This is a genomic window from Curvibacter lanceolatus ATCC 14669 (assembly GCF_000381265.1).
GTDB lineage: Bacteria > Pseudomonadota > Gammaproteobacteria > Burkholderiales > Burkholderiaceae_C > Curvibacter > Curvibacter lanceolatus.
This window is the reverse complement of sequence record NZ_KB906263.1, coordinates 57,672-112,901: the sequence shown is the minus strand read 5'-3', so window position 1 is coordinate 112,901 and position 55,230 is coordinate 57,672. Positions and strand designations below refer to the sequence as shown.

The following is a 55,230-nucleotide window of genomic DNA, read 5'->3' as shown; positions in this document are numbered from 1 at the left end:
ACTGGCGGCTGATCCATTTCAGCCTGCCCGTGATCGACTACGTGGTGGTGCACGAGCTGGCCCACCTGCGCGTGATGGACCACAGCCCGCGCTTCTGGGACACGGTGGCCGCCGTGGTGCCCGACCACGCCGAACGCCGACAGCAACTGCGCCTGGGCGCCTTGCCCCGCTGGTGAGGGTGGGCGCAGCGCCCGCTCCTGCACCCCAAGCTGCCTTGCGTGACAATGGCGGCCCCCAGCTTGAGCCCACAGGAGACACCCGACCATGATTCAAGGACTGACACTTTTGTTTCTGATGCAGCTGCTGGGCGAAGGCCTGGTGTTCTGGCTGCACCTGCCCTTGCCGGGGCCCTTGATGGGCATGCTGATCCTGGCCGGTTGGCTGGTGTGGCGGGGCGCCGTGCCTGAGGGGCTGCGCCAGGCCTCAGGGGGGCTGCTGCAACACCTGATGCTGCTGTTCATCCCGGCGGTGGCCGGCGTGATGATGCACTTTGGCCGCGTCGCCCACGAGTGGTTGCCGTTTCTGGCGGCGGGCATTGGCGGGGCGGCGGTGACCCTGGTGGTGACGGCGTTGACGTTGCGGTGGATGCTGCGGCGCAGCGGCCAGCCTCTGACGGATGACGTTCCCGAGGAGGCTGCATGAACCCCGGTGGCCTGTTCGAGATCTGGGTCTTTCTGGGGCGTTCGCCGCTGCTGTGGCTGGCCCTGACTTTGTTGGCCTACCTGGGGGCGGTGGCGCTCTACCGGCGTTCGGGGCACAAGCCTTGGTTGATCCCGGTGCTGACCTCGGTGAGCCTGGTGATTGCCGTTCTGTGGGCCACCGGCACGCCTTACCCCACCTATTTTGAAGGCGCCAAGTTCGTCCACTTTCTGATTGGCCCGGCCACGGTGGCGCTGGCGGTGCCCTTGTTCGGTCAGTTCGAGCGGCTCAAGCGCATCTGGCGGCCCGTGGCGGTGGCGCTGCTGGCAGGCTCGGTCACGGCGATGGTGTCGGCCGTGGCGATCGCGTGGGCACTGGGGGGCTCGCGCGAGACCTTGCTGTCATTGATGCCAAAATCGGCCACCATGCCGATTGCCATGGCGCTGGCCGAACGATGGGGCGGCTTGCCCTCGCTGGCGGCGGTTGCCGTGGCGGTGACTGGTATCAGCGGAGCCATCATGGCCCGTCCGCTGCTGAACTGGATTGGGGTTCATGACCCTGCGGTGAGAGGGTTTGCCGTGGGCATCTCGGCCCACGCCATCGGCACCGCCCGGGCCTTGCAAGTGCATGAAACCGCCGGGGCGTTTTCCGCCCTGGCCATGGGGCTCAACGGGGTGGCTACAGCGGTGCTGATGCCTCTGCTGGTGGCCTTGTGGCAGGCCACGCCGTGGTGGTGAACTTTTTTTGATTCCGGGTATCTGCCCGTTTTTTTTGTCGACCCAACTGAGAATCGTCATGAAACTGACCCGAACCTTGATCGCTCGTGCCGTGGGGGCTTCTCTCGTTCTGACTTTGGCCGCCTGTGCCGGCCCTGCTGCCAATGGCGTGCCCGGCGCCTTGAACACCAACTCGATCGCGGCCATTGTCGCCAGCCCGGATCGCTCGGCCGCAGACCGGAAACTGGACGCGGTGCGTCAACCTGAAAAACTGCTGGCATTCATCGGTGTGCGTCCCGGCATGCAGGTGCTGGATTTGAATGCCGGGGGCGGCTACACCAGCGAGTTGCTGGCGCGCAGCGTCGGCGCCACCGGGCGGGTCTATGGTCAAAGTGCGGTGCCACCTGCAAATGCCAAGGACGCTGCTTCACAGACTGACACGGTTGGCTTCAGGGCCGGGCCAGAACCGGCCCGTACGCGCTCTTTTGCTGCCTTGCTGCAGCGAGCTCGCCAGTCCCAACTGGGCACGCTGGAGCCCGTGGTGCTGCCTTTTGAATCCCCGGTTCCCGATGCGGCCACCCGCAAGGGGCTGGATCTGGTGACCTTCATGTTCAATTACCACGACCTGGGGCACTGGGGCGTGGACCGCGCCAGCCTCAATCAGGCGGTTTTTGCCGGTTTGAAGCCGGGTGGTGTCTATGTGATTGCCGATCACGCCGGGCGTGTCGGCACCGGCATCACGGAGTCGAACACGCTGCACCGCGTCGAAGAAGCCCTGGTTCGCCAGGAGGTCGAGGCGGCGGGCTTCCGTTTCGTGGCTGCCAGCGAGATCTACCGCAACCCGGCCGACCCCCGTGACCAGAAATCGGCCGCTGACGGGCAACGCACCGACGGCTTCCTGCTGAAGTTCGTCAAGCCCTGAGCGCTGTTGCCGCGCCCGGGCTGATCTGGCTCACCCCCGGGCGTGGGTCACGCCACCGTCCACCGTGAGTGTGTGGCCGACCACGTAGTCGCCAGCACGCGACGCCAGGTAGATCGCCGCAGCGGCCATGTCCTCGTCGCTGCCGATGCGGCGTGCCGGAATGCGGGCCGAGACCTCCTCGCCGTGGTCGCGGGCGTCGCGGTTCATCTCGGAGGCGAAGGCCCCGGGGGCGATGGCATTGACCACGATGTTGTCCTCGATCAGGCGCAGGGCCATGCGGCGGGTCAGGTGGATCAGGCCCGACTTGCTGGCGGCGTACGAATAGGTCTCCAGCGGGTTGACCGAGATGCCGTCGATCGAGGCGATGTTGATCACCTTGGCCGCGCGCTGCTGTGCTGCCTGGCGCAGCAGCGGGGCCAGAGCCTGGGTCAGGAAGAAGGGGGCCTTCAAGTTCAGGTCGACCACCTTGTCCCAGCCACTTTCGGGGAACTCGTCAAACGGAGCCCCCCAGGCGGCACCGGCGTTGTTCACCAGGATGTCGAGCGAGCTCTCGTGCTGGCCGTAGGCCGCTGCCAGGGCCTTGGCACCTTCGACGCTGGACACATCGGCAGGCAGCGACACACAGTGGCCGCCCTGTGCCAGCTCGGCGGCGGTGGCGTCGCAGGCCGCGGCCTTGCGTGCCGAGATGTAGACGCGTGCCCCCTGGGCGATGAAGCCGGCCGCAATCATGCGGCCGATGCCGCGTGAGCCGCCGGTGATGAGGGCGGTGCGGCCTTTGAGCGAGAAGAGTTCGCTGGTGTTCATGGTGTTGTCTCCTGTTTGTTGGGTTTCAGAAAGTCTCAGCCGAAATGGCGCTGCTGGCTCATGGCGCCCAGGCGGGCGGTGATTTCTTCAAAGCCGCGCAGGGTGTCGTCGATGATCTGCTGGGCGGTCTGGATGCCCTCGATCAAGCCCACGCTCTGGCCGGCCAGGGCCGGGGCGGCTTCCATGTCGCCGCCGAAGTACACCTGTTGCAAACCTTTGAAGGTATCGGCCGGCATCAGGCCCTCGTCGTGGATCACCCGGGTGCGCTCGGATTTGAGCGCGCGGATGCAGGGCGAGGCCTTTTTGTTCAGCACCCAAGTGCCGGTTTCGCGGGCCTGCACGATGGCGTTCTTGTAGTTGTCGTGTACCGGGCTCTCGGCGCAGCAGACAAAGCGGGTGCCCATCTGGATGGCTTCGGCGCCCAGCGCAAACGCAGCGGCCATGCCGCGCCCGTCAACGATGCCGCCAGCGGCGATCAAAGGCACATCGACGCGGGCCCGGATGGCCTGCAGCAACACCAGGGTCGATACCTCTTCGGGGTTCTTGAAGCCGCCGCCCTCGGAGCCTTCCACCACCAGCCCGTCGACACCGGCATCCACGCATTTGAGGGCGGTGTCCAGGGTGGGCACCGCGTGGTAGACCGTGATGCCGGCGCTCTTCAGCGGCGCGATGAACTTGGCCGGGCTGCCCGCCGAGGTGGTGACAAAGCGCACCCCGCTGTCGCACACGAAGCGCAGCATGGCGTCGTCCTGCAGAAAGCGGATCGGCAGGTTGACGCCAAAGGGCAGGCCCAGGGCCAGCATCTGCCGGATCTCCTGCTGGCAGTTGGCGGTTTCGCCGGATGAGGTTTCGATCACCCCCAGCCCACCGGCGCGCGACACGGCCGAGGCCAGCGGGGTGCGGGCGATCCAGCCCATGGGGGCCTGGACGATGGGGTAGCGGGCGCCAGTGTGGGCCAGCACGCGGTTGCGACCGGGCGTGAAAGCAGTGCTCATGGGGTGGGCTGGTGCAAGTGGGACATGGGCACGCAGCGTAGCGGCGCTGCTGCGGCCTGTCGGTCACCTGCGGGTCAGCCCGGGTGGCTGCCCTCCATCACCCCCGCCGGCGGATCAGCGCAGCCAGCGCCGCGCCACGGCCATGCCGGCCAGCATGGCGGCCACAAAGGCCGCGGTGTCCAGCCCGCCGCTGAGCAGCGTGCTCAGGGCCGGCCCCGGGCAATAGCCCGCCAGCCCCCAGCCGATGCCGAACAGCGCCGCCCCCAGCAACAGCCGGGTATCGATGTCCTGCCGTGTGGGCAATTGAAAACGTTGGGCGAACCAGGGGTGACGTTCCGGGTGGGCCGGGTTGGGCGGCGTGATGGCAAAGCCGATCAGCGTGACCAGCAAGGCGCCGCCCATCACAAAGGCCAGGCTCGGGTCCCATTGGCCGCTGGCGATGCCGCCCAGGTTCAGAAAACCGATCACCTTGGCGGGCTGGGTCATGCCCGATACGGCCAGGCCGGTGGCAAACAGCAGGCCGGCAGCCGCCGCCGACAGCAGGGCCGGCAGGCGAGAAAGCGCGGGGTCGCTGGGGGTGGTCGTGGTGGTCGTGGCGTTGGCGTTCATGTGAGTCGCTTTTCGGTCGGTGCGGGCCTCAGGCCTGAAACAGCTTCAGCAAGGCCACCGTGGCCATGCCCGAGCCCATGAAGGTGGCCGTGGCCGCCAGCGAGCGCACCGAGCGGCGGCCCAGCCCGCACACCCCATGGCCACTGGTGCAACCTGAACCCATCACGGTGCCCAGGCCCACCAGAAACCCTGCGCCCAGCAGCAGGGGCAAGGGGCGCAGCGGGGTGGTGGGGGTGTGCAGCAGTTGGGCAAACAGGGCGCCTCCCAGGATCAGCCCAGCCAGGAAGGCGGCCTGCCAGGCGCGCTCCGAGGTCGGGCCTCGCCCGGGCAGCAGGGCCGCCGCGATCCCGCTGATCCCGGCGACGCGGCCCAGCGAAACCAGAAGCCACCAACTGGCGAGTCCGATCATCAGGCCGCCCAGGGCCGATTGGAGGTAGGGGTGCAGTGCAAACATGGCGATGATTCTGGCAATGAAATCTTGTTCCCATATACCCGGCAGAGTATATTTTCGAGCTTGTCCCCGGCGCGCCTTCGGCGTTTTTGACCATGTCCTCTTCACCGTCCCTGGCCGATGCGGCCCACAAGAAAGCGCTGCAAACCCGGTTGGCGCGTGTCGAAGGCCAGTTGCGCGGCGTGCAACGCCTGATCGACGAAGACGTGGACTGCGAGCAGATCGCCCAGCAGCTGGCGGCAGCGCGCAAGGCGCTCGACAAGTCATTCTTTCACATGGTGGCCTGCATGATCGAGCAGGGCCGTGTGCCCCCCGATCAGATCGGCCGCCTGCTGGCCAAGTTTGCCTGAGGGCCCTTGCGCCGCGTCCTTCCTCTCGCCCCTTCTTTTTGATCCAGTCCGTCTGTTTGCCACAAGGAACCGACATGCAACCCATCCAGTTGTTCGATACCGCCTCCAGCACCTACACCTACCTGCTGGCCGACCCAGTGACCCGCGAGGCCGTGATCATCGACCCGGTCGAAGAGCAGCTGGAGCGCGATCTGCAGGTCTTGCGCGAGCAGGGCGTCAGCCTGCGCTGGATCATCGAAACCCATGCCCATGCCGACCACATCACCAGCGCGGCGGCCCTGGCCGAGCACACCGGTGCGCACACCGTGGCACCGCAGGGCTGTGGCGTGGGCACGGCGGCCACCCAGCTCAGCGATGGCCAGACCTTGGCCTTTGGTGGTGAAAGCCTGCTGGCCCTGCACACCCCGGGCCACACCGCCGGCAGCATGAGCTATGTGTGGCGTGACCATGTCTTCACAGGCGACACGCTGTTGATCAATGGCTGCGGCCGCACCGATTTTCAGTCGGGCAGCGCCGAGGCCCTGTACCGCAGCCTGACCGAGGTGCTGTTTCGCCTGCCTGACGCCACCACCGTGTGGCCAGGCCACGACTACCAGGGCCGCACCCGGTCCAGCATCGGCATTGAAAAGGCCAGCAACGCGCGCGTCGCGGGCCGCAGCCAGGCCGAGTTCGTGGCGGTGATGGAGGCCTTGCAACTGCCCAAGCCCCGCCGCATCGACGAGGCCGTACCGGCCAACCTCAGCTCCGGCCTGCGGCACGATGCCGGCGGCACCCCGGTGGGCGAGGTGCGTGTGGCCTCCGGTTATGCGGGCGATGTCTCGCCGCTGCTGGCCTGGCAATGGGTGCAGTCGGGTGAGGCGGTGCTGGTGGATGTGCGCACCGACGCCGAGCGCGAGTGGGTGGGCTTTGTGCCTGGCGCCACCGGGCTGGCCTGGAAGCAATGGCCCGGCATGGCCATGAACCCGGGCTTTGACGAGGGGGTGGTGGCGGCCGCCGCCGGGCGCAAAGTGGTCTTGCTGTGCCGCAGCGGTGTGCGTTCGGTGGCTGCCGCCAAACGAGCCACGGAGCTGGGGCTGCAGGCCTACAACATCCTCGAAGGCTTTGAAGGCGATCCTGATCAACACGGCCAGCGTGGCCGCAAGGGTGGCTGGCGCTTTCGCGGCCTGCCCTGGCGCCAGGGCTGAATATAGGGCCCCCACGCTCCCTCACTGCGTGTGGTCGCTGCCCCCCGCGGGGGCCGCAGTCCGCCTTGGGGCGGCCCGGCGGCGGCCTGATGTTGTCCCCAGGCTCCCTCACTGCGTGTGGTCGCTGCCCTCGAGGGGGCTTCAGCGCCCCATGTCGGGTAGCCGCACCGGCCCGGTCTGGCGCAGCCGCCACAGGTAGCGGTACAGCGTCGGCGTGGTCCACAGCCGCCACAGGCTGCGCAGGTGCAGGCTCACGTAGCGCCACTGGCGGTGGCTGGTGCGCTGGGCGTGGTGCGTCATGCGCACGTCGGCGCGCTTCAACTCGAGCCCGGCCAGTTGCACGCGCAGGCAGAAGTCCACGTCTTCGCAGTACAGAAAATACCCTTCGTCAAAGCCGCCCAACTGCTGCCATACCTCGCGGCGCAGCACCCAGCAGGCCGCGTTGGCCCAGTCGCGCCGCGGCACGGGCGGGCGGTGGGTGTAGCGCTTGAGCGGGGACAGCGGGGTGGGCACTTCGCGTTCACTGTCCTGCACCGTGCCGTCGAGGTTGAGCAGCACGGGGTAGGCCAGGCCTGCATCGGGCGGGGCGGCCAGTTCGACGAGGCGTGGCCAAAGATTGTCGGGCAGGTGGTCCAGATCCGGGTTCATCACGCCAAAGTACGGCGTACTGCAGTGCTGGAAGGCCTGGTTGTGGTTGGCGCCGAAGCCTTTCGGTCGGGGGTTGCTGATTTCGCTGACGCAGAAGGGCCAGTCGGGCGAGATCTTCAGGCCAGGTCCTGGCAGATTGTGAGTCACGATCAGATGTCGCAGATTGGTAGGCCCTTGGGCGGCCAACCCGTCCAGCAACACTTGCAAGCACTCGGCATGGCCGTGGCTGACCACCGAAAGCGTCAAATCCTGCTCACCCCGGCTCAGGGAATCCGGCCCGCTGTCCCTGTTTGTCATTTAGATGAAGTGATACCAACGCTGCATGGCGTGCATGTTAACTGTTCGGCTGGGGTGTAACGGCGCCTGCTGCAGCCGGGCGGCTGGGTGATTTGGTGCAAAATTGCGTGCTGGCGTGCGGTATCTGGCTCCGTGCTCAGGCCTCCGCTCCCGTTCCAGACGCCCGACGGGTGTCGCCTCACCGCTTTCATCCCCACATGAGCACTGAATCCTTGTCTATCGTTGAACCTGTCCTGACGCAGGATGAGCCGCGCCCCCGGCTCGGCGACGTGTTGGTTCAGGCTGGCAAGCTGAGTCCACGGGACCTGGAGCGCGCCCTGTCGGCCCAGCAGGAGCTGGGGGACATGCTGGGGCGGGTGCTGGTTCAGCTGGGGCTGGTCTCGGAGCAGGACGTGTTGCATGCTCTGGCCAAGCAACTGAGCCTGCCGGTGGTTGGATCTGATCAGTTTCCTGAGTTTCCGCTTGAGGTGCCTGGCCTGCTGCCGGCCTACCTGTCGGCCAACCAGGTGCTGCCCATCCGGCTGCAAGACGATCGGCTTGACGTGGCGATGGCGGTGCCCCAAGACCGCTACGTGCTCAAGGCCCTGCACCTGGCCACCGGCCTGAAGGTTCAGCCCCATCTTTGCCTGGAAAGCGATATCGAAAAGGCCTGGGCGCAGCCTGTCGAGGCCGAACCCGAAGACGACACCTCCGGCTTTGATGAGGACAGCCTGGGCGGCGACTTTGTCGAGCACCTCAAAGACCTGGCCAGCGAAGCCCCTGTGATCAGGCTGGTCAACAGCATCATCAGCCGGGTGATCGAGTTGCGCGCCTCGGACATCCACCTCGAGCCGTTTGACGATGGCCTGCATGTGCGCTACCGGGTGGATGGCGTGATCCACGCCGGCGACGTGGTCCAGCCCAAGCTGAGCGCGGCTGTGAACTCACGCGTCAAGTTGCTGGCCCACCTCGATATCGCCGAGCGTCGCCTGCCGCAGGATGGACGGATCAAAACCCGCGTCAAGGGGCGCGAGCTGGATCTGCGGGTGTCCACGGTGCCCACGGTGCATGGCGAAAGCGTGGTCATGCGGGTTCTGGACCGCGCCAGCGTGCGTTTCAGCCTCGAAAGCATGGGCTTTGCCAGCGACACCCTGGGGCGTTTCAACACCCTTTTGGCCAAGCCCCACGGCATCTTGCTGGTTACGGGGCCGACCGGTTCGGGCAAGACCACGACGCTGTACGCGGCCTTGTCCAAGCTGGATTCGACCACCCAGAAGATCATCACGGTGGAAGACCCGGTGGAGTACCAGCTGGAGGGCATCAACCAGATCCAGGTGCACCCCCAGATCAACCTGACCTTTGCCAGCGCCCTGCGCTCCATCCTTCGGCAAGACCCCGACATCATCATGATCGGCGAAATGCGCGACGGTGAAACCGCCCAGATCGCGGTGCAATCCGCGCTCACGGGCCACCTGGTGCTCTCCACGCTGCACACCAACACAGCCGCAGGCGCTGTGATCCGGCTCAAGGACATGGGGGTGGAGGGGTATCTGATCACCTCTTCGGTCAATGGGGTGCTGGCGCAGCGCCTGGTTCGGGCTCTGTGCAGCCACTGCAAGCAGGCCGAGGCGCCGTCATCCGAGGTGCTGTCCAGCACGGGGTTGCATCGTTTTCTGCCGCCAGGGCAGCCCATCTACAAAGCCGTGGGTTGCGATCACTGCCGGGGCACGGGTTACCAGGGGCGCACCGGCATCCATGAATTGCTGGTGCTCGATGAAGCCATGCGGCGTGCCATTGTGGCGGGCGACGATGCCAGCCGCCTGCACAGCCTGGCCTGCCAGTCGGGCATGCTGACGTTGTACGAAGATGGCTTGCGCAAGGTGGCCGCTGGTGTGACCAGCCTTGATGAGTTGCTGCGCGTGACGGAGGACCAGGGCGATGCCTGAGTTCTTTTGGCGCGCGGTGGATGCGCAGGGCCAGGTGCAAGAGGGGCGCCACGAGGCAGCCTCGGTGCCAGCCACCCAAAAATGGCTGCGCAGCCGCCACCTGACGCCGCTCGAAATCCGCGAGCCCCAGTCCAGCGATGCGCAGGGTCGCGAGGTCGACAAGGCCTCGGGCTTGGCCGCACTGGCCAAAGGCGGCGGGCGCCGTGTCGGCAAAGGCCCGGTGACACAGGCCGATGTGCTGCTGCTGACCTCTGAACTTTCGATCATGTTGCGCGCAGGCCTGGCGTTGGACAACGCACTGCGGGTGTTGATTGGCATGAGCCACAAGCCCTCGGTGGCTGCGTTGACCCAGAGCACACTGGAGGACGTCAAAGGCGGCACTCCTTTCAGCAAGGCCTTGGGCAAGCACCGCGCCTTGTTCGGCGACTTCTACATCAACATGATCCGCTCGGGCGAGGTCAGCGGCCAGCTCAGCTCGGTGATGGATCGCCTCGTCGAACACATGGAGCGCCTGCGTGCGCTGCGTGAGAACGTGGTGTCCGCCACCATCTACCCGGCCATCTTGCTGGGCGTGGCGGTGTTGTCCTTGATTGCCATGCTCGGCTTTGTGGTGCCGCAGTTCGAGAAACTGTTCAACGACATGGGCGATGCCCTGCCGTTGCCCACCCGCCTGGTGATGGGGCTGGGGCACGCGTTCACCAGCTATGGCTTGGTGATTGGCGCGGTGGCCTTTTTTGTCGGCACCGGCGCCTGGCGTTGGTTCAAGTCGCCTGTCGGACGCAGTTGGTGGCAGCACAAGGTGTTGCGCCTGCCTTTGTTGGGGCGGCTGACCCTCAAATATGAATTGACCCTGTTCTCGCGTTCGCTGGGCACCTTGTTGGGCAATGGCGTGCCGTTGTTGACGGCCCTTCGCATTGCCACAGACACCGTGACCAACGATGTGCTGAGGGGCGCCTTGTCCGGCGTGGGGCCCATGGTCAAGGAAGGCAGCAAAATGGTGGATGCCATTTCTGCCACCGGAATTTTTGAACCCTTGGCGATCAACTTGATCCGAGTGGGGGAAGAGACGGGGCGCATCGGGCCCATGATGCTGGAGTTGGCCAATATCCTGAACCGGGATGTCGAGGTGGGGATCAAGCGTGGTTTGACCCTGCTGGAGCCTCTGTTGATCATCGTGCTGGGCCTCATGATCGCATCGATCATTGTGTCGATCCTGCTGGGCATCCTGTCCATCAATGATCTGGCTGTTTGAGTTGTTACTTTAAGGATTTGATATGTTGAGCTTTCGCCAGCGCCGCGCAAACGGTCGTGCCCGTGGCTTCACCCTGATTGAATTGCTGGTCGTGCTGGCCATCCTGACTTTGCTGGCCGGCCTGGTGGGGCCTCGGGTGCTGAGCCAGCTCGGTGGTGCCAAGTCCAAGACCGCGGGCGTGCAGATTGCCGACCTCGAAAAATCGCTGGAGCTTTACAAGCTGGATGTGGGCCGCTTCCCGACCACTGAAGAGGGCTTGAACGCCCTGGTGGCCAAGCCAGCCTCGGCCAATGGCTGGAACGGCCCCTACCTGAAGGGCGGCGTGCCCAACGACCCCTGGGGCAAGGCCTACAAGTACACCCTGAATGGCGGCAATGTCGAACTCCTGTCCTACGGGGCCGATGGCGCTGCGGGTGGTGACGGCGAGAACGCCGACATCGTGAACGCCAAGTAAATCCAGCGCGCATGAACCGGTCCCGGCGCTTCCATGCTGCCCGCGAGCGGGGCTTCACCCTGATCGAGTTGCTGGTGGTGTTCGCCATCCTGGGCTTGTTGATGGCGGTGGTGCCCATTGCGCTGGGCAAGATGCGGGAGGGCGCTGAATACCGGAGTGTGCTGCGCGAAATGGTGTCGGAGATGCGCGCCGCCCGCAACCGCGCTCAACTGCAAGGGGCCGAGACTCGATTCCGGGTTGATCTGGAGCGGCGGTTGTTTGGGGTGGATGATGCCCCAGCCAAGCCCTTTCCGGCTTCGGTCGCGGTGAGGGCGACTGTGGCGGGCATGGAGTTGGGCAACTCTGGCGCCGCGGCGATCCGCTTTCTGCCCGATGGTGGCGCTACCGGAGGCAGCATTGATGTGTTTCGCCCCTCCGGCAGCGGGACGCGCTTGCGCATCGACTGGATGTCGGGTCGAGTCAGTTCGGAACCCATCGAGCAATGAGGTCCGGTCTGCACCCCCGGCGTGCTCTGGCGCGCGGGTTCTCCCTGCTGGAACTGTTGGTTGCCATGGCGATTCTCGGCATGTCCTTGGGCCTGATCTACCGGGCCAGCGGCAGTGCGGCCCGGGGCATGGCCTCGGTGGAGATGCAGTCGCGTGCGACGGCCGAGCTTGAGTCTCTGCTGGCCTGGCACGACACCGTGCCTGAAGGTGGTTGGCACGACGCAGGTCGGCGTGGCGGCTTTGATTGGCGCATCGATTCGGCGCCTTGGGCAGGCTCGCTCAACGATTCACGCACGGTGCCCCTGCATGAGGTGCAGTACAGCGTGAGCTGGTTCAATGGCGACCGGGTGCAAAGCCTGCAGGTCACCACCTTACTGCCCCAGGCCTTGCCGCTGGCGGGGCAGGTGCGCTGACATGGGGCGCCCAAGCCAAGCCTTGCGGGCCGCGGGCTTCACCCTGGTGGAGCTGCTGGTGGCCATGTCGCTCATGTCGCTGATCCTGCTGGCCATGAGTTCGGCCTTGCACACCATGGGCCAGACCGAGTCGCGCATCGACGAGCGATCCACCCGCCTGGATGACTTTCGATCCGCCACGGCCTTCATCCGGTCCACGTTGGGCCGGGTGTCGCTGCGGCTGCGCCCGGGGGCGGGTTCGGCCGATCAAAGCAACTACTTGTTTGAGGGGCGCAACGAAGGCATCGCCTGGGTGGGTACCATGCCTGCGCGCTATGGCGCGGGTGGGCGGCACTTCTTCCGCCTCATGGCCGAGCCCTCGGGGCAGGGCCATGCCCTGGTGTTGCGTTACACGCCATGGATCGGTGCTGCAGGCTTTCCGGATTGGACGCAGGTGGATGGCAGGGTGCTGGTGGGCGATGTGACGGCTTGGAGCGTTGAGTATGAGGACCCGCGTGTTGCGCCTGGCAGCTGGCTGCCCGAATGGTCCATGGCCATGGGCAATACCAACCAGGACCGGCGCGGCCGCCTGCCCTCGCGGGTGCGCCTGCTGATCCAGGTGGCCGGCAGCGACTGGCCTGAGCTCGTGATCCCTCTACGTCAACTGCCCTCCCAGGTGGGGGGGAGTAGCGGTGGCTTCGCCGTCGGAGGCAGTGAAGAATGAAATCGCAGCACACCCTTGTGCATCGGGCTTGCTCCCGGGCTCAGGCACGACACGCGGGGATCGCCCTGGTGGGCGTGCTGTGGATGGTTGCGGCCTTGAGCCTGATTGTGGCGGGCATGGTGAAAGTCACCCGACAGGACGCTCGCACCGTCTCGGCCAGCAAGCAAGGTGTGTTTGCCGAGGCCTACGGTCAGGCTGCGATCGTGCAAACCGTGCAACGCATGCAGACCGACCCCAGCCAATACGTGCGTTACACCCAGTTCACGACCCAATACCAGGGAGCACCGATCCAGGTGGCGGTGGTGCCGCTCAATGGCCTGATCAACCTCAACGGGGCGCCCGCGGGCCTGTTGTCCAAGTTGTTTCGGGTGGCTGGCGGCTTGCCTGCCCCCACGGCCGATGCCCTGGCCCAGCAAGTGGTGACCTTGCGCGACCGGCCCGACGCAAAGGGCATTGCTGTGGGCTTTGATGCGGTGGAAGACCTGTTACAGGTGCCGGGGGTCGACTACGACCTCTATGCTAATATCGCCCGCCTCCTGGTCGTGGGCCGGCGCACTGTGGCCCGTGTGAACGCTTTGGCGGCCACTCCCGAGGTGCTGGTGGTGCTGGCAGGCGGCGATGCTGCGGTAGCCAATCAGATCGTGCAGGCCAGGCAAGTTGCCGGTTCGGCCCCCGATACGACGCGGCTGGATGCCTCTTTTGTGGACAACAGTTCGGGGTCGCGCTACCGGCTGATCGCCAGCCTGTCGTTGGATGCGGGGCGTCGTTGGTATGTTTCTCGGGACATTGACCTCAATCGAAACGCCCCGGACGGCCAGCCCTGGCGCATTTTTGGGGCCGATCGTCGGGTTGCCTCCACGCCATGAAACTTTTTATTTTCCTGAATGGTGTCCATGGTCACGACCAACACTGATTTGCGTCTGTTCGGTCTCGACTTGCGAAAGTTGGGCGCAGAGCTCGCGCGCCCCTGGCAAGGTTTGCTGGATCGGCCGGCCCTGCGCTGGCTGACCCCGTTGCTGCCGGTTCGGCTGATCCGTGCCGACCGCAGCGAATGGGTTCTGCGTGGTGAGTTGCTACAGCCGGTGGCCGAATGTTCGGCCAAGGTTCGGGCTGCTGCCAGCCGTGCCACTGCGGTCGAACTGCCTGAAGACAGCGTGCTGTTTCGCGAACTGGTGCTGCCCATGCTGGCCGAGGCCGACTTGGCTCGCGCTGTGGCGCTCGAAGTGGCGGCCGCCAGCCCCTTTTTGCCGGACGACACGGTGCATGGTTTTGCGGTGCTGTCGCGCCAAGGCCAGAGCCAGCGGGTGGCCCTGGCCCTGAGTTCGCGGGCCTCGGTTGCCCGTTACCTTGATGAAGTGATGGCCGCGCCCGGCCAGCCAGCCGAGTCATCCCGACCGGCCCCCGAGGTCTGGGTGTCTTTGAGTGCTACCGCCTTGCAACCAGGCCCCTTCATCACGCTGGCTGGCTTTGGTGAGGCCAACCGCCTGCGCCGCCAGCAGCGCGGGCGCAACCTGCGTGTGGGCTTGGTCCTGCTGGCTTTGTTCTGGCTGGTGCCGGCGCTCACCGCGTCAAGCCTGCAGCTGAGCCATCGTGCACGGCTGGCCGAGGCCCAGTTCGCCATCCTGAGCAAAAAGGCGGCCCCGGCTGTGGCGCAGCGCACTGAGCTGGTCACGCAGCTGGATGGTCTCAAAGACCTGAACGAGATCCTGCAAGAGCGCGTTGAGCCCCTGCGCGTGATTGCCTTGATGACCGAAACCCTGCCCGACGATACTTGGCTGCAGTCATTGCAGATCCAAGGGACAAAAATCACCCTGCAGGGGTTGACCCCAAGTGCGGCTGCGTTGATGCAAAAACTCAGCACCGAGCCGCTCTTCAAGGATGTCAAAGCCCCTTCGGCTGCTGTGCGTCAGCCTGGCGCTGCCAAAGAGGCTTTCAACATCGAATTCACACTCGACACCAAGGCCATGCGTGCCAACGACCCCGAGCAGGAGGCGCCGCCCCCGCGCCCGCGTGAGAACCGCCCGCAGCCTGGGGCTGACGGCAAGCCTGCCGACGCCAATGCTCCCAAGCCTGCGCCGACGGGGAATGCCGCGCCTGCCGCTCCTGCTCCGGTGTCGGCCGCCTACCCGCAAGGCGTGCCGCCTGCGGTACTCAAAGAGGCTGGGCCGTTCGGTATATTGTTGGGCGCTACCCCCAAGGTGGCACAGCCTGCGCCGGCGGTGCCTCCTCCGCCGCCTCCGCAGGCGCCTGCTGCGGCCCCGGCCCCGGTCGCAGCCCCGGCCGCGCCGGCCCCTGCAGCGCCCGCCAAGCCCGCGGCCGGCGCGAGTCCGTTCTCGATCGGAGGTGGCAAATGAAGTCCATCAAGCAGTTGCAGAACCTGCCGGGCCTGGTCTTGGGTCTGCTGCTCGTGTTGTTGCCTTTGATAGGGGTGTCTGGCTATGTGTATGTGCAGCATCAGGGCGCCCAAAAGCGCCTGTCTGATTTAGAGCCGCGCTACGCGCGCCTGCTGGGCCTGGTCGGGCAGCAAAGCCAGATCGAAGATGCTGTCGATCAGGCGCGCCAGTTGCAGGATCTGTACATTTACCCCGCCACACAAGACGTTTCGCAAGTGGGCAATGCAGCCCAGCAGCGCATTCGCGACCTCTTCACCAGCGCTGGCGTGGATGTGCAGTCCAGCCAGGTGTTGCCCGCCAAAACCGACCACCGCTTTGATCGCATCCCGATTCAGGTTCGTTACGAGGGGGAAATGGCCAAGCTGCAAGCGTTGCTGGTGGCCGTGGGTACCCAGCCTGGACCTGCCGTTCTGATGGAGGGTATGACGGTGCAGATCCTCACGTACGCCACCAACCAGGCACCTGCGCGCCTGACCGGGCAAATCAACTTTTTTGTGCTGAGGTCGGCATCGTGAACGCACAAGTCCGGAAGATCCGTCTCGTCATCCGACAATACGCGGTGTGGTTGCTGCTGGCGCTGAACCTGTTGCTGGCGCTTGAGGTCGTGCACCTTTGGGTTAACCGCCAGGGAAAGCTGCGTGATTGGTTGTGGCAGGAGCCCAAAGAACAACAAGTCTCTATTGACAAGATCAGCCTGCCTCGCGGCGCTGCGGGCGGCGAGGCTGACTTGAGCCGTTTTGTTCAGGTGCTGGACCGTCCGTTGTTCACGGCGACTCGCCGTCCACCACCCCCGCCACCCCCGCCGCCTCCGCCTAAACCCGTGGATCCTTTGGCTGACTTTGAGTTGGTGGGGTTGGTGGAGCAGGGGGCTGAAGGCAGTGTGCTGGCCAAGCAGGGCGGCAAGGTTCGTCGCTTCCACGTGGGCGATGCGGTGGGCGAATGGCGTTTGTCTGCGGTCAAAGGGCGCGACGTCGTGTTCAAGAATGGCACCGAGTCGAGAACTATCACGCTGGTCCGGAGTCGCAAGCCCTGAGGCTGTGCCTCATAGGTTGTCGATGGCGGCATTGAGTAACTAAGAAATATGAATCACAAACAATTTGTGCTCACTTCGGTGGTGTTGGCGATCAGTCAGCTGAGTTGGGCCGCCGGCGACGATGCGTCGGGCATCAAACCTGCAGCAGCCGGTTTTTCAATCGGTGGAGGGGCAGCGGGGCCTGCGAAAACGGCGCCCGCTCCCGTCAAGGCAGCACCAGCACCAGCACCAGCACCAGCACCAGCACCAGCACCAGCACCAGCACCAGCACCAGCACCAGCACCAGCGCCAGCGCCAGCGCCAGCGCCCGTTGCGGCTCCTGAGGCCCCTTCGGCTGCCGCCACTGTGCCCTCTGCGCCGGCTGTTGTGGCCCCTGCCGCACCTTCTGGGGCTGAAGCCAAAGCGCCTGAATCCGCACCGGCAGCCCCTCAGCCTGCCGTGGTCCCGGCCATGGTGGCCGCACCTGTGTCAACCGTTGTTCCGCCCAAGGCTGCTGAGCCCAAAGCTTCAGCCCTGGCTCCGCAAGTCGACACCGAACCCCGTTTGGATCGCGGCACCGGCGTGATCACCGCCCCCAGCCTTTTGGCGCCGCCACCTGACGGTTCGGCCACCTCGTTTGGTTTTGAAGAGGCGCCCATTCTCGATGTGGTCAACGTGCTGATGCGCGACATCTTGAAGGTGGATTTCGTGATCCACCCACCGCTGACCGGTAGCGTCACATTGGCCACGCGTGCCAATGTCAGCACCGATCAGGCGGTCTATCTACTTGAAAGTGCGTTACAAGCGGCTGGCCTGCAGATGGTGCGCGACACGCGTGGCATTTTCCATGTGGGCAAGCCCGAGTCCCTTAAAGGCATCGGTGGCGCTGTGCGCCGTTTTGAAGCCGGCAAGGCCTTGCAACCGGGTTACGGCGTGATCGTGGTGCCGCTGGAGTTCATTGGTGCCGCCGAAATGGCGAGCATCCTGAAGCCCCTGTTGCCGCCCGATGCCCTGGTGCGAACCGACACCACCCGCAACATGCTGGTGCTGGTGGGCTCGCGCACCCAAGCCGAGGGGTGGTTGGACCTGGTGCGCACCTTTGACGTGAATCTGCTCAAGGGCATGTCGATTGGCCTGTTCCCGCTCAAGTACATCACCACCAAAGAGGTGGAAGACACGCTCAAAATGCTGGCCGCCTCGACCGGCAGCACCCTGAGCAGCTCGACCACCACGGCCCCTGGTGGGGCCACAGCCGCCCCAGCAGCCCCCACCATGAGCCTGGGCGCTGCCGTGGCCGCAGGGGGCTTGGGCTCGTCGTCGAGCACCGCCAACCGCACCGGCGGTGTCAGCGAGGCGTTTCCCCTGTTTGGGGCCATTCGCATGATGACGGTCGACCGACTCAATGCCGTCCTCGTGGTCACGCCCCGAGCGCCCTATCTGGATGAAGCCAAGCGATGGCTCGATGGCATTGACAAACCGGGGCTCAACGGCGGTGAACCTCAACTGTATGTGTACCCCGTGCAAAACGGCAATGCCAAACACTTGGCCAGCGTGATCAGCGGCCTTTTTGGGGGCAATGCGGCGGGCAGTACCTCCAATACCGGCGTAGCGCCCAGCCTGGGAAGCTCCAGCACCGGCTCGACCTTTCTGGGCTCTTCGGGCACCAGCAGCTCAGCTTTTGGCAGCAGCTCCGGGATGGGCAGCGGCAGTTCCTTCGGTTCGGGTACCAGCAGCACCAATGCCGCCAACAACGCCACCAACGTGCAAGCCGTGGCCTTGGGCAACAGCGGTGTGCGCCTGATTGCCGACAACCTCAACAACGCCATCCTGGTGTGGGGTACCCGGGCCGACTTTGCAAAGATCGAGAATGCCCTCAAACGCCTTGATGTTCCGCCCACCCAGGTGCTGATTGAGGCCAGCATCATTGAAGTGACCCTCAGCGATACCCTGAGCTACGGTTTGCAATGGGCCTTCAGTGGTGGTGCTGCCAATGGTCGAACTGGCAAGGGAGTGCTCAGCTCAGCCGTTGATGGCTCCATCGCCACTGCTGCTCAGGGTTTTACCTACACCTTGACCAACTCGGCTGGCAGCGTGCAGGCCGTGCTGAATGCGCTGGCGGGGGAGTCTTTGCTCAAAGTGATCTCCAGTCCCACCCTGATGGTGCTCGACAACCATACGGCCAACATCACCGTGGGCACCCAGCAGCCGGTGCAGGCCGGCAGCAGCGTGACCAGTACAGGTACCACCGTCAGCTCGATTCAATACAAAGATACCGGTGTCAATCTCACGGTGACCCCATCAGTCAATGCCGGCAACATGGTGACCATGGAATTGCAGCAGACCGTGAGCGATGTCGGGGCTACGCAAGACAAGGCCACTGGTCAATACCCGTTCAACCAGCGCCAGATCACCAGCAAGGTGGCCGTACGCTCGGGCGAAAATATCGTCTTGGGTGGCCTGATCCGTGACAACAACAGCAATGGCAGCTCGGGCTTGCCCCTGCTCAGCTCCATCCCGGTGATCGGGGGGCTGTTTGGGGCCAAAAACTCCAGCACCAACCGCACTGAATTGCTGGTGGTATTGACCCCGCGCGTGGTGCGCTCCGATCAGGAGATCCGCGACGTCAGTGAGGAGGTCCGTGACAAGCTCAAGGGTCTGTCAGGTTTCAAGAACCTGGCTGTGAGCCCGGCGGGCAAGGCGCCCTTGACGCAAAGCACGTCCACCCTTAAGTAAGCCATTTGTTTCTTCTATATATAGAGAGAAAGTCTTCGCATCATGACCCTTGCATCTTCTTTCAAGACACGCCGCTGGGCCTTGACTGCCTGTGCTGTTTCGGCCCTGCTGCTGGCCGGTTGCGCAAGCATGCAGACCCAAACGCCTGAGCAGATCGTGGAAGCCCGCGCCAACCAGCGCTGGCAGCACCTGATTGATGGGGATATCGAAAAAGCCTACGACATGCTGACCGACAGCTACCGCCGAGTCACGCCTTATGAGCGCTACCGTGGTCGCATGACCAATGGGGGTTGGATCAAGGCCAAGGCAATTTCCGTGACTTGTGCCGATGAAGTGTGTGCCGTACGCATCAGTCTCGAAGCAAAACCTCCCCTGGGGAGCAGGTATGGCGGTAACATCAATACAGGGCTCGATGAGAGTTGGGTTTTCGAGGAGGGGCAGTGGCGTTTCAAGCCGCAGCTCTGATCCGTGACCTCAGGGCTCAGCGAGCACTGCCTTGTCTTACAGGAGGAACGTCAACCAGGTATTGGGTTTTGTTGCTTTTCTTCAACATGATGGGCTAGCCCACAATCCACTGGATGAGCCCGTTTCTTTCTGTGCTACGATTCGTAGGCGTTGACAATCTTGGTAGTTGCGCTTACCAAATTTTTTCTAAACAGGAGTTTTCATGAAAAAAAGGATTTTGTCCTTGAGCATTGCTGCCATGATTGGCGGTGTTGGTCTGGCTGGCGGAGCTTCCGCTGCAGTGTTCACCCCGGCAACGGCTGGTTCCACCCTGTCGCTGAGCAGCACTGGCGCTGGGCACATCCTGTTGGTGCCTTACTTCAGCACCCAAAGTGGCAACGCCACCTTGCTGAACATTGTGAACACCGACACGACTAACGGTAAGGCCGTCAAGGTTCGTTTCCGTGGCGCTGCTAACTCGGACGATTTGTATGACTTCCAAGTTCTGCTGTCGCCTGGTGACGTGTGGACCGCTTCGGTCTCGCAAGATGCCACCACCGGTATCAGCACTCTGGCTACCTCTGACGCTACCTGCACCTTGCCCACCTCGGTCAATGGCGCTTTCCAAACTGGTCGTGTTCAACAACTGAGCACCGCTGCAGCCATCGCCAATCAAACCCGCGAAGGCTACATCGAAATCCTGAACATGGCTGACATCCCGAAGGGTGGCTTGGTTGACCAAGCTACTCTGGCCAACGGTGTCTACACCATCCCCACCACCAACCCGCTGTACACCGCTATCAAGCACGTGAACGGTGTGGCTCCTTGCTCCACCAACGCTGCTGGCGCTGCTGCCATCAACCTGCTGGTGCAAGACCCGGTTGCTTACTCGTCGCAAGTCACCACGCTGACTTCGGCTACCGCTACCGCTTCGAACACCGCTCAAGCCCTGGGTCTGACCTACCCCACCGGCAAGCTGTTCGCTGACTGGACCATCATCAACGTTGCCAACACCACGACCTACTCGGGTCAAGCTACGGCCGTTTCTGCTGATTCCGCCAACCTGGTGTTCTTCCCGCAGATCAGCACCTCGATCACCAACACCCCTGTGTCCAGCACTGCTGGTAGCACCACTGGTGTTGTCAGCGCCTTGCTGGATAGCGTGACGGCTGACCCGGTGTTCCGCAAGACCGCTGTGGCTTACAACCAAGCTACGGTTCTGGGCACCAGCAACCCGAACGGCACCAGCGCCGCCAACGTTGCTAACGGCGTGGTTGTGAACGCGGCTTCGTCGACTGCTGCTTCTATCGCCAACCCGGTGGTGGCTGCTGCTTACTACGACCTGCCTGACCTGTCGACCCCGTACGTCGGTCTGGTGAACACCTCGACCGTGGCTGCTCTGAACCAATCGAATGCCCTGACCGGCACTCTGGCTCGTGGCACCGTGACCAACGAATACCTGACCAGCTCGTCTATCAGTGGTGCAACTGACTGGGTGTTCTCGATGCCCACCCGTCGTTACCACACTGCCTACGCTTACGCTTACGCTGGCGCTACCGGCAATGGTCAGGTTTACACCGACTACACCAGCTCCGCTGCTGCAACTGCGTACACCTACTTTGGCCCGCTCAACACCACCGTGTCGAGCACCAATGGTCTGCAGATTTGCACCAAGCTGGCTACCGGCGTGACCTCTTTTGGTCGTGAAGAGCAAGCTCCTGCCACCTCCAACCCTGGCTTCGTTGTGTCGCCTGGTACCGTGGCAGCTACTTCGACTCTGAGCCTGTGCGGCGAAACCTCGGTTCTGTCGTTCGGCGTGGCTTCGGCTGTGTTGAGCGCTACCGTGGCTAACACCGTGTACCCGGCTGCTAGCCTGCCGGCTGCTGATGGCTGGGCTACTTTCAGCACCGCTGCCAACTACACAGGCACCCTGCCTATCATCGGTTACTCCGCTGAGAAGGCTGTGAACGGCGCTGTGAAGGCCGGTGTGTCGGGCAACTTCGGTCTGCTGTTCTCGCACCGTTAATTGCTAGCCGGTTCGCCGGTTCATCCAGGCCTCCGGGCTTGGCATGTAAAAAAGGCGGAGACTTCGGTCTCCGCCTTTTTTTTGATCAGTGTTTGATGAACTATTGGGGCGAAATTCAATCACTCCAGCGTTCTTAGTTTTTTGTCTATACCCATGTTTCAACTCAAACCCTCTTGGATTCTTTCCCTGGCTGCGCCGTGGCTCATGTTGGGTGCCGTGAACGCGCAGACCGCCGAAGCTGCTCCTGAGGTGCTATTGACAGCGCCTGGCATTGTTGTGACCACCCAGGATGTTCTGGCTGAAATGCAGCGTGTACCAGCAGACAAGCGTCAGGAGGCATTGGGCAAGCCAGAAACAGTGGGACAAATTGTTCAGAATCTTTATCTACGCCGCGCCTTGACTCGCGAAGCCGATGCGGTGGGCCTGAATAAAGATCCGATGCTCAATACGTTGCTGACGCTCAATCGAGAACGTTTGATGACGGATGCGATGCTGGAGCATCTCGATAAGAAGAACTCGCTCAAGGATGCCGATGCAGAAAAGCTGGCAGCCTCAGAATACAAGGCCAATCCTAAGAAATATGAAGCCCCGGAAGAGGTTCAAGTCAGCCATATTCTGATCCGCAGTGGCGTTGACAAAGACGGAGCCAAGGCGAAGGCTGAAGAGATTCTGGCCCAATTGAAAAAGGGCGCTGATTTTGCGGTGCTGGCAAAAGAGCGTTCGGAAGATCCGGGCAGTGCTGCCAAAGGTGGAGATCTGGGCAAATTCGGGCGTGGCCGAATGGTCAAACCATTTGAGGACGCCGCATTTGCAATGAAGAAGCCAGGCGAGCTCTCGGATATCGTGGAATCCCAGTTCGGTTATCACATTCTTCGCCTCGATCGGCACATCATGCCGCACGTTCGTCCTTTCAGCGAAATCAAGGACGAGTTGGTCAAGGAGTTGCAGCAAAAGGCAATCGTGGATGGCCGCAAGCTTGAGGCGGAGCGACTCAACAATGTTGCGACCATTCAGGGCGATGCCTTGGCTCATTTCACGGATTCATACAAGCCCGCACCGGCCTCAGCCGAAGCGGCTCAGACGGCACCTGTTGACAAGAAGTAATCCCGGTCTTGGAGAGGGCCCATGGCGGTCCGCCACCCTGGCGGGCTGCCATGGGCCCTCGGTATGACGCAAGACGAGCTGGAAGGAAAAATGGCATGATGCAGGCCACGAGGGCGGAATGGACTCAAATGATCCGAGCGCGCTCACTGTTATGGACCTTGGCTCGCAGAGAGATTGCAGCCCGCCACGCGGGTACTGCGATCGGCGCCCTGTGGTCGTATGTGCAGCCGCTGCTGACCATAGCGGTGTATTACCTTGTCTTCGATATTGTGTTTGCGATGCGTTTGGGTGAGCATGCGCCGGTCCGGGCCGTGGGGACCTTCTTGATCGTGGGTTCATTGCCCTGGATGGCATTCTGTGAATTCATCAACCGCGGCATGGGAAGCTTGGTAGATGCAGGGAGTCTGCTGCAAAAGAATGCCTTGCCTCCTGCGCTGTTTCCCATTCGTTCGATCCTTGCCAGCTCTGTGATCTATGGCCCTTTGATTGTGCTTTTGGTCCCAATGTATGGCGCTTACCACCATTACCAATCTGCCTTGCTGGCGCTGCCCATGCTGATGGCGACGCAGGCCTTGCTTTCTTTGTTACTGGCTTATGTTCTAGCCATATTCGCGGCAGCATTGCGCGATACGGTACAGGTGGTTGGATTCTTCCTGTCCTTGGGAGTGTTTATTTCACCGGTTCTGTTTCCGCTATCGCAGTTTCCTGAGGCCTGGCGATGGGCGCTCTGGATCAATCCGATGACACCCTGGGTGCTGGCCTATCAAGCGGTCTTTTTGGAAGGGCAATGGCCTGCACCAATGTCCTGGTTGGTCATGGCGGCTTGGGTCGCTTCCGGTGCTCTGCTGCTCGAGTTGATGTTGGTCCGCAGCAAGGACCATCTGGTCGATTGGCTGTGATGACAGATCGTGCTACCCCAGTGCTGCGGGTTGAGCAGCTTTGCAAGGAGTACCGGCTGTACGATTCACCGGGTGCGCGCCTGCGTTCCCTGTTGTTCGGACATGCTGCATACAGGACTCAGCAGGTTCTGAAGGATGTGAATTTCGACCTCTACCGAGGCCAATGCCTCGGTGTGGTGGGCAATAACGGGGCCGGCAAGAGCTCTTTATTGAAACTGGTGGCGGGCACACTGCACCCCACCCGAGGCCAACTGCAGCGTCAGGGTCGGGTAACGGCCATTCTTGAGCTGGGTGCTGGCTTCCACCCGGACTTCACCGGACGGGATAACTTGTTTTTCGGTGGGCGCTTGATCGGATTGTCCGACCTCGAGATCAAGGCCTTGGCTCAGAGCATCATCGACTTCTCAGAACTGGGCGAGGCGATTGACCGCCCAGTGAAGTCTTATTCGTCGGGCATGGTCGTCCGGTTGGCCTTCGCTTTGGTGACGGCGGTCGAGCCCGATGTGCTGATCATTGATGAAGCGTTGGCCGTTGGTGATCAGCATTTCCAGAAAAAATGCATCGAGCGGATCGCCACCTTCCGCCGCAATGGCTGCACGATTCTCTTCTGCTCCCACAGCATGTACCACGTGCGCAGCCTCTGCAATCGAGCGATTTGGCTCGAAAAGGGGGCGGTTCGTGCTTTTGGCCCCACGGAAGACGTGCTCAGCGCCTATGAGGCCGAGCTGCCCCCTTCGGTCACCCAGACCGAGCGCGGCGAAGCCGTCAAGCCGATGTTGGAGCAGATGGCTGCACGTCCTCGAACCGAGCCTGCGGCGGTCGATTCCGAGCCACTGGAGCAGCTTCCGGCCCTGCAGGAGGGGACAAGGGCTCGCATCCTCTCCATGCAGGTGGAAGGTCTGGGCAATGGGGATCCTCCGCTGCTGACGCAAGCCGACCTGTGCGTGACCGTCACGGTCCGAGTCGCAGACGACGAACAGCCCCAGATCGGCATCATGTTGGAGCAGGCCAAAGGCGCAGGGATCACGGTGGTGGCCACTCATACCGACCATGTGAAACCGCAGAACCTTGGCCGGGGGTGCTGGCGGGTCCGATTGCGCTTCGTGGACCTTCCTTTGTATTCAGGCGACTACGTGCTGAGTGCCTACCTCTTCGACCATGGGGGTCTGGTGGTGTACGACGAATGGCTTCATCATGCCTATTTCAGGGTGGTCTATGCCAGCACACTCCCTGGCTTGGTACGCTTGCCGCATCGTTGGGAATAGGCACCGTTGACATTGAACGCTTTCATTAACCGGTGGCGCAACTGGTGGCGGATCCAGTTGCGCGATGCGCTGGAACTGGTACTGGTGCCCGCACTGGCAATTTTTCTCCCCTGGCCGATCTGCTTCAGCTTGTTCAAGGGCTTGGCACGGCTTCCCGTCCTGTATCGCATACCGGTGCGGCGGGGCCTGGAGCAGGCGGCACAGCGTGGCTGGATGGCGACTGCCGAGTCGGCCCGGTGGGCTCGCGACCTCCGTCTGGTTCGCCTGATCGACCATGCCGACTTCTATCTGATGGCGACCCGGGGCACTACCTGGATGAAGCGCTATGTCCAGGTGGATGGACACTGGCCGGAGCCGGGCCAGGCCGGTCTTCTGTGTACCTTTCATTGGGGGGCGGGCATGTGGGCACTTCGCCACGCGCGCGAACAAGGCCTGCGGCTACACATGCTGCTGGCACGTTTCGACCCCGGGGTCTTTGCCGGCCACCCCGTCATGCTGAACTATGGGCGTTGGCGCACCGACGCCGTGGCCCGGGAGGGGGGCTGCCCCACCATTGATCCCACCCAAGCGGGGGCACCTCTTCGCGCCGCTCTGGCAAGCCGGGAGCATGTGATGGCGGTGATGGATGTGCCATCGGACATGGTCAAATCGACTGAGGTGGTGGATTTCTTGGGCCACCGCGTCAGCATGCCCAGTGGTTTGGTTCGGCTGGCGTTCGAGCAGCAGGTTCCGGTCACTTTGTTCAGCATGGGAATCAACCTGGAAACCGGCCAGCGCCACCTGCGAATTCGAACCTTGCCGCCCGCTTCGGACTCCTCTCAACTGATGAAGCAGGTCTTTGCCGAAATGGATGCCCTGGTGCGTCAGTCGCCCACGCACTGGCATTTTTGGGGCGAGGCCGAGCGCATCTTCGCGGCGCCTGCACCCCGGTCATAGGGGCTCAGGCGCCAGGCCTGCCGCGGGGGGGCATGGTGAAGGCTGTTGGCGGGGTGACGTTCTGCAGCATGCGCCGGCCCCATCGGTTCAGTGGGCGCTCGACGAAGCGGGCAACCACCCATGTTGTCAGAACGGTTGCAAAGATCACCGCCAGAGTCAGGCCGCCCTTTTCCCTCATAGGCGTGTGTGTCCAGGCGAGCAGCCATCCAAACAGGCCCATGACCAGCGAATGCCCAAGGTAGAGGCTGTAAGAGGCATCTCCCATTGACTGCAGGGTCTTGAAAGGAGAATGCCCCATGGCGTGCAGAACACTGGCCAACAACACCAGGCAGACAGAGGCGCCCCCCAGCAGGAGCACCCGCTCAGGGGTGTGGTAAAAGCCGGCGATGCCACTGGGATTGAGCTGCCCACTGTGCTGATACAGATAGGCGCAGGCGCCCAGCCCGATCAAACCCAGAAGGGCTGGGATCAGAAGCCGAGGTCGATGCCAGGCACGCGTTGAGCCCAGCAGGTAGCCCATGATGAACTCCAGTACCAACGCGTAGGCGTAGAAGTTGTGCCAGCGGCTGGCATGGCGAGCCCCTTCGGGCGTGAAAATACCCGCCTGATAGAAGCAGATATTGGCAATCGTCAGCACCACGCCAAGAACCAGCAGCAGGAGCGCGGCGTGGCGGCGCGTGAACAGGTAGATCAAAGCCAGGGCCGCATAAAAATACAGCTCGAAACTCAGCGTCCAGGTGATCGGGTGCAGGTAATTCTGCAGGTACAGCGGCCACAAGAAAAACGATCCGAGCAGATTCACCGTTTCAGTGAGCTGCCCATTGAACGCACACCACAGCCAGTACGCCAGGAAATAGGGCCACCAGCCGCTGTAGATCCGGATCAGCCGGGCAGACATGAAACTGCCGGCGGAGCGCCAGCCAGGGCTCAGCACGGCGGTGGTCATGGCCATCACATAGCCACTGATCACAAAAAACAGGTCCACACCCGCAAATCCCATGCTGATGAAGCCGTCCAGCAACGGAATGCCGCTGCGGAAGTACTCGGCAAAGCTGAGGTGAAAAAGAAAGACCCACAGGGCGGCGAGAAATCGCAATGTCTGGATATTGCCGATCCACTCAGTGGATCGGGTGAGGGGGCGTGTCTCGGGCGTCATGGCTCGAAGTCTAAGAGAAGCACGAGCCGACCAGGCATGGTTCAGCCGCCTTCCTGTGGCACGGCGCGGGGCAGGTACTCTGTCAGATAGTCGAAATCTGGCCAGGGGAGGGCCCGGGTCAGACGCCACTCGGGTGCGGGCAAAGTTGGGCCGATACCTGTCGCGAAATGTTGATCCCGGACATCCTGGAAGAATCGGAGCCAATCCAAGCTGGAGGAGTCCCAGGGTTGTATCCATGTCCAGGGACGCCCCGCCAACCGTGCGGGGAACGCGCCCAGAGCGGGCGCTGCCACGGGCAGCCCCGCGCGCAGGCAGGCACTCAAGGTGTAGCTGTAGGTTTCTGGCGCTTGCACCGGAAACCAGACCAAGTCGGGCTGCAGCCAGGCCAGCAAGGCGGGCAGGTCGTTGCCTTGATAGCGGCCGTGCACGGTCAGATGGGCTTGCGGCTGAGTGCACAGGTCACGGTACGCATGCCCCAGCAGGTGGAAGTCGATCTCAGCCGCTTCGCGCGCCGCCAGCAACGCCACTTGTTCGAGCAGATCGGCGCCTTTCAGCACACTCAGTGCGCCGATCACGGCCACTTTCAACCGCCGTCCAGGGGCCTGCACAGGGGGTTGGGGAGACGGCAGCAGGGTCCCTGCAGGCAGGTCTGTATGAGGGGCCAGCCGCAAGCTGGCTTCCGGAACAAAAGATTGCAGCCGACGCGCCGTGTCCTGGCTGGGGGCCAGGATGAAGCGCATCTGCATCAGGATGTGGCGGTGGTCACGGTGCCATTGTTCGATGGACTTCCGGTCAGGCGCCGGGCGTTCGACCAGGCAGCGCTGGCACTGGTCAAGGCCTTGTTCGCCGCAGTAGCGGCCATTCGCGTCCACCAGGGACAACTGGGGGCAGAGGGGGTAGAAATCATGGGCCGTGAAGTCTGCGCTGACCTGCAAGTCTCTGGGCAGATTCAGAACGTCGCCCCCGTGGTCCATGAGATGGTGGAAGTGCACATGGACGACGCCCAACTGCCGCAACTCATCGCGCAGGCGCGCCGCATCGTCCGGCATCTGGAACGCTTCAAGAAAGCCCTCGGCGGGGTTCACGCAGCGCAGCGTCACCCGTCCGCCCTCGAAGGGTTGCAGCAGCAGAAAGTCGGCCTGTTGGGCCAGAAGCGTGGCCAGTTCCTGGATGTGCTGCAGCGTGCCACCGGCGCCATTGTGGCTGACGGCCAGCACCTTGGGTCTGCCCGTGGCGAGAAGCCGTGCCCGGTCGACGCGTTGCCGGGCCGGTCGGGCCGGGTCGCTGGCGACGAAACGCTGCACATCCTGCTCGTAGCCCGGGTGCAGGCGAATCAGGGTGCGCAGTGCCGCTCGTTCTCTTTCGTTCTTGCTGTCTCCGAAGCTCACGCCACCCCGATGCAGTACGAAGGTGTCCAGGGCATGCAGATGGCGCCAGCCGGCCTGGGTGGCGCGACAACAGAAGTCGTTCTCCTCGCCATACCCTTTGCCGAAATGGGCTACATCGAACTCGCCGACGACCCGCAACGCATCGCGCCGGATGTACATGCAAAAGCCGATTGCCGTGGGGATGTCGACACTCAGGCCGGCATTCAGATGGGCGAACAGTCGGTCCAGGTGGGGCGTGTCCAACCCTTCGGGCAGCGCATTGCCTTCGCAGAAGCGCGGGTAACTGCAGATCGTGGCGTTGTTCGAGAATGGTGTCACCGACGCGATCTGCACAGCGCTGTACGCCGCACGGCGCAGGCGGTCCAGCCAGTCGTTGGCAACTTCCGTGTCGCTGTTGAGCAGCAACACGTCATGGCTGTCGCTGCAGGCCATGCCTCGGTTGACGGTGGCCACAAAGCCCAGGTTTTCTGAGTTTTCCAGCAGGATCACATGGGGATGCTCGGCCTGCCATTCGCGCAGCCAGGCCGTGAGCGCAGGCTCCGGGCTGGCGTCGTTGATGACGATCAGGCGATAGGGGCTGTGCTGGGGGTGGGCCAGCACGGACAGCAGGCACAGACGGGTATCCTCCAGTCCTCGGTAGACCGGGACGATGATGTCGATCATGGGGGCGGCCGCGTCCGCCACCGGACCGGGTGCTGACGGGGCTGCGTCAGTTGCCACCCTCGCCGGCTCAGCCTCTGTCCGGCTTGCTTGGACACCGGGCAATGAGGGCGCGTGTCCGGAAGCGGGGGCAGGCAAGGCCGTTGAACGCGCTTTCGCTTGGGCCTTTCGCAGGCACCGCCACACCCGCCGCAGTAGCCCCCACACCCGTGATTCACTCGCAGGGTGTGCAGCCAGGCGGGCCAGTTCAAGGGCCTGCTCTGCCTGTTGCAGAGAGGCCTGCAACAACTGCAGCCGTTCATGGCGCTCAATGGCCTGCGTCCGCTCATGCTGCCATTCGTGCTCGATCGCCGCCAACTGTTGCTCCAGGGTTCGCGTCCTGCTGAGGTCCTTGGCCCAGGCCTGGCGCATGCGTGCCATTTCCACCTGGGTCGGTTGCAAGGCCTGCAGATGTTCCAGCAGTGCGAGGTAGTCGTTGGAAGCTGGCCAGCCCAGGCTCACCCGCAAGCTTCCGCCTGCGAGCCGGTGCCAGGGCAGGTCCCGGGGCAGTTCCAGCCAGGGATCATCTCCCTCGAGCACGGACAGCAGTCCTGAGTGCTCCGAAATGGCCGGGCTCAACGCGATCTGGTGACGCGTGCATGCATCCAGCGAGGCCAGGCCGCTCTGCTGGCAATCGGCGACCCAGACGGGCTGGCCCTGTGCATCCTGCAATTCAATTCGGTGCCAGCGCATGAAGCCCGGCCGGTCCGACGGGTCCAGGCGCAGCCCGCAAAGCGCTGGATCCTGTGGCAGCGGGTATGTCAGCGTCTGGAAGACCTGTCCGATCACCCCGGTACGCAGCGCTTTCTGACCTTCCTGGAAGCCGGTTCCGAGGTCCCAGTAAAGGGTGCTGCCAAAGCTTGGCGCTGTGGGGCCGGCCGAAGGGCCGGAGGTCAGCCGATGCGGCACGTCAGGTACGCAGGCGGTGATGAACTGGTAGGCCTGTCCATCGGGCAGGGCGCACAGGTACTGGGCCACGGCCGGGGGAAGCAGATCGAAGGCCAGCCGGAACTCGGTCAGCGGTACTTCCTTGTAGATGCTCTCCAGCCGGGTTGCGCCCCAGCCGTGCTCGGCCAGAAAACCAAGCCAACTGCGACGCGTGAAGAAGCGCAGGTGGGTGCGGTCCAACAACCCCTCTTCGCGGTAGGTGAGTCGGCCATCGAGCAATTCGCCGATCAGCCCGGCGTGGCCCGCATTCGGGATCGAGGCCAGCAACTGTCCCCTGGGCGCGAGGCAGTGGCGGCATTGGTCGAGCAGTTTCTCTGGCGCCCGCAGGTGCTCAAGGACATCCGCGCAGACAATCGCGTCGTAACGCTGGCCGCCCAGCAGCGTGGCCAGGTCGCAGGTCTCCAGGTCGACGACCTCGACCCGCCGGTACCAGGGGCGCGCGACCTCGGCTTCTGCGGGGTTGTAGGTCAGGCCATCGATCAGCTCGATACCGTGCGCACGCAGCAACTGTCCCAGCCCGCCAGCACCACAGCCCAGGTCCAGCACCCGTGCACCAGCCGGGATCCAACTGGCCAGCAAGCCCAGCGAGTGTTGTGTGTCGGGGGGCAGGGTGCGTTGGTAGACGTGCAATGGGGTGACTTGGGTATGCATGGGGCTGATTATCTCGCCCTGCCACGGCCCTCTGTGGTGGGTGCCACCGATGCCGGGGTGGCGCCGAATTAGAATTCGACATTCTTCGATCACAGATGCCGGCCAGGGCCGCGCACTTCACTCAATTCAAAGGGTATCCATGCAGGTATTGAAAGCCGTCACCGCGGACGCATTCGCAGGCAAGTCCTGGAAGCATCCAGGCAACTATCTTTATGCTGCCGGCTTGAACATCATCCCGGTGGTTGCGGCAGAACTGTCCAAGGCTGTGGCCCATCTGCCGTTGGCTTTTGTGGAGTTCGGTGGCCGTTGGCAATTGATGGCGGTGACTTCGCTGATACCGAACACCAACCTGCTGGTGGGCCCCCAGGGCCAGTGGCTCGGGCAGTACATTCCGGCCTCGATGCGCGGCTACCCCTTCGCGCTGGCCCGGCCTCAAGGTACCGATCACTTGGTCATGTGCACCACGGAAGAGGGCGACCACATCGTGGAAGCCGGGCAGGGTGCGCCGTTCTTTGACGCCTCGGGCCAGCCCAGCGCGGAAACCCAGCGTGCCATGAACTTCCTGGTGGAGTACGACAGCAGCAAAGTCCAGACCTGGCGTGCGATTGATGCGCTGGTCGCAGCCAAGCTGCTGGTGCCCTGGGAACTCACTTCCAGCCACAACGGGGTCGTCACTCCGGTCGAAGGCTTGTACCGCCTCGACGACGTCCGCTTCGGCGCACTGCCGCCCAAGACCTTGGCCTCGTTGCATGCCGAAGGGGCTGCCATGGTGGCCTACGCCCAGTATTTCTCGCGCGAACAATTCGGACGTTTGCAGGCCGCCGAACGCGAGCAGGCCCGTTTGCGCGCCCTGACAGCGGCGCCTGATGCCTGAGGCCTTGTTGCTCGACCTCTGTCGTTCCCGCTCGTTGATCAATGGCCGCGGCTGCGAGGCCTGATCGTCCATGGTTCTCCTGACGTCCCTGGCCTTCGTTCTGGCCTTGATTGCGGGGGGCTGGCTCGTGCGCCGCCTTGGCATGCCCGAACAGCCCTATGCCCCCGACAAACCCCAGCGCTTTCACGAGGGCGAGGTATCCCGTCTGGGAGGGGTTGCCGTTGGGGTGGGGGTCATGTCTGCCTGGCTGCTGGGGACCCTGCTGGATGGGCCCCTGCTCAAACTGAACCTCCACCTGTCAACCAAGACGGTTCTTCTGTGTTCGCTGGCCATCGGGCCCGCCTTGACGGTGGGTGTGCTGGAGGATTTGACGCAGCGTATTTCCGTCAGCGCTCGCTTGCTGGCCACGTTGGCGTCGGGCAGCTTGCTCTGCTGGGCCCTGGGGCTGTCCATCCATCGGCTGGACATCGCCTGGTTTGACGCCGGCTTGCGGGCCTGGCCCTGGGTCGGGGTGGCTCTGGCGGTGCTGGCACTGACGGGTCTCCCCCACGCCTTCAACATCATTGACGGTTACAACGGATTGGCCGGCATGGTGGCTATGCTGATTGCGTTGGCGATGGCCCATGTGGCGTTGCAAGTGGGGGACCGGGCGGTGGCGGCCCTGATGATGGCCCTGGCGGGTGCCACCGCCGGGTTTCTGGTCTGGAACTACCCGCGCGGATTGATCTTTGCGGGAGACGGAGGGGCTTACCTCTGGGGTGTGGTCATCGCGCTCGGGGCCGTTCTGCTGGTGCAACGCAACCCGCAGGTGTCGCCCTGGTTCCCGCCCCTGTTGCTCATCTATCCCGTGTGGGAGACGGTGTTTTCCATCTACCGCAAGGCCGCTCGGGGCCGTTCGCCAGGCTTGGCCGATGCCCTGCATTTCCATCAGTTGATTTTCCGCCGTCTGGTGCGTGGCGTGTTCCATGACGGGCGCGCACGTCAATTGCTGATCAGGAACAACCGGACCTCGCCCTATCTCTGGGGCTTCACGGCCATGTCGGTGCTGCCCGCCGTGCTGTTCTGGAAATCGTCACTGGCGTTGATCCTGTGCTGCGTGCTGTTTGCCGTCTGTTACGTGCTGGCTTACCTGGCCATCGTACGCTTCAAGATTCCGAATTGGCTGCGCCACTGAGGGGGTCGGCCGCGGGCGCCGCCGCCGCCCAGTCGCGCGGCCCTCTTCATTCCGGCAGAAGTGTGGCTGGCGGCAGGCTTTGCAAATGCCGTTCGTACATGCGCTCGTACAGGCGTTCGAGGTTGTGCGTGAAACGCGCGTTGTCGAACAGGGGGGCCTGGGCTCGCTGATCGACCAGTTGCGCCTTGAGTGCTTGCGCGCGGCCCGGAGTGCTCGCGATCTCGATGGCCAGGCGTTCAAATTCGGCACGGTCCTGGCATGCCAATTCGGGCAGGCCTGCGGCGGTGAGCAGACTGCCCGCGACCCTGCTGGCGAAGCTCCGACCCATGCAGGTGAGCAGGGGAAGCCCGGCCCACAGGGCATCCATGGCCGTCGCATGGGCGTTGTAGGGGGCGGTGTCCAGGAACAGGTCGGCGAGGGCGTATCGGGCCAAATGCTCTGCCTGGGTCGGTACGCGTGACGCAAAGACCAGGCGTTCGCCGGCGATTCCTCGGGCCTGCGCCAGACCGCGCAGCTTGGCCGCTTGTTCGCTTGCACCTTGCAGCCACAGCACCGAACCGGGACAGGCCTTCAAGATGCGCATCCAGCTATCGAACACGTCGGGCGTGAGCTTGCTGAGGTTGTTGAATCCGCAGAACACAAATACGTCCTCCGGCAACTGCTGGCTGGCACGGGTTGGGGCCTGCGGATGGATGGCGCGTCGCGTGTCATTGGGCATGAACTGATCAGGAAGGTAGGCAATCTGCTCTGTATAGGCCGATTGCCATTCCTCTGGAATCACTCGGAGATCGGCGATGAGGTAGTCCATGAATGGTGCACCCAGCGTGCCCGGGAACCCCAGATAGTTGACCTGGACCGGTGCCGCACGATGGGCAAATATGCCGGTCCGGTTGTTCAGCGTGTACCCCGTCAAGTCGATGGCGATGTCGATGCCGATCTGTCGGGCCATGTCTGCCACGTCGGCATCGGCCTTGTCGTGGACCTCCAGGTAGCGGTCAAAACACATGCGCACCCGGCGGTTGATGTCGTCGTTGTGGGCGGGTCCGATCGCGAAGGCAAACAGTTCGAACCGCTCACGGTCGTGCTTCTCCAGCGTTTCCAGCATGAGCAGGGACACCGGGTGTTCGCCGAAGTCGGCCGAGAAGTAGGCCACCCGGATCTTGTTGCGTCGAGGATCCCGCCGCGCAAATTTGGGCTTGGGCAAATCCCTCTGATTCGTCGCCAGTCCCCATTTTTCGGCCCCTTGTCGAAGCAGTGCCGGGTCGTCCAGAACCTTGCACAGCGTCAGGGGCTGGGTGTCGATATGGGCCTGATGAAGTGACTGTTCGAGTTCGGTGCGCAGGCGGTCCAGGTCGTCCCAATCGGATTGCATGAGCTTGACCTCGATCAGCGTGCCCAGCAGATTGCTCTGTTCCGGTGCCAGCCGCCGCGCCTTTTCCAGCATGAGACTGGCTTCTTCCAGCCGCTTCAAAGACAGCAGCATCTGCCCTGCGAACAAATGGGCGGGCCCCGAGTGCGGGTCGTGGCTCACGGCCCGCAGGTAGTAAGCCAGCGCTGCATTGCGGTCGCCGTCGTTCGCGCTGCGGTGCCCCTGCACCAGCAGTGCCTCGGTGTTGTACGGATCGGCCTGCAGCGCCTTTTCCGCGTAGTGCTGGGCCTTCACACGATTGCGCAGCACATGATGGGCGTATGCCAGCTTGGCAAGGGCGGCGCTCTGGTTGGCAGACTGCACCAGTGCTCGCTCGCTGTAGGCAATGGCCTCTTCGTAGTGCCCGCACTCGGTGGCCATGGTGGCCGCAATCAGCAGAAACTCGGCCTGCTGTGGATCGGCCTGGAGGGCCTGATCCAGTGCCTGCTTGGCCTGATCGTACTGGCGCAGGTGACCGAATGAGACGGCCAGGCGTGCCAGAGCCTGGGGCAGGCCCGGATTCAGTTGCAGCACTTTCTGCAGCATGGCGATGGCCTGGGTATGCTGCTGCAGGCTCTGACGAGCCACGGCCGCGTTGTACAACGCCTCCACATAGCCGGGGTTCAATCGGATCGCTTCCGCATAGTCCTTCAAAGCCAGATCGGTCAGCTTCAGTTCCTGCTGCACATTGCCGCGGTTGTTGTAGGCCTCGGCGTAGTCGGGTTTGAGCTGAATGGCCCGGGTGCAGCTTTGCAGCGCCTCCGGCAGGCGTCCCAGCAGGCGCAGCATGTTCGCGCGGTTGTTGTGAAAGGCTGGCTGTTGGGGCGCCAGTGCGATCGCCTGGTCCAGCATCTGCAAGGCCTGGGGCAGTTCACCCATCTGGGCCAGGCACACCGACAGCAGTTGCAGGGCATTGATGTCGGCCGGGTTCATCCGGCGCCATTGCTCGTAGCGCTGGCGGGCCTCGGGCAGGCGCCCCTGTTGGTGAAGTGAAATGGCCTGATTGAAGAGTTCCATGGGCTGGGCTGAAATGGGTCTGCAAGGCGCCCGCAGGCGCAAGGCCGCCATTATCGGCGTTGCTGACATGCTGGAGTCGTGTCGCTTGCGGCACAATTCCGGCTTGTCAGGGTGCATCGGCACCGACTGGCCTTGTTTTCGCCACCCCGTTGAGGCCTGTTGGGCCCAACCTCCACACTTCCAGTTCAGACCATGACCGAACTCCAATCCATTGCCCCGCGCGACAAGGCCGAGATCCTGGCCCAGGCGCTGCCCTACATCCGCAAGTTCCACGGCAAGACGCTGGTCATCAAGTACGGTGGCAACGCCATGACCGACCCGGCCCTGCAGGCCGACTTTGCTGAAGACGTGGTGCTGCTCAAGCTGGTCGGCATGAACCCGGTGGTGGTGCACGGCGGCGGCCCGCAGATTGAGACGGCCCTGAACCGCCTGGGCAAGAAGGGTGAGTTTGTGCAGGGCATGCGCGTGACCGATGCCGAGACCATGGAAGTGGTCGAATGGGTGCTGGCCGGCGAGGTGCAGCAAGACATCGTGGGCCTGATCAACCAGGCAGGCGGCAAGGCCGTGGGCCTGACCGGGCGCGATGGCGGCATGATCCGCGCGCAGAAGCTCAAGATGGTCGACAACCAGGACCCGAGCAAAGAGTACGACGTGGGCCAGGTGGGCGACATCGTCTCGATCGACCCCAGCGTGGTCAAGGCCCTGCAGGACGATGCCTTCATCCCCGTCATCAGCCCGATCGGTTTTGGCGAGGACAACGAAAGCTACAACATCAATGCCGACGTGGTGGCCAGCAAGCTGGCCACGGTGCTCAAGGCCGAAAAGCTGGTGCTGCTGACCAACACCCCGGGCGTGCTCGACAAGGCCGGCCAATTGCTGACCGACCTGACGGCCAAGCGCATCGACGAGCTGTTTGCCGACGGCACCATCTCGGGCGGCATGCTGCCCAAGATCGCCGGGGCGCTGGACGCCGCCAAGAGCGGCGTGAATGCAGTGCACATCATCGACGGCCGTGTGCCACACGCCATGCTGCTCGAAATCCTGACCGATCAGGCCTACGGCACCATGATCCGCTCGCATTGAGCCGCGCCACATCCACGCTGATGAGGATGGCATCGCCATGAGGCTGCTGTTGGTCGAAGACGATGTGATGGTAGCCAGCGGCATCAAGCTGGGCCTGACAGACGCCGGCTATGCCGTCGACTGGGTGGGCAGTGGCGAGCGGGCCGAAGAGGTGCTGCGCGCCGAGACCTTCGATGCTGCCATCATCGACATCGGTTTGCCCGGCATGAGTGGGCTGGACCTGACGCGGCGCCTGCGCCTGTCCGATGTGGCCAGCCGCACCATGCCTGTGCTGATCCTGACCGCCCGTGACGCCTTGCAAGACCGCGTGCAGGGGTTGGACCTGGGCGCTGACGACTACATGGTCAAGCCCTTTGAACTGCCTGAGTTGCTGGCTCGCCTGCGCGCACTGCTGCGCCGTTCGCAGGCCGCCACCTCGGCGGTGCTGAGCTTTGGCCCGCTTGAAATGGACACCGCCAGCCGCCGCGCCACCGTGCGTGCGGTGGTCGACGGCCAGGCCCGGCAGCAGGTGATCGACCTGGGGCCGCGGGAGTGGACGGTGATGGAGTACCTGCTCATCAATGCCCCCAAGCCGGCCAGCAAAGACAAGCTGCTGGCCGCCTTGACCGGCTGGGACAAAGAGATCACGCCCAATGCGGTCGAGGTCTACATCTCGCGCCTGCGCAGCAAGCTGGAGCCGCATGGCTTGGCGCTGCGTTCGATCCGGGGCTTTGGCTACCGCCTCGAACAGCAGGAGGGCTGAGCCCCATGGCCTCGGGCTTGCGCAACCGGCTGCTGGTGCTGCTGCTGGGGCCGCTGTTTGTGCTGGGCCTGGTCAACGTCTGGGTGGATTACCGCTCGGCCGACAGCGCCGCCGTGCAACATGACCGGCAACTGCTGCGCTATGTGCCCCTGCTGGCCGACTCGGTGCTGGCGCCGGGCGTGCAGGCCGGGGATCCGCCTGTGCTGCTGCTGGCACCCCCGGTGGAAGATTTTCTCAAGGGCCGTGCCGGGCTGGCGGGCTACAGTGTCAACGACCTCGAAGGCCACCTGCTGCACGGTGACCTTTGGTTGCCCGGTGCCACCGTGGCCACGGCCGAGCCCGAGTTCCACAGCACCGAGTACGAAGGCGTCACCTACCGCATCGTCTCGCAGCGGGTGCACACCCGGGCCGGCGACCTGATCGTGCAATTGGCCGATGGCTCGGACCCGCGCCAGCAGTGGCTCAGCACCTTGCTGCGCGTGCTGCTGCCCAATGGCGTGCTGATGGTGGCAGCGGCGCTGGCCGTGAGCTGGGCCGTGGGCCGCGCCTTGCGGCCCCTGACCGAACTCACCGAGGCCGTCAGCAAGCGCTCGCCGCAAGACCTGAGCGCCATCGACGTGGAGGCCTCGCCGGCCGAGGTGCGCCCCTTGGTGGCCTCGCTCAACCGGCTGTTCGATCTGGTGAATGCGCAGTCGGCCAGCCAGCGCCGTTTCATTGCCGATGCCGCGCACCAGTTGCGCACCCCTTTGGCTGGCCTGCAGGCGCAGGTTGAGGCCTGGGCCCAGGTGCTGCAGACCCGGCAACGACTGCGTCTGGGCGTGTCGGGGGCCGACACGGCGCCGGCCAGCATCACCCTGAATGCCGAGCAACTCGACAAACTGCGCCAGGCCACGCGGCGCACCTCCCAACTGGCCAACCAGTTGCTGGCGCTGTCGCGCGCCGATGCGCGAGCCATGGAGGCACAACCCATGCAGCGGGTCGACCTGCTGGCCTTGTGCGAATCGCTGCTGGAGGCCCATCTGGACGCCGCCACCGCACGCGGCCTGGACCTGGGCCTGGCGGCCCAGCCGGCCCACACCACCGGGCATGAGTGGCTGCTGCGCGAGTTGCTGGGCAACCTGATCGACAACGCCATCCGTTACACCCCGCGCGGTGGCAGCGTGACCATCCGCTGCGGCCTGTTGGTGGTGGGCGATTCGTCGTTGCCTTACCTGGCCGTGGAAGACGATGGGCCAGGCATTGCACCGGCCGAACGCAACCGGGTCACTGAGCGGTTTTACCGCGTGCCGGGCACCCAGGGCGAGGGCAGTGGGCTGGGCCTGGCCATCGCTCATGAAATCGCCCGCGTGCACCACAGCAGCCTGGAGCTGTTGAGCGGCCCGGGGCAGTGCGGTTTGCTGGTCAGGCTGGTGCTGCCGGAGCAGACCGCCTAGGCGAAGCGAAGGGCCGGTGTGCGAGAATCATTCGAGCCCTTCTTCCATGCCGATGTCTGAACCGCACGAACTCCCCGCCGCACCTGAAACCGATGCCCCTCCGGTCAGCAGCGAGGCCGACGCCCCTGCGGTCCGCAAGCGGCCCCGCCCCGGTGAGCGCCGTGTGCAAATCCTGCAGACCCTGGCCAGCATGCTGGAGCAGCCAGGCGCTGAGCGCATCACCACGGCCGCACTGGCGGCCCGCATCGGGGTCAGTGAGGCGGCGCTGTACCGCCACTTCGCCAGCAAGGCGCAGATGTTTGAAGGCCTGATCGATTTCATCGAGCAGACCGTGTTTTCGCTGTCCAAGCAGATGATCGAGCGCGAAGCCAGCGCCAACCCCGACCCCGCCACGCTGGGCCACCGCCAAGCCACCCGGGTGATCTACCTGCTGGTGCAGTTTGCCGAGAAAAACCCGGGCATGGTGCGTGTGATGTGCGGTGATGCGCTGGTGTTGGAGCACGAACGCCTGCAGCAGCGCATGAACCAGTTTTTTGAGCGGCTGGAACTGACCTTTCGCCAATGCCTGCGCCCGCAGGCCGAGGCCACCGGTTCGGCCAAGCCCTCGGTGCGCTCGCAGGCCCAGGCCGCGGTGTTGACGGCCTTCATCCAGGGGCGTTTGCAGCGCTATGCGCGCACGGGCTTCAAGCGACTGCCGTCGGAGCAGTTGGAGGGCGCTTTGGAGTTGCTGCTGGCTTGAAGTGGCCGGCCCCCTGGCTGAGGCCGCTTCAAGGGGCGATTTCAAGGGTCAGGTCATCGACCCACAGGGCGCCATCGTCTTCCAGCATCACGGCGGCCTCGAGCATGTAGCCGTTGTCCGGAATCCTGAGTTCGATGGTGTAGCGCTTCCAGTCCTGCGTGCCCTTCACGCGGGCATCATTCATGTGGTTCCACTTCAGGATATTGCTGCCGTCCGTGACGTGCAGCACCAGTGCACCGCCACCCCCCATGGCCTTGTCCGTGCGCAGGTAACCCGACAACTTGGCCAGCTTGCCTTTCCAGCAGGCCGGGATCAATGTTTCCTGTTTCAGCACCCCGAAGTCCTCCGGGCTCACCTGGCGGATCTGTGCGCTGCTGGGGGCTGAGAGAAAGATCTTGGTGTCGCGTTCAAAGGCGTAGTTGCCACTGACCCGATGCTCGATGGCTTTCCAGCCCTTGATGCGCCCGTCCTCGGTCTCGCTGAAGGACGGGTTGGTCAAGGTCACCTTGGCGGCTTCGCCGGCGCTCGGGCAGGCTGGTTGCGCCTGGGCAGCGCTGGTGATGCCCGTCAGCACGGTCAGCGCCGTGAAGAGCAGGAGGGGAGATGCGTTGCGGGGTCCGGAAATCATGGTGCAGAGGCGAGGTGGTCACGCACCCGGTGGAGCGCGCGAGGTTTCAGTCTGGGTGACATGGAAGTCTACCGCCCAGCTCGGCACCGCACGAGCCAACACCCCCTGACACGGTTGGGGGCCGTTATCGATAATGACACTGAACCGTCGTATTGGCGGCTTGGGTATTTTTTGAAAGGACACCATGAAACTCGTACGCTACGGCAACCCCGGCAAGGAAAAGCCGGGCCTGATTGACGCCGAAGGCAAGTTGCGCGACCTGAGCAGCGTGATCAAGGATCTGGGCCCGGAGCAGCTCAGCGACGCTGCCCTGGCCAAGCTCGGCAAGGTCAAGGTCGACAAGCTGCCGCTGGTGCGCGGCAAGCCTCGTTTCGGCACCCCGGTGGCCGGCGTGCGTAAATTCATCGCCATCGGCTTGAACTACGCCGACCACGCCGCCGAGGCCGGGCTGCCGGTGCCCAAGGAGCCCGTGGTGTTTACCAAGGCCATCAGCTGTCTGCAAGGCCCCAACGATCCGGTGATGCTGCCCAAGGGCTCGAAGAAGACCGATTGGGAGGTGGAACTGGGCGTGGTGATCGGCAAGCAGGCACGCCATGTCTCGCAAAAAGAGGCTCTGAACCACGTGGCCGGCTATGTGCTGGTGAACGATGTGAGCGAGCGCGAATTCCAGATCGAGCGTGGCGGCACCTGGGACAAGGGCAAGGGTTGCGACACCTTCGGCCCCGTCGGCCCCTGGCTGGTGACGCGCGACGAAGTGCCCAACCCGCAGCGCCTGGACCTGTGGCTGGACCTGAACGGCCAGCGCATGCAAAGCGGCAGCACCAAGACCATGATCTTCAGCGTGGCCAAGATCATCAGCTACCTGAGCCAGTTCGTGACCCTGGAGCCGGGCGACATCATTACCACCGGCACGCCACCGGGCGTGGGCATGGGCATCAAGAAAGATGGCCAGCCAGCACCGGTGTTCCTGAAAAAGGGCGATGTCATGACCCTGGGCATCAGCGGCCTGGGCGAGCAGCGCCAAGAGGTGGTGGCCTTCAAGTTTTAAAGCCCTCTCCCAGCTTCAAAGCCCCGGTGTGCACGGCTGCGGGCCTTGGCTTGCCGACCGAAGGTCGGCGTGGTCGGCATACCCGGGAGTTGAAAATCTCGAGAATTTGTACAATAAGTGAGTACAAGTTGGAGAGATATCAATGAGCATTGAAACCACCTACAGCCAGGCCCGTGAACAGCTCAAAACCTTGATGGATCGGGCCGTGGCAGACCGAGAGGTGATCATGGTGCGACGTCGTTCTGGGGGGGATGTCGCCATGATTGCAGCGGACGAACTGCAAAGCCTGATCGAAACTGCGCATCTGTTGCGTTCGCCACACAACGCACAGCGTTTGTTGACGGCCCTTTCCCGTGCCCACTCGGGGGGCGTGCTGCCGACCGACCTGTCCGAACTGGAGCGTCGGGTGAACCTGGATGCCTGAAACAAAGCGGCTGGCGGTGTGCCACCCTGAGTTTCTGGAAGATCTTCAACACTGGATCGAAACGGATCGCAGAACGGCCAGGCGCTTGCTTGAGTTGATCAAGGCCGTTCTGAAAAATCCTTTCGAGGGTATCGGCAAACCCGAACCGCTGAAGTACCTGGGCCCCAATGTCTGGTCGCGCCGCATCACCCAGGAGCACCGATGCGTTTACTTGGTCAAGGCAGATCGCATTGAGTTTTTGCAGGGCCGTTACCACTACGGTTGAGCCCATACCCACACGTGGAAGCACTCAATCCACCGTCGCCCCCGAATCCTTCACCAGCTTGCCCAGGCGCACCGAGTCCTTTTTGATCAGCTCGCCAAACTGCGTCGCGCTGCCCGCCACCACGGGCGTGCCGATGGCCTCCCACTTCTTGCGGAATTCGGGCTGGCTGAAGATGGCGTTCAAGGTGCTGTTGAGCTTGTCGATCACGGCCGGGGGCGTGCCGGCGCGCACGGCCACACCGTGCCAGCCGGTCATCTCGTAGCCCGGCAGACCGGCTTCGGCCATGGTGGGCACATCGGGCAGGGTGGGCACGCGTTTGGCGGTGGTGACGGCCAGTGCGGTGAGCTTGCCCGACTGGATGTAGGGCAGCGAGCTGCCCAGGATGTCGAACATCACGTTCACCTGGCCGCCCAGCAGGTCGTTCAAGGCCGGGCCCGCACCGCGGTAGGGGATGTGCGGCATCTTGGTGTCGATCTGGGTGTTGAACAACTCGCCCGCCAGGTGCTGGGGCGTGCCATTGCCGGCCGAAGCAAAGGCCAGTTCGGCGGCGCGTTTGCTCTTGAGCGCGGCAATCAACTCCTTGACTGATTTGATGCCCGTCTTGGGGTTGACCTCGAGCACCAGCGGAAAGGCCGACAACTGGATCACCGGCGCCAGGTCGGTCAGCGGGTTGAAGGGCATGTTGCGGTACAGCGTCGGGTTGACCGCCATGGGGCCGCTGGCCGCCAACAGCAGGGTGTAGCCGTCGGCGGGCGCCTGCTTGGCCACCTCGGCGCTGCCCAGGTTGCCGCCCGCGCCGCTCTTGTTGTCGACGATCACCGACACGCCCAGGCGGGTCTGCATTTCGCCCTGCAGCAGGCGTGCCATCAGGTCGGTGGGGCCGCCCGGCGGGTAGGGCACCACAAAGCGGATCGATTTGCTGGGCCAGGTCTCTTCGGCCTGGGCCAGCGGGCTGCACAGCGTGCCCAGGGTGGCAAGCGAGCTCAGGGCCAGACTGGCCAGGGCGTGGGTGACGGAACGGCGTTGCATGGTGTTGTCTCCTGTTGTGTTTTTTCGGGCCTGGCGCTTCAGCCGGCAAAGCGCTCGCGGATGTGGCGTGCCGTGGCCAGGGGGCGGCCCAGGCTGGCAGCGGCTTCGGCCGCCTGGGCCACCAGGGCCGCGTTGTGCGGCGCCCGGCTGCCATCCTTGAGCTGCAGGTTGTTCTCGAAGCCCACCCGCACATGCCCGCCCAGGGCGGCGGCGGCGGTCACGCAGGCGTGTTCGGTGCTGCCAAAGGCGCACACGGCCCAGGGCTCGGGGCCCGTGTGGGCGTGCACAAAGGGCACCAGGTCCAGCGGGCTGGAGGTCTGCCCCGCGGTGTAGCGCCCCAGCACAAACAGCAGGAACCAGGGCGCCTCGGGCACCGCGCCGCGCTCGCGCAGCGATTGCCAGCGCTGCAGGTCGGCACTGTCGTACAGGATCACCTGGGTCATCACCCGCTCGCGGGCCAGCCAGCCGAAGAAGTCGGCCAGGCCCGGCTCACCGATCTCGGCTTGATCGACCTCGCGCAGGCCCACCGACACGGCCTCGGGGCGCAACTCACGCACCATGGCGATCTGCGCCGGGGCGTGGTAGACGCGGGCGGCTTCGCTGGTCACTTGCAGCACCATCTGGTCGCCCACGGCGGCCCGCACCGCGCTCAGCGCATCACGGTAGCCTTCCACATCCAGGCTGTGGTGGCCCTGGGCGTCGCGGATGTGCAGGTGCAGCATGGCCGCACCCGCGTCCAGGCATTGGCGTGCCGTGAGGGCCAGGGCTGAAGGGGTCAGCGGCACGGCGGGGTGGTCGCTGTGCAGTTTGTAGGCGCCGTTGGGGGCCGAGGTGATGATCAGCGGGGTGCTGGGCATGGGGTTCTCCGATGGGGGCCGTGAGGGCGCTGTGTTGGGGGGCGGGTTCAGTCGCTGTCGATGGGCGGCAATTCGGACGCCAGCAGGGCCAGACCTTGTTGCAGCAAGGCGTCGTAGCGCTGGCGCTCGGCCAGCCGGCGCTCCTCGGGCCACTCGAAAAAGCCGGCGCCGGTCTTCATGCCCAGGCGGCCGGCGGCCACCTGCTCGCGCAGCACCTGGGCGGGCTCGGTGTTGGCGGCCAGCGAGGGGTACATGGTGGCGGCGGCGGCGCAATGCACGTCCAGCCCGGCGTGGTCGCGCTGCAGCACCGGGCCGGCAGCCAGGTAGCGGAAACCGAAGCCGAAGCGCACCGCGGCATCCACGTCTTCCGGCGTGGCCACGCCCTCGTCGATCATGGCAAAGGCCTCGCGCGCCAAGGCGTGCTGCAGGCGGTTGGCCAGAAAGCCCGGCTTGTCCTTGCGCACCCGCACCGGCACGCTGCCGCAGCCGCGCATGAACTGGCACAGGCGGCTGGCCTGCACCTCGTCGGTGGCGGGGCCATGCACCACCTCGACCAGAGGCACCAGGTGGGCCGGCATGAAGAAGTGCAGGCCCAGCATGCGCTCGGCGGTCGGCAGGCCTGCCGCGATGGCGCTGATCGGAAAGCTCGAGCTGTTGCTGGTCAGCACCGTGTGCGCCGGGGCGCGCTGCACCAGTTCGGCGAACAGGGCCTGCTTGAGGTCCAGCTTTTCGGGAATGCATTCGATGACCAGCACCACGTCATGCCAGTCCACCTCCTGCAGGCTGGCCACCGCCTGCACGCGCTCGGCGCGTTGCGCCAGCCCCAGGGGCTGCAGGCCTTGCAGCACACGCTGGGCCATGGCTTGCCGCTGGGCGGGGTTGGGGTCACTCACGGTGACGCGGCAGCCCCCCCGGGCCAGCACGGTGGCGACATCGGCCCCCATGGTGCCGGCGCCGACGACCACGGCATGGGTGTGGCGGGGGTGGGCGGGTAAAAGCAGGTCGGTGTTCATGGTGTCGGAGGCCAGGGAGCCACGCAGATGGTTTGAGAAAGTCTGCGCAGTCTAGGAAGGGGGCATTGCACCGTCCAGACGATTTTTTCAATAAACTGATCTGCCATGCAGATCAATTGGTCCACCCGTGAGCTCGATGTCTTTCTCGCCCTGGGGCAAACCCTGAGCTTTCGGCGCACGGCCGATCAGGTGCACCTGTCGCAGTCGGCGGTGTCCGGGGTGCTGACCCGGCTGGAGGAGTCCCTGGGCACGCGCCTGTTCGACCGCACCACGCGCAGCGTGCAGCTTACCCTGGCCGGCCAGGTGTTTTTTGAACAGGTGCAGGTCTTGCGTGCCCAGACCGACGAGGCCGTGCGGGCGGTGCGCAGCGTGGCCGAGTTGCAGGTGGGGCAGGTCACGCTGGCGGCCTTGCCCTCGCTGGCGGCCACCGTGGTGCCCGCCGCCATGGCCCGGCTGGCCGCCCAGCACCCGGGCATTCGCCTGTCGGTGATCGACACCTTGTCGGGCCCTGCGTTTGACCTGGTGCGCCGCGGCGAGGTCGACTTTGCGCTGACGGCCGCCAACCCGGCCTATGCCGATCTCGACGACCAGCCCCTGGCCTCAGACGGCTTTGTGCTCTTGCTGCCGGCCCAGCACGCTCTGGCCAAAGGACGGCAGGCCCTGGGCTGGGCCGAGGTGGCGGACCTGGTGCACATCTCCATGCCCCAACCCACCAGCGTACGCCAGTACGCCGACGCGGCCTTGCTGGAGCACCGCCTGCGCTTTGCGCCGCGTTACGAGGTGGAGCATCTGGCCACCATCCAGGCCATGGTGGCCGCCGGCCTGGGCGTGGCCGCGCTGCCCGAGTGGGCTGCCGCCGTGGCGCCCTTGCCCGGGGTGGTGAAGCGGCGCCTGTGCCGGCCCGACATCCGCCGCCCCATCGGCCTGGTCACGCGCCGGGGCCGGGCCTTGAGCCCCGCCGCCACCGAGATGGTGGCCCTGCTGCGCGAAGAGATGCTGCGCCTGGTGCCGGCGCGCAGGCGCCGCAACGTGGGCGAGAGCTGAGGGCTTACTTCAGCGGAATGGCCTGGGCCCGATCCACCGGCACCGCAGTCACGCTGTTCTGGGGCGAGCCTTCGACCAGCCGATCCGAGTACGTCAGGTAGACCAGGGTGTTGCGTTTGGTGTCCACCATGCGCACCACGCGCAGCCGCTTGAACAGGATGGACATGCGCTCCGAGAACACCTCGTCTTCACGCGGCAAGGGCTTCTTGAAGCTGATCGGGCCCACCTGACGGCAGGCAATCGAGGCCTCGGCCTTGTCCTCGGCCAGGCCAAAGGCCCCCGACAGCCCCCCCGTGCGGGCGCGCGACACGAAACAGGTCACGCCCTCGACCAGGGGGTCGTCATAGGCCTCGACCACGATCTTGTGGTTGGGGCCGATCAGCTTGAAGGCGGTGCTGACGTCGCCGACCAGGTCAGGGCCGGCGTGGGCGCTGGCGGCGGCCAGTGCCAGCCAGGCCGCGGCGCCAAGGCGGAGCAGCAGGGGGCGTCGGGTCACGGGTGTGGGGTGGGGCATGTGAATTTCTCCTGGGTGCTGCGCGTACAACGGCTGTGGCGACAGGGTGGCTGGCGGGTGGGTGTGAGAGCCTTGAGATTGAAACGCAAAATTGACGAGATCATGACCCATGGCTACATTTGGATCTCTATTTGGAGCTGAAATGGACGCCATTCATTCTGATCTGGTGGTCAGCATGTCCGAGTTCAAAAAGAACCCGGCCGCCGTGCTGCGCGATGCCAACAACCGGCCTGTGGCGGTTCTTAACCACAACCGGCCCGCCTTCTACATGGTCGAGCCGCATTTGTTTGAAGCCATTCTGGACGAGTTGGCTGATCAATCACTACACCGGACAGCGCTCAACCGCCTGGCCGAGAAGTCGCGGGCCGTTGAGGTCGATCTTGACGAGCTCTGAGGCTGCGGGCAGGCCCAAGTACAAATACAAGCTCCGATTCATGCCCGAGGCTTTGGAAGAATGGCATCGGCTGGATGGTTCGGTTCGTGCGCCCCTGAAGAAGCTTCTGGCCAAAAGGCTGGACAACCCGCATGTCCCAGGCGGGGAACTGCATGGAGAACTGGCGGGGTGCTACAAAATCAAGTTGCGTCAGCAAGGGGTGCGGCTGGTCTACGCCGTTGAAGACGACCATTTGATCGTCACCGTGGTGGCTGTTGACAAAAGAGAAGATGGTGTCGTCTATCAGGCTGCCATCACCCGGGTCGCCTCTGAAGCCGCAGCTCTGGCTCGTTCCTTCGCGACAAAACGAAAAAGCCAGCGCCGTGATTGAGGTCATTGGCCCGTAGATGCGGGCCGCAATCCGCACGCCATGCAAACTCACTCCCCGTTTTCAGACCCATCGCTCGGAGCCCCCTCATGGACCTTCAACTCACCCATCGCCACATCCTGATCACCGGCGGCAGCAAAGGCATCGGCCTGGCCTGCGCCCAGGGCTTTCTGGCCGAAGGGGCCCGTGTGACGCTGGTGGCGCGCAACCCGCAGACACTGGCGCAGGCCTTGAGCACCTTGGGCGGTGATGCGCAGCGCGTGGCCACGGTGGCTGCCGACCTGTGCGATGCCGATGCCGCCTTGGCCGCGCTGGATGCCGCTGAGGCGCGCTTGGGGCCGGTCGATGTGCTGGTCAACTCCGCAGGTGCCGCCCGCCGCACCCCGCCCGATGAGTTGACGCCCCAGGCCTGGCACGACGCCATGCAGGCCAAGTACTTCAGCTACCTGCACATGATCGATCCGGCCATCAAGCGCATGGCCCAGCGCGGGCAGGGCGTGATCGTCAATGTGGTGGGCGCGGGCGGCAAGGTGGCCAGCCCCATCCATCTGCCCGGCGGCGCCGCCAACGCCGCGCTGATGCTGGTGAGCGCCGGTCTGGCTGCGGCCTATGGCCCGCGTGGCGTGCGGGTGAATGCCGTCAACCCTGGTGCAACCTTGACCGAACGCCTGCGCGAGGGACTGAATGCCGAGGCCCGTTTGCAGGGCATCACCCCGGACGAGGCCTTGGAGCGCTCCCGCGCCAAACTGCCCCTGGGCCGCCTGGCCACGCCGGAGGAGGTTGCCAACGCGGTGGTGTTTCTGGCCTCGCCCAGGGCCAGCTACATCACCGGCGCCATCCTGGCCATGGATGGTGCGGTGACACCCATGGTGGTTTGAGCCATGACGGAGTGGCACATCCGCTGCCCTGATCTGGAGGCTGAGTGGGCCGCGGTGGAAGGTGAGTCGCTGCTCGAATCAGCCGAGCGCGCTGGTATCGAACTGCTCAGCTCATGCCGCAATGGCACCTGCCGCACCTGCATGTGCCGGCTCATGGCGGGTGAGGTGCGCTATCGCATCGAATGGCCAGGCTTGAGTCGTGAGGAGAAGACTGAGGGCTGGGTGTTGCCCTGTGTGGCGGAGGCTGCGGGAGAGGCCCCGTTGCTGTTGGCGTTGTACTGATTCGGGGTACCTGCCGCTCGGCATCGTTAAGCTCACTGTCGGCGGGAGATCGGCCGTCCCTGCGGCACCTTGCGGCTGTGGCTGTGCGACGTCTTAGAATTCATCTGGCTTTTTTTGGGGGGGATCTCTGGATCTTTCAAGTGAAGTTGATATTCATGACGGATGTGTGAGTTCATGGCTTGCGCGAGGTTTTTGCTGCTGGTGCGCCACAGACCTCGGAGAAGCCATGTTTCGCGGTATGCTTTGGCGTAGTGCCGTTTCTCAAAGGCCTGAGGCAGGACAGACTTTGAGATTGATTGCGGATAATAATTTATGAAAACTATCATGGCAGTATTCGGGACCCGACCCGAGGCCATAAAAATGGCGCCCGTTGTCGCCGCATTGGCGGAACAAGCGGGAATTCGCAGTCTGGTTTGTGTGACGGGCCAGCAACGAGAAATGCTGGATCAGGTGCTGGCATGCTTTGATATTCAGCCGGACTATGATTTGAAAATCATGAAGCAGGGGCAATCCCTGGTGGATATCACAACCGGCATTCTGCATGGGCTGGATACCTTGCTGGACAAGGTTCGGCCTGACTGGCTGCTGGTCCATGGAGATACTTCAACGACTTTTGCTGCAAGTCTGGCAGCATATTATAAAAAAATACCGGTTGGACACGTGGAGGCCGGGTTGCGAACCGGTAATATTTATTCTCCTTGGCCTGAGGAGATGAATCGAAAACTCACCGGTGCCATTGCAGCTTTGCATTTTGCTCCCACAGCGATGGCTCGTGACAATCTCCTGGCGGAAGGGGTATCTGCTGACCGAATCATGGTCACCGGAAATACAGTCATTGATGCGTTGAAGAGTGTGAGTCGGCGCATTGAAACAAATGACGTACTCCGCCTGGCTTTGCAGGCAAGTTTTGAATATTTGAATCCCGATCGAAAAATAATTCTGGTCACGGGGCACCGCCGCGAGAATTTTGGCGCTGGTTTCGAGAGCATCTGCCAAGCCTTGAAGCAAGTGGCCGAGCGCGAAGATGTGCAGGTGGTCTATCCGGTGCACCTCAACCCGCGTGTGCAGGAGCCGGTCATGCGATGGCTGGGAGGCCATCCGCGCATCCATTTGGTGGCGCCGCTGGAGTACGAGCCCTTCGTCTATCTGATGACGCGTTCGTATTTGATATTGACGGATTCAGGCGGAATCCAGGAAGAGGCGCCCTCCCTGGGCAAGCCGGTTCTGGTGATGCGTGACACCACTGAGCGGCCTGAGGCGGTTCAGGCTGGCACCGTGGTGCTGGTGGGCACCGACGCCCACAGCATTGTCGGCCATGTCACACGCCTGCTGGATAATGAGTCGGATTATCAAGCCATGGCGCGTGCCCACAACCCTTATGGGGACGGCCATGCCGCATCACGCATCGCAGAAAAAATCGCTTATGCCTAAATCATTTCAAAAAGTTTCTGTGGTCGGTCTCGGCTACATTGGGTTGCCTACTGCTGCGGTGATCGCTTCAAAAGGCGTGTCGGTGCTGGGGGTCGATGTTCAGCCCCATGTGATTGAGACCTTGAATGCTGGCGATATCCATATCGTTGAACCTGATTTGGCCGGTGTGTTGCGGGCCGCGGTTCAGCAGGGGTATTTTCGGGCGAGCCTTCAGCCCGAGCCTGCCGATGTGTTCCTGATTGCCGTGCCGACGCCCTTCAAGGGAGACCATGAACCCGATGTGAGCTTTGTCGAGGCCGCGGCCAGGAGCATCGCACCCTATCTGCAGAAAGGCAGTCTGGTGATTCTCGAGTCGACCTCACCGGTCGGGACGACCGAAAAGATGGTGACCTGGTTGGCGCAGGCTCGGCCTGATCTGTCGTTTCCTGTGCCCGGAGGGGCTCCAGCCGATGTGGCGGTGGCTTATTGTCCCGAGCGCGTGCTACCGGGCCGGGTTCTGCATGAACTGGTGGCGAACGACCGGGTCATCGGGGGGATGACGTCGGCCTGTGCCGAGCGAGCGATTGATTTCTATAGGTTGTTTGTCGATGGCCAGTGTCTGGCCACGGCGGCGCGGACGGCCGAGATGGCCAAGCTGACAGAAAACGCGTTTCGCGACGTCAACATCGCATTTGCCAACGAGCTCTCATTGATCTGCGACCGCCTGGACATCAATGTCTGGGAATTGATCAAGCTGGCCAATCACCACCCCCGGGTCAATGTGTTGCAGCCTGGGCCGGGTGTGGGCGGCCATTGCATCGCGGTCGATCCTTGGTTCATCGTTCATTCGGCCCCGGAGCAGGCTCAGTTGATCGCGACAGCGCGCCGCGTCAATGATGGCAAGCCGCATGCTGTCATGGACAAGATTCGGCAGGCGCTGGGGGCGGGGGGCGTTGGCCGTTCCATCGCCTTTCTGGGCCTGGCCTTCAAGCCCGACATCGATGACTTGCGAGAGAGCCCTGCGCTTGAAATCGCGCTGCACATGGCGCAGGAGCATGTGGGGCCGGTCTATGTCGCAGAGCCCCACATCAACGCTCTGCCTGCCTCGCTGAAGGCCCTTGGTCACGTGCGCTTGGTGACGGCGCAGGACGCCATCTCGGCGGCTGATGTCGTGGTGCTGCTGGTCAACCACAGCCAGTTCAAAGAAGTGGATCCAGGGACGTTGCAGGGCAAGGCACTGATTGATACACGAGGCCTCTGGTCGTGAAGCAGGTGTTGTTGACGGGGGGCGGTGCTGTGGTGGAGGAGGTTCCTGCACCCTCCGTAGGGCGCCGGAACATCCTGGTCCGAGTGGCGTACTCGTGTATCAGCGTCGGCACTGAAGGGGCCGGTATGGCAGCAGCGGCGGTGCCTTTGTACAAGCGAGCCTTGCGTCAGCCCGAGAACGTTCGGCTGGCCTTGAAGATGGTCCAGGAGCAAGGGGTCGGCAAGACATGGCGGCGCATCCAGGGGATGCTGCAGGCGGGGCAACCCACCGGGTATTCCGCCGCTGGCGTTGTCGTGGCGACGGGTGAAGAGGTGACCGGCTTCTCGGTGGGCGACCGGGTGGCCTGCGCCGGGGCGGGGGTTGCCAACCATGCCGAATTCATCGATGTGCCCGTGAATCTGGCCGTGGCCTTGCCCCAGGATGTGACCTTGGACCAGGCTTGTACGGTGACGCTTGGGGCCATCGCCCTGCAAGGCGTGCGTCGTACGGCGCCCACTCTGGGCGAGACGGTCGTCGTGATCGGCTTGGGCATTCTGGGGCAATTGACGGTGCAACTGCTGCAGGCCAACGGGTGTCGGGTCATTGGTCTGGACCCGGAGGACTCTCGTTTGGCGCTGGCCCGGCAGCAGACCGGCGTGCTGGGCTTGGATCCTCAGAACGATCCCATCGTCTCCCAGGTGGCCTGGCATACAGACGGCTTGGGGGCTGACGCCGTCATCATCACTGCGGCCGCGCCCGACCATGACATCGTGCGTCTGGCCATGCAGGCCTGTCGCAAGAAGGGTCGAGTCGTCCTGGTCGGCGACGTGGGACTGAACCTGCGTCGTGAAGACTTTTACAAGAAGGAACTCGACTTCCTCATCTCATCCTCCTACGGGCCGGGGCGCTACGATCCGTATTATGAAGAGGGCGGGCAAGACTATCCGTTGCCGTATGTGCGCTGGACTGAGAACCGCAACATGGCAGCCTATCTGGCGTTGCTTGCGGAAGGCCGGATCGATCTATCGGTGCTGCAGCCCGAGGTTCACAACATTTCAGAGGCCGACGTGGCCTATCGGCGCATCGCAGAGGCCACACCCAAGCCCTTGCTGGCCTTGCTGCGTTACCCCGATGGTGCGGATGCGCGGGCCCGCAGCGTGCGTCTGCCTCGGGCTGGGGGCAGTCCGCGCGGAGGGATCCGGACGGCCTTGATCGGTGCCGGTGCCTTCGCTCAGGGGATGCATCTGCCCAATCTGGTGCGCCTGCGGGATCGTTTCGAACTGCGCTGGATCATCAGTCGTCAGGGGGCTCAGGCCAAGGCGGTGGCCCGACAGTACGAGGTGCCGGCCGCCGGAACGGAATTCGACGAAGTCCTGCGAGATCCCGAGGTGGATCTGGTGATCATCACCACGCGACATCATCTGCACGCCGGCATGACACTGGCCGCGCTGCAAGCGGGCAAGCATGTGTTCGTCGAGAAGCCGTTGGCCCTTCAGGCGGCTGAACTCGATGCCATCGAGGCGTTTTATGGCGCCGACCCAGCCGGCAAGCCGCTGCTCATGACGGGTTACAACCGGCGCTTTTCCCCGCCCATCCGCCAGGTGCGAGACTGGCTCAGTCAGCGCAGTGGGCCGATGATTCTCCAGTACCGCATGAACGCGGGCTATCTGCCACCCGAGCATTGGGTTCATGGTGAGGAGGGGGGGGGGCGCAACCGGGGCGAGGCCTGCCACATCTATGACCTGTTCGTCCACCTGACCGGATCCCGCCCGGTCACCGTTCAGGCGCAATCGCTGCATTGCCGCGGGGCTCAGGTCCGAAGCGATGACAACTTCTCGGTCACGGCCAGCTTCGCCGACGGCTCGATGGCCAGCCTGCTCTACACCAGCCTGGGGCCTCAGGAGGTCGCCAAGGAGCGGCTGGAGATCTTCATGGACGGCAAGCTCATCGAACTGGATGATTACAAGTCGGTGGTCCTTCGGGGCGCGCGAGCCAAACCCTGGCGGAGCAATCTGGCGCAGAAAGGGCAGTTTGAAGAGCTGCAGGCGCTGGCAAATGCCCTCCGTGACGGAGGAGACTGGCCGATTTCACTCACTGAACAACTGGACGTGGCGCGCCTGGCGCTGAGCGTCGAAACCCAAATTCACCAGCGCCCGTCAGAGGCCTGCTAAACATGCGACAACTCCTACTCAACAACGCCGGGGTCAAAGTCGCCCGCATGCCTGCGCCAGTCGCTCGGCCCGGGGAGGTCCTGGTCCGGGTTTGCTATTCCATGGTCAGCGTGGGCACCGAGGTCGCCACGCTGCGCCCCTCACCGCCGGTGGAGGGGGAACGCGGGATCGACAAGGTCGTGGCCGCGTCCTCTTTGGCACACCATTACCTGAAGGCTGCAATCGCGAATCCAGGGTTGGCCGTCAAGCGCGTCAAGCAGATTGCCCAGATGCAGGTGGTGAAGTGGGTGCCTCGGCGCCCCAGGCCGCCCGCGGCAGACCACGTTCTCGGGGCCCTCAGTTGGTCGCAGGACAATGCCACATCCTTTGCCGGCAAGGCGCCCACTGGCCTTTCGTTGACGACGGATGCTTCGGATTTCCATTACCAGGCCCGCTCGGCCGTGATCCGGGTCAGCCCCGGGCACATGGTGGCGGTCGATCTGAAGGGGCATCTGTCCCCCGGGGTGATGTCCTTGGGAATGCTGGATGCCGGGGGGCAGCGGTGGCTTGGTCTGTCTGTCTTGGCGGCGGGGGAACTCGACGATCGCTTTATTTTTGATCCCCAGGGTGAGACCGAGGTCCGTCTGGTGCTGGCCAATGCACAAGGGGGGATCACCCAGCTTGAGCTGAGCCAGGTGAACACCACCTTGTTGGCGCCGGATCCTCACGGCACGCCCCAGAACGAGATGGATGCCGCTGGATGGAATCTGGGTTATTCGGCAGCAGGCGAGGTCCTGGCCACGGGGGCTGGCGTCACGGATCTTGCGCCGGGTGATTGGGTGGCCTGCGCCGGGGCTGGCAAGGCCAACCATGCCGACTACGTCGCAGTGCCCCGCAATCTGGTGTGTCGTGTGCCAGCCGGCCTGGACCTGCAGATTGCGGCGACGACCACGGTGGGCACGATCGCGTTGCAGGGGGTTCGTCGGGCGGAGGCGGCTCTTGGCGAGACGGTCTGCGTGATCGGTCTGGGCCTCTTGGGTCAGATCACCGTGCAATTGTTGTTGGCATCAGGCTGTACCGTCATCGGCATGGACCTTGACCCGTTGCGGCTCCAACGGGCTCTGGACGCGGGGATGCAGCAAGGTGCCGGCTCGCCCGAGGCCCTGGCGGCGCTGGTCCGAGACCTGACGGGGGCCCGGGGGGTGGACAAGACCTTGATGGTCGCCGCCACCAAGTCGGATGCCGTCATCAACCTGGCCATGGACATCACGCGTCGTCGGGGTGCCGTGGTCATCGTGGGTGATGTCGGCCTGAACGTGCAACGCAGCCAGTTCTATCGCAAAGAGATTGACCTGTTGATGAGCACCTCCTATGGCCCGGGGCGATACGACCCCAGCTATGAGGAAAGCGGTCAGGATTACCCTTTTGCCTATGTTCGCTGGACTTTGAACCGGAACATGCAGAGCTACCTCGACCTGGCTGCGCAGGGGCGTCTGAAAATCGGTTCATTGATCGATGAGGTGGTGCCTTTGGACCAGGCCCCCGCCCTGTATGACCGCCTGGCCCGGAGTGCAGCAGCCCCTCTGGGCGTCTTGCTGGCCTACCCGGATCCGGCCATGCCACCCCCGCAGCCGCTCGATTCGAGCCGAGTCGCATTGCGCGGCCACCGCAAGCCCCAGCAGGGGCCTGCGCAGGCGGTGCTGGTGGGGGCTGGCGCGTACGGCCAGTCCATGCTGGTCCCCATGATGGAGCGTCACCCCAGGCACTTCTTTTTGCGTGGTGTGGTGTCGCGCGACACGGTGCGTGGAGGCAACTTTGTCCGCGAGCGCCGGCTGGACATCTTTGCGACCGATCTGGCGCCGGTGCTGGAGGATGAGGCTATCAACCTGCTGGTCATTGCGACCCGTCATAACGAGCACGCGGCCCAGACCCTTGCCGGCTTGCAGGCCGGCAAGCATGTGTTCGTGGAGAAGCCCCTGGCGGTGCACTGGGAAGAGCTGGATCAGTTGGTCCAGGCCTACCGTGCGCTGGAGGCGCCGCCACAGCTCATGGTGGGTTTCAATCGGCGCTTTTCGCCCGCCTTGCTCCAGCTGCGCCAGATTCTTCAGGGGCGTCGTTCGCCGCTGATCATCAACTACCGCCTCAATGGAGGTTACATCCCCTTGGATCATTGGATCCAGACGGCGGATGGTGCCGGTCGCAATATCGGTGAGGCCTGTCATATGTACGACGTGTTCCGGAGCCTGGCTGGCGCTCCGGTCAGCCGCATTTCCGCGTCGTCGATCAATCCCGGCGCATTGCCCTATGCGCGATCCGACAACTTTGTCGCCACTCTGGCGTATGAGGACGGCAGCGTCGGCAACCTGGTCTACACCGCGCTGGGGCCCAAGAAGGGGCTGCCCAAGGAGCGCATTGAGGTGTTTTGCGATGGCGAGGCCTACCTCATTGACGATTTCAAGAGCCTCACACGCTGTTCCGACGGCGAGGTGCTCTGGAAGTCAGACCAGGCGGACAAGGGCCATGCGGAAGAAATGCGTCTGTTTGGCGAGGCGGTCGCTCAGGGCACTGATCCCGTGATCGCCTTCGATGAGATCGTCGAGACCACGGCCGTGGCCTTGCATGTGGAAGATTTGATTTTCGGACGGACAGACGCATGAGCAAGGCTGAATACCAGTACCTGAACCCGCAACTCGACCAGGGCTGCACCCTG

General features: G+C 63.8%; 56 protein-coding genes and 1 pseudogene (2 of these 57 running past the window's edge). 43 read left to right on the top strand and 14 right to left on the bottom strand.

The genetic code is table 11. The features are described from left to right. The 4 genes from F624_RS0119130 to F624_RS0119115 all read left to right on the top strand — a co-directional run. Positions 1 to 176, top strand: partial view of a M48 family metallopeptidase gene (locus tag F624_RS0119130; RefSeq protein ID WP_019575954.1) — the final stretch only. The gene continues 805 nt to the left of window position 1, outside the view; 176 of the gene's 981 nt are visible here — the last part of the coding sequence; the start codon falls outside the window, past its left edge; its stop codon occupies positions 174 to 176. An 88-nt stretch (positions 177 to 264) separates the two neighbouring features. Beyond that, positions 265 to 642: a CidA/LrgA family protein gene (locus tag F624_RS0119125; protein WP_031255567.1), complete on the top strand. Its 378-nt coding sequence runs from the start codon at positions 265 to 267 to the stop codon at positions 640 to 642. Next, positions 639 to 1,376, top strand: coding sequence for an LrgB family protein (locus tag F624_RS0119120; protein WP_019575952.1), 738 nt, complete (start codon positions 639 to 641; stop codon positions 1,374 to 1,376). The genes F624_RS0119125 and F624_RS0119120 overlap by 4 nt, the downstream gene beginning before the upstream one ends. Before the next feature lie 58 nt (positions 1,377 to 1,434). Then, on the top strand, positions 1,435 to 2,277 hold the full coding sequence (locus F624_RS0119115; RefSeq protein WP_019575951.1) for a class I SAM-dependent methyltransferase: 843 nt from the start codon (positions 1,435 to 1,437) through the stop codon (positions 2,275 to 2,277). Positions 2,278 to 2,307: 30 nt separating this feature from the next. Here F624_RS0119115 and F624_RS0119110 read toward each other — a convergent pair whose 3' ends face one another. The 4 genes from F624_RS0119110 to F624_RS0119095 form a co-directional block, all read right to left on the bottom strand. After that, positions 2,308 to 3,081 (bottom strand): SDR family oxidoreductase, encoded by a 774-nt coding sequence (locus tag F624_RS0119110; protein WP_019575950.1) that lies wholly within the window; start codon positions 3,079 to 3,081, stop codon positions 2,308 to 2,310. A 35-nt stretch (positions 3,082 to 3,116) separates the two neighbouring features. Next, positions 3,117 to 4,076 (bottom strand): NAD(P)H-dependent flavin oxidoreductase, encoded by a 960-nt coding sequence (locus tag F624_RS0119105; RefSeq protein WP_019575949.1) that lies wholly within the window; start codon positions 4,074 to 4,076, stop codon positions 3,117 to 3,119. A gap of 114 nt (positions 4,077 to 4,190) precedes the next feature. Further along, positions 4,191 to 4,685 (bottom strand): DUF6691 family protein, encoded by a 495-nt coding sequence (locus tag F624_RS0119100; protein ID WP_019575948.1) that lies wholly within the window; start codon positions 4,683 to 4,685, stop codon positions 4,191 to 4,193. A gap of 28 nt (positions 4,686 to 4,713) precedes the next feature. Next, the gene (locus tag F624_RS0119095) at positions 4,714 to 5,139 is read right to left on the bottom strand and encodes a YeeE/YedE family protein (RefSeq protein ID WP_019575947.1); all 426 of its coding nucleotides are present in this window, start codon (positions 5,137 to 5,139) and stop codon (positions 4,714 to 4,716) included. A gap of 92 nt (positions 5,140 to 5,231) precedes the next feature. Between F624_RS0119095 and F624_RS0119090 the strand changes: the two genes are divergently transcribed. From F624_RS0119090 to F624_RS35900, 3 genes and pseudogenes are all read left to right on the top strand, one after another. Beyond that, positions 5,232 to 5,486: a metal-sensing transcriptional repressor gene (locus tag F624_RS0119090; protein ID WP_019575946.1), complete on the top strand. Its 255-nt coding sequence runs from the start codon at positions 5,232 to 5,234 to the stop codon at positions 5,484 to 5,486. A gap of 74 nt (positions 5,487 to 5,560) precedes the next feature. Further along, positions 5,561 to 6,061: pseudogene (locus tag F624_RS35905) on the top strand (MBL fold metallo-hydrolase); the annotation flags it as partial. A 120-nt stretch (positions 6,062 to 6,181) separates the two neighbouring features. Next, complete coding sequence (locus F624_RS35900; RefSeq protein ID WP_420536229.1) at positions 6,182 to 6,670, top strand: rhodanese-like domain-containing protein; 489 nt, start codon at positions 6,182 to 6,184, stop codon at positions 6,668 to 6,670. Positions 6,671 to 6,811: 141 nt separating this feature from the next. Here the strand turns inward: F624_RS35900 and F624_RS32675 are convergent, their stop codons facing one another. Then, complete coding sequence (locus F624_RS32675; protein WP_169426656.1) at positions 6,812 to 7,465, bottom strand: glycosyltransferase; 654 nt, start codon at positions 7,463 to 7,465, stop codon at positions 6,812 to 6,814. Between the two features lie 347 nt (positions 7,466 to 7,812). Between F624_RS32675 and gspE the strand changes: the two genes are divergently transcribed. The 10 genes from gspE (at position 7,813) to F624_RS0119030 (ending at position 16,273) form a co-directional block, all read left to right on the top strand. Continuing rightward, a complete protein-coding gene (gene gspE, locus F624_RS0119075; RefSeq protein ID WP_019575943.1) occupies positions 7,813 to 9,540 on the top strand; it encodes a type II secretion system ATPase GspE in 1,728 nt (575 codons plus the stop codon). Further along, positions 9,533 to 10,792 (top strand): type II secretion system F family protein, encoded by a 1,260-nt coding sequence (locus tag F624_RS0119070; protein WP_019575942.1) that lies wholly within the window; start codon positions 9,533 to 9,535, stop codon positions 10,790 to 10,792. The genes gspE and F624_RS0119070 overlap by 8 nt, the downstream gene beginning before the upstream one ends. Before the next feature lie 22 nt (positions 10,793 to 10,814). Beyond that, positions 10,815 to 11,246 (top strand): type II secretion system major pseudopilin GspG, encoded by a 432-nt coding sequence (gspG, locus tag F624_RS0119065; protein WP_019575941.1) that lies wholly within the window; start codon positions 10,815 to 10,817, stop codon positions 11,244 to 11,246. 11 nt (positions 11,247 to 11,257) lie between these two features. Next, a complete protein-coding gene (locus F624_RS0119060; protein ID WP_019575940.1) occupies positions 11,258 to 11,731 on the top strand; it encodes a GspH/FimT family pseudopilin in 474 nt (157 codons plus the stop codon). After that, a complete protein-coding gene (locus tag F624_RS0119055) occupies positions 11,728 to 12,144 on the top strand; it encodes a PulJ/GspJ family protein (protein WP_019575939.1) in 417 nt (138 codons plus the stop codon). Before F624_RS0119060 ends, F624_RS0119055 begins: the two co-directional genes overlap by 4 nt. Before the next feature lies 1 nt (position 12,145). Further along, positions 12,146 to 12,847 (top strand): prepilin-type N-terminal cleavage/methylation domain-containing protein, encoded by a 702-nt coding sequence (locus F624_RS0119050; RefSeq protein ID WP_019575938.1) that lies wholly within the window; start codon positions 12,146 to 12,148, stop codon positions 12,845 to 12,847. A gap of 95 nt (positions 12,848 to 12,942) precedes the next feature. Continuing rightward, a complete protein-coding gene (locus tag F624_RS0119045) occupies positions 12,943 to 13,713 on the top strand; it encodes a type II secretion system protein GspK (RefSeq protein WP_169426652.1) in 771 nt (256 codons plus the stop codon). Between the two features lie 27 nt (positions 13,714 to 13,740). Further along, positions 13,741 to 15,201, top strand: a complete 1,461-nt coding sequence (locus F624_RS36270) for a PilN domain-containing protein (RefSeq protein WP_169426650.1) — start codon at positions 13,741 to 13,743, stop codon at positions 15,199 to 15,201. After that, positions 15,198 to 15,755 carry a type II secretion system protein GspM gene (gene gspM / locus F624_RS0119035; RefSeq protein ID WP_019575935.1) on the top strand — a complete coding sequence of 186 codons (558 nt, stop codon included), beginning with the start codon at positions 15,198 to 15,200 and terminating at the stop codon, positions 15,753 to 15,755. Before F624_RS36270 ends, gspM begins: the two co-directional genes overlap by 4 nt. Beyond that, entirely contained in the window at positions 15,752 to 16,273 is a 522-nt protein-coding gene (locus F624_RS0119030; RefSeq protein ID WP_019575934.1) for a hypothetical protein, read from the top strand. Before gspM ends, F624_RS0119030 begins: the two co-directional genes overlap by 4 nt. A gap of 205 nt (positions 16,274 to 16,478) precedes the next feature. Here F624_RS0119030 and F624_RS35540 read toward each other — a convergent pair whose 3' ends face one another. Beyond that, on the bottom strand, positions 16,479 to 16,691 hold the full coding sequence (locus F624_RS35540; protein WP_031255560.1) for a hypothetical protein: 213 nt from the start codon (positions 16,689 to 16,691) through the stop codon (positions 16,479 to 16,481). 125 nt (positions 16,692 to 16,816) lie between these two features. Here F624_RS35540 and gspD point away from each other — a divergent pair, with 125 nt between their 5' ends. The 7 genes from gspD (at position 16,817) to F624_RS0118990 (ending at position 25,659) form a co-directional block, all read left to right on the top strand. Next, positions 16,817 to 18,985, top strand: coding sequence for a type II secretion system secretin GspD (gene gspD / locus F624_RS0119020; protein ID WP_019575932.1), 2,169 nt, complete (start codon positions 16,817 to 16,819; stop codon positions 18,983 to 18,985). Positions 18,986 to 19,027: 42 nt separating this feature from the next. Beyond that, complete coding sequence (locus F624_RS0119015; protein WP_019575931.1) at positions 19,028 to 19,450, top strand: outer membrane protein assembly factor BamD; 423 nt, start codon at positions 19,028 to 19,030, stop codon at positions 19,448 to 19,450. A 202-nt stretch (positions 19,451 to 19,652) separates the two neighbouring features. Then, positions 19,653 to 21,455: a hypothetical protein gene (locus F624_RS0119010; protein ID WP_031255557.1), complete on the top strand. Its 1,803-nt coding sequence runs from the start codon at positions 19,653 to 19,655 to the stop codon at positions 21,453 to 21,455. Between the two features lie 153 nt (positions 21,456 to 21,608). Next, a complete protein-coding gene (locus tag F624_RS0119005) occupies positions 21,609 to 22,559 on the top strand; it encodes a peptidylprolyl isomerase (protein ID WP_019575929.1) in 951 nt (316 codons plus the stop codon). Between the two features lie 95 nt (positions 22,560 to 22,654). Continuing rightward, complete coding sequence (locus F624_RS0119000) at positions 22,655 to 23,458, top strand: ABC transporter permease (protein WP_019575928.1); 804 nt, start codon at positions 22,655 to 22,657, stop codon at positions 23,456 to 23,458. Continuing rightward, a complete protein-coding gene (locus F624_RS0118995; RefSeq protein ID WP_019575927.1) occupies positions 23,458 to 24,723 on the top strand; it encodes an ABC transporter ATP-binding protein in 1,266 nt (421 codons plus the stop codon). The genes F624_RS0119000 and F624_RS0118995 overlap by 1 nt, the downstream gene beginning before the upstream one ends. 6 nt (positions 24,724 to 24,729) lie before the next feature. After that, entirely contained in the window at positions 24,730 to 25,659 is a 930-nt protein-coding gene (locus F624_RS0118990; RefSeq protein WP_157443524.1) for a lysophospholipid acyltransferase family protein, read from the top strand. A gap of 4 nt (positions 25,660 to 25,663) precedes the next feature. Here F624_RS0118990 and F624_RS0118985 read toward each other — a convergent pair whose 3' ends face one another. Both F624_RS0118985 and F624_RS0118980 read right to left on the bottom strand, forming a co-directional pair. After that, positions 25,664 to 26,815: an acyltransferase family protein gene (locus F624_RS0118985; RefSeq protein WP_169426646.1), complete on the bottom strand. Its 1,152-nt coding sequence runs from the start codon at positions 26,813 to 26,815 to the stop codon at positions 25,664 to 25,666. Between the two features lie 41 nt (positions 26,816 to 26,856). Further along, on the bottom strand, positions 26,857 to 30,501 hold the full coding sequence (locus F624_RS0118980; protein ID WP_084679564.1) for a methyltransferase domain-containing protein: 3,645 nt from the start codon (positions 30,499 to 30,501) through the stop codon (positions 26,857 to 26,859). A 139-nt stretch (positions 30,502 to 30,640) separates the two neighbouring features. Here F624_RS0118980 and F624_RS0118975 point away from each other — a divergent pair, with 139 nt between their 5' ends. Then, positions 30,641 to 31,375 carry a SapC family protein gene (locus F624_RS0118975; RefSeq protein WP_019575923.1) on the top strand — a complete coding sequence of 245 codons (735 nt, stop codon included), beginning with the start codon at positions 30,641 to 30,643 and terminating at the stop codon, positions 31,373 to 31,375. A 70-nt stretch (positions 31,376 to 31,445) separates the two neighbouring features. Beyond that, a complete protein-coding gene (locus F624_RS0118970) occupies positions 31,446 to 32,549 on the top strand; it encodes an MraY family glycosyltransferase (RefSeq protein WP_019575922.1) in 1,104 nt (367 codons plus the stop codon). A gap of 46 nt (positions 32,550 to 32,595) precedes the next feature. Here F624_RS0118970 and F624_RS33540 read toward each other — a convergent pair whose 3' ends face one another. Then, entirely contained in the window at positions 32,596 to 34,974 is a 2,379-nt protein-coding gene (locus F624_RS33540; protein WP_019575921.1) for a tetratricopeptide repeat protein, read from the bottom strand. A gap of 192 nt (positions 34,975 to 35,166) precedes the next feature. Here F624_RS33540 and argB point away from each other — a divergent pair, with 192 nt between their 5' ends. Genes argB through slmA form a run of 4 tightly spaced genes read left to right on the top strand, consistent with a single transcriptional unit; the run spans position 35,167 to position 38,971 of the window. Next, entirely contained in the window at positions 35,167 to 36,057 is an 891-nt protein-coding gene (gene argB, locus F624_RS0118960) for an acetylglutamate kinase (protein ID WP_019575920.1), read from the top strand. A 37-nt stretch (positions 36,058 to 36,094) separates the two neighbouring features. Then, positions 36,095 to 36,799: a response regulator transcription factor gene (locus tag F624_RS0118955; protein ID WP_019575919.1), complete on the top strand. Its 705-nt coding sequence runs from the start codon at positions 36,095 to 36,097 to the stop codon at positions 36,797 to 36,799. A 5-nt stretch (positions 36,800 to 36,804) separates the two neighbouring features. Continuing rightward, positions 36,805 to 38,232 (top strand): sensor histidine kinase, encoded by a 1,428-nt coding sequence (locus F624_RS0118950; RefSeq protein ID WP_019575918.1) that lies wholly within the window; start codon positions 36,805 to 36,807, stop codon positions 38,230 to 38,232. Positions 38,233 to 38,284: 52 nt separating this feature from the next. After that, the gene (slmA, locus tag F624_RS0118945) at positions 38,285 to 38,971 is read left to right on the top strand and encodes a nucleoid occlusion factor SlmA (protein WP_019575917.1); all 687 of its coding nucleotides are present in this window, start codon (positions 38,285 to 38,287) and stop codon (positions 38,969 to 38,971) included. Positions 38,972 to 38,999: 28 nt separating this feature from the next. On the opposite strand, the gene F624_RS0118940 is transcribed toward slmA, so the two are convergent. Further along, complete coding sequence (locus F624_RS0118940) at positions 39,000 to 39,599, bottom strand: hypothetical protein (protein ID WP_031255549.1); 600 nt, start codon at positions 39,597 to 39,599, stop codon at positions 39,000 to 39,002. A gap of 184 nt (positions 39,600 to 39,783) precedes the next feature. Here F624_RS0118940 and F624_RS0118935 point away from each other — a divergent pair, with 184 nt between their 5' ends. The 3 genes from F624_RS0118935 to F624_RS0118925 all read left to right on the top strand — a co-directional run bounded on the left by F624_RS0118935 (position 39,784) and on the right by F624_RS0118925 (position 41,336). Next, positions 39,784 to 40,647 carry a fumarylacetoacetate hydrolase family protein gene (locus F624_RS0118935; RefSeq protein ID WP_019575915.1) on the top strand — a complete coding sequence of 288 codons (864 nt, stop codon included), beginning with the start codon at positions 39,784 to 39,786 and terminating at the stop codon, positions 40,645 to 40,647. A 142-nt stretch (positions 40,648 to 40,789) separates the two neighbouring features. Next, positions 40,790 to 41,071 (top strand): type II toxin-antitoxin system Phd/YefM family antitoxin, encoded by a 282-nt coding sequence (locus tag F624_RS0118930; RefSeq protein ID WP_019575914.1) that lies wholly within the window; start codon positions 40,790 to 40,792, stop codon positions 41,069 to 41,071. Continuing rightward, positions 41,064 to 41,336 (top strand): Txe/YoeB family addiction module toxin, encoded by a 273-nt coding sequence (locus tag F624_RS0118925; RefSeq protein ID WP_031255547.1) that lies wholly within the window; start codon positions 41,064 to 41,066, stop codon positions 41,334 to 41,336. Before F624_RS0118930 ends, F624_RS0118925 begins: the two co-directional genes overlap by 8 nt. Positions 41,337 to 41,360: 24 nt before the next feature. On the opposite strand, the gene F624_RS0118920 is transcribed toward F624_RS0118925, so the two are convergent. From F624_RS0118920 to F624_RS0118910, 3 genes are read right to left on the bottom strand one after another with little or no spacing between them, the layout of a single operon-like run. Next, positions 41,361 to 42,365 carry a Bug family tripartite tricarboxylate transporter substrate binding protein gene (locus F624_RS0118920; protein ID WP_019575912.1) on the bottom strand — a complete coding sequence of 335 codons (1,005 nt, stop codon included), beginning with the start codon at positions 42,363 to 42,365 and terminating at the stop codon, positions 41,361 to 41,363. Positions 42,366 to 42,403: 38 nt separating this feature from the next. Beyond that, entirely contained in the window at positions 42,404 to 43,222 is an 819-nt protein-coding gene (locus tag F624_RS0118915) for a beta-keto acid cleavage family enzyme (RefSeq protein ID WP_019575911.1), read from the bottom strand. Between the two features lie 47 nt (positions 43,223 to 43,269). Beyond that, positions 43,270 to 44,235: a 3-hydroxyacyl-CoA dehydrogenase family protein gene (locus F624_RS0118910; RefSeq protein ID WP_019575910.1), complete on the bottom strand. Its 966-nt coding sequence runs from the start codon at positions 44,233 to 44,235 to the stop codon at positions 43,270 to 43,272. A 105-nt stretch (positions 44,236 to 44,340) separates the two neighbouring features. Between F624_RS0118910 and F624_RS0118905 the strand changes: the two genes are divergently transcribed. Beyond that, positions 44,341 to 45,279, top strand: coding sequence for a LysR family transcriptional regulator (locus F624_RS0118905; RefSeq protein ID WP_019575909.1), 939 nt, complete (start codon positions 44,341 to 44,343; stop codon positions 45,277 to 45,279). 4 nt (positions 45,280 to 45,283) lie between these two features. Here F624_RS0118905 and F624_RS0118900 read toward each other — a convergent pair whose 3' ends face one another. Further along, the gene (locus F624_RS0118900) at positions 45,284 to 45,793 is read right to left on the bottom strand and encodes a CreA family protein (protein ID WP_019575908.1); all 510 of its coding nucleotides are present in this window, start codon (positions 45,791 to 45,793) and stop codon (positions 45,284 to 45,286) included. A gap of 109 nt (positions 45,794 to 45,902) precedes the next feature. Between F624_RS0118900 and F624_RS0118895 the strand changes: the two genes are divergently transcribed. The 9 genes from F624_RS0118895 to F624_RS33535 form a co-directional block, all read left to right on the top strand. Then, positions 45,903 to 46,187 (top strand): type II toxin-antitoxin system Phd/YefM family antitoxin, encoded by a 285-nt coding sequence (locus F624_RS0118895; RefSeq protein WP_245573681.1) that lies wholly within the window; start codon positions 45,903 to 45,905, stop codon positions 46,185 to 46,187. Between the two features lie 40 nt (positions 46,188 to 46,227). Further along, complete coding sequence (locus tag F624_RS0118890) at positions 46,228 to 46,557, top strand: type II toxin-antitoxin system RelE family toxin (RefSeq protein ID WP_031255543.1); 330 nt, start codon at positions 46,228 to 46,230, stop codon at positions 46,555 to 46,557. Between the two features lie 86 nt (positions 46,558 to 46,643). Beyond that, a complete protein-coding gene (locus F624_RS0118885; RefSeq protein WP_019575905.1) occupies positions 46,644 to 47,432 on the top strand; it encodes an SDR family oxidoreductase in 789 nt (262 codons plus the stop codon). Positions 47,433 to 47,435: 3 nt separating this feature from the next. Continuing rightward, positions 47,436 to 47,714 (top strand): 2Fe-2S iron-sulfur cluster-binding protein, encoded by a 279-nt coding sequence (locus F624_RS0118880; protein WP_019575904.1) that lies wholly within the window; start codon positions 47,436 to 47,438, stop codon positions 47,712 to 47,714. A gap of 312 nt (positions 47,715 to 48,026) precedes the next feature. Further along, complete coding sequence (gene wecB / locus F624_RS0118875; RefSeq protein ID WP_031255539.1) at positions 48,027 to 49,145, top strand: non-hydrolyzing UDP-N-acetylglucosamine 2-epimerase; 1,119 nt, start codon at positions 48,027 to 48,029, stop codon at positions 49,143 to 49,145. Beyond that, positions 49,105 to 50,391 (top strand): UDP-N-acetyl-D-mannosamine dehydrogenase, encoded by a 1,287-nt coding sequence (gene wecC / locus F624_RS0118870; RefSeq protein WP_281170944.1) that lies wholly within the window; start codon positions 49,105 to 49,107, stop codon positions 50,389 to 50,391. The genes wecB and wecC overlap by 41 nt, the downstream gene beginning before the upstream one ends. 125 nt (positions 50,392 to 50,516) lie before the next feature. Continuing rightward, entirely contained in the window at positions 50,517 to 52,541 is a 2,025-nt protein-coding gene (locus F624_RS0118865; protein ID WP_019575901.1) for a bi-domain-containing oxidoreductase, read from the top strand. A gap of 101 nt (positions 52,542 to 52,642) precedes the next feature. After that, a complete protein-coding gene (locus tag F624_RS0118860; protein ID WP_019575900.1) occupies positions 52,643 to 55,177 on the top strand; it encodes a bi-domain-containing oxidoreductase in 2,535 nt (844 codons plus the stop codon). Further along, positions 55,174 to 55,230, top strand: partial view of a methyltransferase domain-containing protein gene (locus tag F624_RS33535; RefSeq protein WP_019575899.1) — the 5' portion only. 2,586 nt of this gene lie beyond the right edge of the window; only the first 57 of its 2,643 coding nucleotides appear in the window; it begins with the start codon at positions 55,174 to 55,176; its stop codon lies off the right edge, out of view. Before F624_RS0118860 ends, F624_RS33535 begins: the two co-directional genes overlap by 4 nt.

Excerpts from the sequence above, each read along its gene's own strand:
- F624_RS0119125 (WP_031255567.1), top strand. The coding sequence starts at position 265 with ATGATTCAAGGACTGACACTTTTGTTTCTGATGCAGCTGCTGGGCGAA.
- F624_RS0119120 (WP_019575952.1), top strand. The coding sequence starts at position 639 with ATGAACCCCGGTGGCCTGTTCGAGATCTGGGTCTTTCTGGGGCGTTCG.
- F624_RS0119115 (WP_019575951.1), top strand. The coding sequence starts at position 1,435 with ATGAAACTGACCCGAACCTTGATCGCTCGTGCCGTGGGGGCTTCTCTC.
- F624_RS0119110 (WP_019575950.1), bottom strand. The coding sequence starts at position 3,081 with ATGAACACCAGCGAACTCTTCTCGCTCAAAGGCCGCACCGCCCTCATC.
- F624_RS0119105 (WP_019575949.1), bottom strand. The coding sequence starts at position 4,076 with ATGAGCACTGCTTTCACGCCCGGTCGCAACCGCGTGCTGGCCCACACT.
- F624_RS0119100 (WP_019575948.1), bottom strand. The coding sequence starts at position 4,685 with ATGAACGCCAACGCCACGACCACCACGACCACCCCCAGCGACCCCGCG.
- F624_RS0119095 (WP_019575947.1), bottom strand. The coding sequence starts at position 5,139 with ATGTTTGCACTGCACCCCTACCTCCAATCGGCCCTGGGCGGCCTGATG.
- F624_RS0119090 (WP_019575946.1), top strand. The coding sequence starts at position 5,232 with ATGTCCTCTTCACCGTCCCTGGCCGATGCGGCCCACAAGAAAGCGCTG.
- gspE (WP_019575943.1), top strand. The coding sequence starts at position 7,813 with ATGAGCACTGAATCCTTGTCTATCGTTGAACCTGTCCTGACGCAGGAT.
- F624_RS0119070 (WP_019575942.1), top strand. The coding sequence starts at position 9,533 with ATGCCTGAGTTCTTTTGGCGCGCGGTGGATGCGCAGGGCCAGGTGCAA.
- gspG (WP_019575941.1), top strand. The coding sequence starts at position 10,815 with ATGTTGAGCTTTCGCCAGCGCCGCGCAAACGGTCGTGCCCGTGGCTTC.
- F624_RS0119060 (WP_019575940.1), top strand. The coding sequence starts at position 11,258 with ATGAACCGGTCCCGGCGCTTCCATGCTGCCCGCGAGCGGGGCTTCACC.
- F624_RS0119055 (WP_019575939.1), top strand. The coding sequence starts at position 11,728 with ATGAGGTCCGGTCTGCACCCCCGGCGTGCTCTGGCGCGCGGGTTCTCC.
- F624_RS0119050 (WP_019575938.1), top strand. The coding sequence starts at position 12,146 with ATGGGGCGCCCAAGCCAAGCCTTGCGGGCCGCGGGCTTCACCCTGGTG.
- F624_RS36270 (WP_169426650.1), top strand. The coding sequence starts at position 13,741 with ATGGTCACGACCAACACTGATTTGCGTCTGTTCGGTCTCGACTTGCGA.
- gspM (WP_019575935.1), top strand. The coding sequence starts at position 15,198 with ATGAAGTCCATCAAGCAGTTGCAGAACCTGCCGGGCCTGGTCTTGGGT.
- F624_RS0119015 (WP_019575931.1), top strand. The coding sequence starts at position 19,028 with ATGACCCTTGCATCTTCTTTCAAGACACGCCGCTGGGCCTTGACTGCC.
- F624_RS0119010 (WP_031255557.1), top strand. The coding sequence starts at position 19,653 with ATGAAAAAAAGGATTTTGTCCTTGAGCATTGCTGCCATGATTGGCGGT.
- F624_RS0119005 (WP_019575929.1), top strand. The coding sequence starts at position 21,609 with ATGTTTCAACTCAAACCCTCTTGGATTCTTTCCCTGGCTGCGCCGTGG.
- F624_RS0119000 (WP_019575928.1), top strand. The coding sequence starts at position 22,655 with ATGATGCAGGCCACGAGGGCGGAATGGACTCAAATGATCCGAGCGCGC.
- F624_RS0118995 (WP_019575927.1), top strand. The coding sequence starts at position 23,458 with ATGACAGATCGTGCTACCCCAGTGCTGCGGGTTGAGCAGCTTTGCAAG.
- F624_RS0118985 (WP_169426646.1), bottom strand. The coding sequence starts at position 26,815 with ATGACGCCCGAGACACGCCCCCTCACCCGATCCACTGAGTGGATCGGC.
- F624_RS0118980 (WP_084679564.1), bottom strand. The coding sequence starts at position 30,501 with ATGCATACCCAAGTCACCCCATTGCACGTCTACCAACGCACCCTGCCC.
- F624_RS0118975 (WP_019575923.1), top strand. The coding sequence starts at position 30,641 with ATGCAGGTATTGAAAGCCGTCACCGCGGACGCATTCGCAGGCAAGTCC.
- F624_RS0118970 (WP_019575922.1), top strand. The coding sequence starts at position 31,446 with ATGGTTCTCCTGACGTCCCTGGCCTTCGTTCTGGCCTTGATTGCGGGG.
- F624_RS33540 (WP_019575921.1), bottom strand. The coding sequence starts at position 34,974 with ATGGAACTCTTCAATCAGGCCATTTCACTTCACCAACAGGGGCGCCTG.
- argB (WP_019575920.1), top strand. The coding sequence starts at position 35,167 with ATGACCGAACTCCAATCCATTGCCCCGCGCGACAAGGCCGAGATCCTG.
- F624_RS0118955 (WP_019575919.1), top strand. The coding sequence starts at position 36,095 with ATGAGGCTGCTGTTGGTCGAAGACGATGTGATGGTAGCCAGCGGCATC.
- F624_RS0118950 (WP_019575918.1), top strand. The coding sequence starts at position 36,805 with ATGGCCTCGGGCTTGCGCAACCGGCTGCTGGTGCTGCTGCTGGGGCCG.
- slmA (WP_019575917.1), top strand. The coding sequence starts at position 38,285 with ATGTCTGAACCGCACGAACTCCCCGCCGCACCTGAAACCGATGCCCCT.
- F624_RS0118940 (WP_031255549.1), bottom strand. The coding sequence starts at position 39,599 with ATGATTTCCGGACCCCGCAACGCATCTCCCCTCCTGCTCTTCACGGCG.
- F624_RS0118935 (WP_019575915.1), top strand. The coding sequence starts at position 39,784 with ATGAAACTCGTACGCTACGGCAACCCCGGCAAGGAAAAGCCGGGCCTG.
- F624_RS0118930 (WP_019575914.1), top strand. The coding sequence starts at position 40,790 with ATGAGCATTGAAACCACCTACAGCCAGGCCCGTGAACAGCTCAAAACC.
- F624_RS0118925 (WP_031255547.1), top strand. The coding sequence starts at position 41,064 with ATGCCTGAAACAAAGCGGCTGGCGGTGTGCCACCCTGAGTTTCTGGAA.
- F624_RS0118920 (WP_019575912.1), bottom strand. The coding sequence starts at position 42,365 with ATGCAACGCCGTTCCGTCACCCACGCCCTGGCCAGTCTGGCCCTGAGC.
- F624_RS0118915 (WP_019575911.1), bottom strand. The coding sequence starts at position 43,222 with ATGCCCAGCACCCCGCTGATCATCACCTCGGCCCCCAACGGCGCCTAC.
- F624_RS0118910 (WP_019575910.1), bottom strand. The coding sequence starts at position 44,235 with ATGAACACCGACCTGCTTTTACCCGCCCACCCCCGCCACACCCATGCC.
- F624_RS0118905 (WP_019575909.1), top strand. The coding sequence starts at position 44,341 with ATGCAGATCAATTGGTCCACCCGTGAGCTCGATGTCTTTCTCGCCCTG.
- F624_RS0118900 (WP_019575908.1), bottom strand. The coding sequence starts at position 45,793 with ATGCCCCACCCCACACCCGTGACCCGACGCCCCCTGCTGCTCCGCCTT.
- F624_RS0118895 (WP_245573681.1), top strand. The coding sequence starts at position 45,903 with ATGGCTACATTTGGATCTCTATTTGGAGCTGAAATGGACGCCATTCAT.
- F624_RS0118890 (WP_031255543.1), top strand. The coding sequence starts at position 46,228 with ATGCCCGAGGCTTTGGAAGAATGGCATCGGCTGGATGGTTCGGTTCGT.
- F624_RS0118885 (WP_019575905.1), top strand. The coding sequence starts at position 46,644 with ATGGACCTTCAACTCACCCATCGCCACATCCTGATCACCGGCGGCAGC.
- F624_RS0118880 (WP_019575904.1), top strand. The coding sequence starts at position 47,436 with ATGACGGAGTGGCACATCCGCTGCCCTGATCTGGAGGCTGAGTGGGCC.
- wecB (WP_031255539.1), top strand. The coding sequence starts at position 48,027 with ATGAAAACTATCATGGCAGTATTCGGGACCCGACCCGAGGCCATAAAA.
- wecC (WP_281170944.1), top strand. The coding sequence starts at position 49,105 with ATGCCGCATCACGCATCGCAGAAAAAATCGCTTATGCCTAAATCATTT.
- F624_RS0118865 (WP_019575901.1), top strand. The coding sequence starts at position 50,517 with ATGGCAGCAGCGGCGGTGCCTTTGTACAAGCGAGCCTTGCGTCAGCCC.
- F624_RS0118860 (WP_019575900.1), top strand. The coding sequence starts at position 52,643 with ATGGTCAGCGTGGGCACCGAGGTCGCCACGCTGCGCCCCTCACCGCCG.